General features: G+C 63.0%; 49 protein-coding genes. 29 read left to right on the forward strand and 20 right to left on the reverse strand.

Features of this window, described 5'->3' with window-relative positions; genetic code table 11:
- Both rpoB and rpoC read left to right on the forward strand, forming a co-directional pair.
- The coding region (rpoB, locus tag ACE3TY_RS08880) for a DNA-directed RNA polymerase subunit beta (protein ID WP_374652667.1) at window positions 1-2,075 on the forward strand (2,075 nt) is incomplete at its 5' end.
- A gap of 68 nt (window positions 2,076-2,143) precedes the next feature.
- A complete protein-coding gene (gene rpoC, locus ACE3TY_RS08885; protein ID WP_374652668.1) occupies window positions 2,144-6,313 on the forward strand; it encodes a DNA-directed RNA polymerase subunit beta' in 4,170 nt (1,389 codons plus the stop codon).
- Window positions 6,314-6,393: 80 nt separating this feature from the next.
- On the opposite strand, the gene ACE3TY_RS08890 is transcribed toward rpoC, so the two are convergent.
- Entirely contained in the window at window positions 6,394-7,581 is a 1,188-nt protein-coding gene (locus tag ACE3TY_RS08890) for a sensor histidine kinase (RefSeq protein WP_374652669.1), read from the reverse strand.
- A 258-nt stretch (window positions 7,582-7,839) separates the two neighbouring features.
- Between ACE3TY_RS08890 and ACE3TY_RS08895 the strand changes: the two genes are divergently transcribed.
- The 6 genes from ACE3TY_RS08895 (at window position 7,840) to gabD (ending at window position 14,327) form a co-directional block, all read left to right on the forward strand.
- On the forward strand, window positions 7,840-9,018 hold the full coding sequence (locus ACE3TY_RS08895; protein ID WP_374652670.1) for a glycosyltransferase: 1,179 nt from the start codon (window positions 7,840-7,842) through the stop codon (window positions 9,016-9,018).
- The gene (hpnC, locus tag ACE3TY_RS08900) at window positions 9,015-9,869 is read left to right on the forward strand and encodes a squalene synthase HpnC (protein WP_374652671.1); all 855 of its coding nucleotides are present in this window, start codon (window positions 9,015-9,017) and stop codon (window positions 9,867-9,869) included. The genes ACE3TY_RS08895 and hpnC overlap by 4 nt, the downstream gene beginning before the upstream one ends.
- Entirely contained in the window at window positions 9,869-10,702 is an 834-nt protein-coding gene (hpnD, locus tag ACE3TY_RS08905; protein WP_374652672.1) for a presqualene diphosphate synthase HpnD, read from the forward strand. Before hpnC ends, hpnD begins: the two co-directional genes overlap by 1 nt.
- Window positions 10,689-11,954: a hydroxysqualene dehydroxylase HpnE gene (hpnE, locus tag ACE3TY_RS08910; protein ID WP_374652673.1), complete on the forward strand. Its 1,266-nt coding sequence runs from the start codon at window positions 10,689-10,691 to the stop codon at window positions 11,952-11,954. The genes hpnD and hpnE overlap by 14 nt, the downstream gene beginning before the upstream one ends.
- Window positions 11,951-12,730, forward strand: coding sequence for a GNAT family N-acetyltransferase (locus ACE3TY_RS08915; protein ID WP_374652674.1), 780 nt, complete (start codon window positions 11,951-11,953; stop codon window positions 12,728-12,730). The genes hpnE and ACE3TY_RS08915 overlap by 4 nt, the downstream gene beginning before the upstream one ends.
- 109 nt (window positions 12,731-12,839) lie before the next feature.
- On the forward strand, window positions 12,840-14,327 hold the full coding sequence (gabD, locus tag ACE3TY_RS08920; protein WP_374652675.1) for an NADP-dependent succinate-semialdehyde dehydrogenase: 1,488 nt from the start codon (window positions 12,840-12,842) through the stop codon (window positions 14,325-14,327).
- A gap of 66 nt (window positions 14,328-14,393) precedes the next feature.
- Here gabD and gltX read toward each other — a convergent pair whose 3' ends face one another.
- The gene (gltX, locus tag ACE3TY_RS08925; RefSeq protein WP_374652676.1) at window positions 14,394-15,788 is read right to left on the reverse strand and encodes a glutamate--tRNA ligase; all 1,395 of its coding nucleotides are present in this window, start codon (window positions 15,786-15,788) and stop codon (window positions 14,394-14,396) included.
- Between the two features lie 164 nt (window positions 15,789-15,952).
- On the opposite strand from gltX, the gene ACE3TY_RS08930 reads away from it, so the two are divergent.
- Entirely contained in the window at window positions 15,953-18,244 is a 2,292-nt protein-coding gene (locus tag ACE3TY_RS08930) for a ComEC/Rec2 family competence protein (RefSeq protein ID WP_374652677.1), read from the forward strand.
- Here the strand turns inward: ACE3TY_RS08930 and lexA are convergent.
- The 6 genes from lexA to ACE3TY_RS08960 all read right to left on the reverse strand — a co-directional run bounded on the left by lexA (window position 18,201) and on the right by ACE3TY_RS08960 (window position 23,415).
- Window positions 18,201-18,929, reverse strand: a complete 729-nt coding sequence (lexA, locus tag ACE3TY_RS08935) for a transcriptional repressor LexA (protein WP_374652678.1) — start codon at window positions 18,927-18,929, stop codon at window positions 18,201-18,203. The genes ACE3TY_RS08930 and lexA overlap by 44 nt on opposite strands.
- A 317-nt stretch (window positions 18,930-19,246) precedes the next feature.
- Window positions 19,247-20,467 carry a gephyrin-like molybdotransferase Glp gene (glp, locus tag ACE3TY_RS08940; protein WP_374652679.1) on the reverse strand — a complete coding sequence of 407 codons (1,221 nt, stop codon included), beginning with the start codon at window positions 20,465-20,467 and terminating at the stop codon, window positions 19,247-19,249.
- Window positions 20,464-20,940 (reverse strand): cyclic pyranopterin monophosphate synthase MoaC, encoded by a 477-nt coding sequence (gene moaC / locus ACE3TY_RS08945; RefSeq protein ID WP_374652680.1) that lies wholly within the window; start codon window positions 20,938-20,940, stop codon window positions 20,464-20,466. Before moaC ends, glp begins: the two co-directional genes overlap by 4 nt.
- The gene (trpC, locus tag ACE3TY_RS08950; RefSeq protein WP_374652681.1) at window positions 20,940-21,764 is read right to left on the reverse strand and encodes an indole-3-glycerol phosphate synthase TrpC; all 825 of its coding nucleotides are present in this window, start codon (window positions 21,762-21,764) and stop codon (window positions 20,940-20,942) included. The genes moaC and trpC overlap by 1 nt, the downstream gene beginning before the upstream one ends.
- The gene (gene trpD / locus ACE3TY_RS08955) at window positions 21,761-22,807 is read right to left on the reverse strand and encodes an anthranilate phosphoribosyltransferase (protein ID WP_374652682.1); all 1,047 of its coding nucleotides are present in this window, start codon (window positions 22,805-22,807) and stop codon (window positions 21,761-21,763) included. Before trpD ends, trpC begins: the two co-directional genes overlap by 4 nt.
- Entirely contained in the window at window positions 22,804-23,415 is a 612-nt protein-coding gene (locus tag ACE3TY_RS08960) for an aminodeoxychorismate/anthranilate synthase component II (RefSeq protein ID WP_374652683.1), read from the reverse strand. Before ACE3TY_RS08960 ends, trpD begins: the two co-directional genes overlap by 4 nt.
- Before the next feature lie 82 nt (window positions 23,416-23,497).
- Here ACE3TY_RS08960 and ACE3TY_RS08965 point away from each other — a divergent pair, with 82 nt between their 5' ends.
- From ACE3TY_RS08965 to ACE3TY_RS08975, 3 genes are read left to right on the forward strand one after another with little or no spacing between them, the layout of a single operon-like run.
- Complete coding sequence (locus tag ACE3TY_RS08965) at window positions 23,498-25,390, forward strand: hypothetical protein (RefSeq protein WP_374652684.1); 1,893 nt, start codon at window positions 23,498-23,500, stop codon at window positions 25,388-25,390.
- Window position 25,391: 1 nt separating this feature from the next.
- Entirely contained in the window at window positions 25,392-26,582 is a 1,191-nt protein-coding gene (locus ACE3TY_RS08970; RefSeq protein WP_374652685.1) for a divergent polysaccharide deacetylase family protein, read from the forward strand.
- Window positions 26,583-26,596: 14 nt separating this feature from the next.
- Window positions 26,597-27,118 carry a GNAT family N-acetyltransferase gene (locus ACE3TY_RS08975; RefSeq protein WP_374652686.1) on the forward strand — a complete coding sequence of 174 codons (522 nt, stop codon included), beginning with the start codon at window positions 26,597-26,599 and terminating at the stop codon, window positions 27,116-27,118.
- Here the strand turns inward: ACE3TY_RS08975 and ACE3TY_RS08980 are convergent, their stop codons facing one another.
- Genes ACE3TY_RS08980 through ACE3TY_RS08990 form a run of 3 tightly spaced genes read right to left on the reverse strand, consistent with a single transcriptional unit; the run spans window position 27,119 to window position 31,083 of the window.
- A complete protein-coding gene (locus ACE3TY_RS08980) occupies window positions 27,119-27,640 on the reverse strand; it encodes a PAS domain-containing protein (RefSeq protein WP_374652687.1) in 522 nt (173 codons plus the stop codon).
- A 3-nt stretch (window positions 27,641-27,643) separates the two neighbouring features.
- Window positions 27,644-29,170: an anthranilate synthase component I gene (gene trpE, locus ACE3TY_RS08985; RefSeq protein WP_374652688.1), complete on the reverse strand. Its 1,527-nt coding sequence runs from the start codon at window positions 29,168-29,170 to the stop codon at window positions 27,644-27,646.
- 26 nt (window positions 29,171-29,196) lie between these two features.
- A complete protein-coding gene (locus ACE3TY_RS08990) occupies window positions 29,197-31,083 on the reverse strand; it encodes a peptidyl-prolyl cis-trans isomerase (protein ID WP_374652689.1) in 1,887 nt (628 codons plus the stop codon).
- Window positions 31,084-31,298: 215 nt separating this feature from the next.
- On the opposite strand from ACE3TY_RS08990, the gene tpiA reads away from it, so the two are divergent.
- From tpiA to kdsA, 4 genes are all read left to right on the forward strand, one after another.
- On the forward strand, window positions 31,299-32,069 hold the full coding sequence (tpiA, locus tag ACE3TY_RS08995; protein ID WP_374652690.1) for a triose-phosphate isomerase: 771 nt from the start codon (window positions 31,299-31,301) through the stop codon (window positions 32,067-32,069).
- 73 nt (window positions 32,070-32,142) lie between these two features.
- Entirely contained in the window at window positions 32,143-32,553 is a 411-nt protein-coding gene (secG, locus tag ACE3TY_RS09000; RefSeq protein WP_374652691.1) for a preprotein translocase subunit SecG, read from the forward strand.
- An 81-nt stretch (window positions 32,554-32,634) separates the two neighbouring features.
- Complete coding sequence (locus ACE3TY_RS09005; RefSeq protein ID WP_374652692.1) at window positions 32,635-34,263, forward strand: CTP synthase; 1,629 nt, start codon at window positions 32,635-32,637, stop codon at window positions 34,261-34,263.
- Between the two features lie 22 nt (window positions 34,264-34,285).
- Complete coding sequence (gene kdsA, locus ACE3TY_RS09010; protein ID WP_374652693.1) at window positions 34,286-35,131, forward strand: 3-deoxy-8-phosphooctulonate synthase; 846 nt, start codon at window positions 34,286-34,288, stop codon at window positions 35,129-35,131.
- Window positions 35,132-35,201: 70 nt separating this feature from the next.
- Here the strand turns inward: kdsA and ACE3TY_RS09015 are convergent, their stop codons facing one another.
- From ACE3TY_RS09015 to ACE3TY_RS09025, 3 genes are all read right to left on the reverse strand, one after another.
- Window positions 35,202-37,529, reverse strand: a complete 2,328-nt coding sequence (locus ACE3TY_RS09015) for an aminotransferase class III-fold pyridoxal phosphate-dependent enzyme (protein WP_374652694.1) — start codon at window positions 37,527-37,529, stop codon at window positions 35,202-35,204.
- Between the two features lie 120 nt (window positions 37,530-37,649).
- On the reverse strand, window positions 37,650-38,126 hold the full coding sequence (locus tag ACE3TY_RS09020; RefSeq protein WP_374652695.1) for a hypothetical protein: 477 nt from the start codon (window positions 38,124-38,126) through the stop codon (window positions 37,650-37,652).
- Window positions 38,107-39,000: a LysR substrate-binding domain-containing protein gene (locus ACE3TY_RS09025; protein ID WP_374652696.1), complete on the reverse strand. Its 894-nt coding sequence runs from the start codon at window positions 38,998-39,000 to the stop codon at window positions 38,107-38,109. Before ACE3TY_RS09025 ends, ACE3TY_RS09020 begins: the two co-directional genes overlap by 20 nt.
- 112 nt (window positions 39,001-39,112) lie before the next feature.
- Between ACE3TY_RS09025 and ACE3TY_RS09030 the strand changes: the two genes are divergently transcribed.
- Genes ACE3TY_RS09030 through phnY form a run of 3 tightly spaced genes read left to right on the forward strand, consistent with a single transcriptional unit; the run spans window position 39,113 to window position 42,937 of the window.
- Window positions 39,113-40,243 carry a 2-aminoethylphosphonate--pyruvate transaminase gene (locus ACE3TY_RS09030; RefSeq protein WP_374652697.1) on the forward strand — a complete coding sequence of 377 codons (1,131 nt, stop codon included), beginning with the start codon at window positions 39,113-39,115 and terminating at the stop codon, window positions 40,241-40,243.
- Between the two features lie 4 nt (window positions 40,244-40,247).
- On the forward strand, window positions 40,248-41,498 hold the full coding sequence (phnA, locus tag ACE3TY_RS09035; protein WP_374652698.1) for a phosphonoacetate hydrolase: 1,251 nt from the start codon (window positions 40,248-40,250) through the stop codon (window positions 41,496-41,498).
- Window positions 41,499-41,509: 11 nt separating this feature from the next.
- Window positions 41,510-42,937, forward strand: coding sequence for a phosphonoacetaldehyde dehydrogenase (gene phnY, locus ACE3TY_RS09040; protein ID WP_374652699.1), 1,428 nt, complete (start codon window positions 41,510-41,512; stop codon window positions 42,935-42,937).
- On the opposite strand, the gene ACE3TY_RS09045 is transcribed toward phnY, so the two are convergent.
- Window positions 42,903-43,835 carry a LysR substrate-binding domain-containing protein gene (locus ACE3TY_RS09045; protein WP_374652700.1) on the reverse strand — a complete coding sequence of 311 codons (933 nt, stop codon included), beginning with the start codon at window positions 43,833-43,835 and terminating at the stop codon, window positions 42,903-42,905. The genes phnY and ACE3TY_RS09045 overlap by 35 nt on opposite strands.
- 104 nt (window positions 43,836-43,939) lie before the next feature.
- Between ACE3TY_RS09045 and ACE3TY_RS09050 the strand changes: the two genes are divergently transcribed.
- Window positions 43,940-45,082, forward strand: coding sequence for a TauD/TfdA family dioxygenase (locus tag ACE3TY_RS09050; protein WP_374652701.1), 1,143 nt, complete (start codon window positions 43,940-43,942; stop codon window positions 45,080-45,082).
- Window positions 45,079-45,621: an HD domain-containing protein gene (locus ACE3TY_RS09055; RefSeq protein WP_374652702.1), complete on the forward strand. Its 543-nt coding sequence runs from the start codon at window positions 45,079-45,081 to the stop codon at window positions 45,619-45,621. Before ACE3TY_RS09050 ends, ACE3TY_RS09055 begins: the two co-directional genes overlap by 4 nt.
- Here ACE3TY_RS09055 and ACE3TY_RS09060 read toward each other — a convergent pair.
- Window positions 45,618-46,106: a transcriptional repressor gene (locus ACE3TY_RS09060; RefSeq protein WP_374652703.1), complete on the reverse strand. Its 489-nt coding sequence runs from the start codon at window positions 46,104-46,106 to the stop codon at window positions 45,618-45,620. The two genes, ACE3TY_RS09055 and ACE3TY_RS09060, sit on opposite strands and share 4 nt — an antisense overlap.
- Before the next feature lie 208 nt (window positions 46,107-46,314).
- Between ACE3TY_RS09060 and ACE3TY_RS09065 the strand changes: the two genes are divergently transcribed.
- The 4 genes from ACE3TY_RS09065 to ACE3TY_RS09080 are packed head-to-tail and all read left to right on the forward strand — an operon-like array spanning window position 46,315 to window position 49,631.
- Window positions 46,315-47,154: an NAD(P)-dependent oxidoreductase gene (locus tag ACE3TY_RS09065; RefSeq protein WP_374652704.1), complete on the forward strand. Its 840-nt coding sequence runs from the start codon at window positions 46,315-46,317 to the stop codon at window positions 47,152-47,154.
- Window positions 47,151-47,456: a DUF2849 domain-containing protein gene (locus ACE3TY_RS09070; protein WP_374652705.1), complete on the forward strand. Its 306-nt coding sequence runs from the start codon at window positions 47,151-47,153 to the stop codon at window positions 47,454-47,456. Before ACE3TY_RS09065 ends, ACE3TY_RS09070 begins: the two co-directional genes overlap by 4 nt.
- Before the next feature lie 11 nt (window positions 47,457-47,467).
- Entirely contained in the window at window positions 47,468-49,150 is a 1,683-nt protein-coding gene (locus ACE3TY_RS09075; protein ID WP_374652706.1) for a nitrite/sulfite reductase, read from the forward strand.
- Window positions 49,113-49,631, forward strand: a complete 519-nt coding sequence (locus tag ACE3TY_RS09080) for a DUF934 domain-containing protein (RefSeq protein WP_374652707.1) — start codon at window positions 49,113-49,115, stop codon at window positions 49,629-49,631. Before ACE3TY_RS09075 ends, ACE3TY_RS09080 begins: the two co-directional genes overlap by 38 nt.
- A 66-nt stretch (window positions 49,632-49,697) precedes the next feature.
- On the opposite strand, the gene ACE3TY_RS09085 is transcribed toward ACE3TY_RS09080, so the two are convergent.
- Complete coding sequence (locus ACE3TY_RS09085) at window positions 49,698-50,357, reverse strand: OmpW family protein (protein WP_374652708.1); 660 nt, start codon at window positions 50,355-50,357, stop codon at window positions 49,698-49,700.
- A gap of 264 nt (window positions 50,358-50,621) precedes the next feature.
- Between ACE3TY_RS09085 and ACE3TY_RS09090 the strand changes: the two genes are divergently transcribed.
- Both ACE3TY_RS09090 and ACE3TY_RS09095 read left to right on the forward strand, forming a co-directional pair.
- The gene (locus ACE3TY_RS09090) at window positions 50,622-51,419 is read left to right on the forward strand and encodes a 5'-methylthioadenosine/adenosylhomocysteine nucleosidase (RefSeq protein WP_374652709.1); all 798 of its coding nucleotides are present in this window, start codon (window positions 50,622-50,624) and stop codon (window positions 51,417-51,419) included.
- Window positions 51,420-51,421: 2 nt separating this feature from the next.
- Window positions 51,422-51,646, forward strand: coding sequence for a hypothetical protein (locus ACE3TY_RS09095; protein ID WP_374652710.1), 225 nt, complete (start codon window positions 51,422-51,424; stop codon window positions 51,644-51,646).
- Here ACE3TY_RS09095 and ACE3TY_RS09100 read toward each other — a convergent pair.
- The gene (locus tag ACE3TY_RS09100) at window positions 51,640-52,062 is read right to left on the reverse strand and encodes an HIT domain-containing protein (protein WP_374652711.1); all 423 of its coding nucleotides are present in this window, start codon (window positions 52,060-52,062) and stop codon (window positions 51,640-51,642) included. The genes ACE3TY_RS09095 and ACE3TY_RS09100 overlap by 7 nt on opposite strands.
- Before the next feature lie 101 nt (window positions 52,063-52,163).
- Here ACE3TY_RS09100 and ACE3TY_RS09105 point away from each other — a divergent pair, with 101 nt between their 5' ends.
- Entirely contained in the window at window positions 52,164-53,054 is an 891-nt protein-coding gene (locus ACE3TY_RS09105) for an EamA family transporter (protein ID WP_374652712.1), read from the forward strand.
- Window positions 53,038-54,312, forward strand: a complete 1,275-nt coding sequence (locus tag ACE3TY_RS09110) for an MFS transporter (protein ID WP_374652713.1) — start codon at window positions 53,038-53,040, stop codon at window positions 54,310-54,312. Before ACE3TY_RS09105 ends, ACE3TY_RS09110 begins: the two co-directional genes overlap by 17 nt.
- 54 nt (window positions 54,313-54,366) lie before the next feature.
- On the opposite strand, the gene betA is transcribed toward ACE3TY_RS09110, so the two are convergent.
- A complete protein-coding gene (gene betA / locus ACE3TY_RS09115; protein WP_374652714.1) occupies window positions 54,367-56,034 on the reverse strand; it encodes a choline dehydrogenase in 1,668 nt (555 codons plus the stop codon).
- A 7-nt stretch (window positions 56,035-56,041) separates the two neighbouring features.
- Window positions 56,042-56,626 (reverse strand): transcriptional regulator BetI, encoded by a 585-nt coding sequence (gene betI, locus ACE3TY_RS09120; RefSeq protein ID WP_374652715.1) that lies wholly within the window; start codon window positions 56,624-56,626, stop codon window positions 56,042-56,044.
- Window positions 56,627-56,897 lie beyond the last annotated feature (271 nt).

The following is a 56,897-nucleotide window of genomic DNA, read 5'->3' on the forward strand; positions in this document are numbered from 1 at the left end:
CGCTCATCCCGTTCCTTGAGAACGACGACGCCAACCGCGCGCTCATGGGCTCGAACATGCAGCGTCAGGCCGTGCCGCTTCTGCGCGCCGAATCGCCGCTGGTCGGCACCGGCATGGAAGGCACCGTGGCGCGCGATTCCGGCGTCGCCATCGCTGCCAAGCGCGCCGGCATCGTCGACCAGATCGATGCCACGCGTATCGTCATCCGTGCGACCGGCGAGACGGATTCGGCGGTGCCGGGCGTCGACATCTACAACCTGCTGAAGTTCCAGCGTTCGAACCAGAACACCTGCATCAACCAGCGTCCGCTGGTGCGTGTCGGTGACATCATCGACAAGGGCGACATCATCGCCGACGGTCCGTCGACCGAGCTTGGCGAGTTGGCTCTCGGCCGCAACGTGCTCGTCGCTTTCATGCCGTGGAACGGTTACAACTTCGAAGATTCGATCCTGATCTCGGAACGCATCGTCTCCGACGACGTATTCACCTCGATCCATATCGAAGAATTCGAATGCATGGCCCGCGACACCAAGCTGGGCCAGGAAGAAATCACCCGCGACATTCCGAACGTCGGTGAAGAAGCGCTCAAGAACCTCGACGAAGCCGGCATCGTCTATATCGGCGCCGAGGTGAAGCCGGGCGACATCCTGGTCGGCAAGGTGACGCCGAAGGGCGAAAGCCCGATGACGCCGGAAGAGAAGCTGCTGCGCGCCATCTTCGGTGAAAAGGCCTCGGATGTCCGCGACACCTCGATGCGTCTGCCGCCGGGAGTCTCCGGCACCATCGTCGAAGTGCGCGTCTTCTCGCGTCGCGGCGTCGACAAGGACGAACGTGCGCTCGCCATCGAGCGCGCCGAAATCGAACGTCTCGCCAAGGACCGCGATGACGAAAAGGCGATCCTCGAGCGGAACTTCTACAGCCGCCTGAAGGAACTCCTGGTCAATCAGCTCGCGGCCGGTGGGCCGAAGACGCTGAAGGCCGACACCAAGATCACCGACAAGGTGCTCTCGGAGTTCACGCCGGGCCAGTGGCGCCAGATCGGCATCAAGAACGACAAGCGCATGGCCGAGATCGAGGCCTTGAAGAAGCAGTTCAACGAGAGCGTCGCCGCCCTCGAGAAGCGCTTCGAGAACAAGGTCGAGAAGTTGCAGCGCGGCGACGAGCTGTCGCCGGGCGTCATGAAGATGGTCAAGGTGTTCGTCGCGGTGAAGCGCAAGCTGCAGCCGGGCGACAAGATGGCCGGCCGTCACGGCAACAAGGGTGTCGTCTCGCGCATCGTCCCCTGCGAAGACATGCCGTATCTCGAGGACGGCCGACCGGTCGACATCGTGCTCAACCCGCTGGGCGTGCCGTCGCGCATGAACGTCGGTCAGATCCTCGAAACGCATCTCGGCTGGGCCTGCGCCAACCTCGGGCGCCAGGTCGGCGAGATGCTCGATCAGGTGCGCGTCAACGGCAAGTATGCGGAATTGCGCAAGGCCGTGAAGGACATCTATGGCGAGAAGACCTACAAGGCCGAAGTCATGGAGATGCCGGACGATCAGCTGATGGAGCTGGCCGGCAATCTCAAGGGCGGCGTCCATATCGCAACGCCCGTCTTCGATGGCGCGCGCGAAGAAGACATCGTCGACATGCTGACCAAGGCAGGGCTGAAGAGCTCGGGTCAGGTGACGTTGATCGACGGTCGTACCGGCGAGCATTTCGAGCGGCAGGTCACGGTGGGCTACATCTACATGCTTAAGCTGCACCATCTGGTCGACGACAAGATCCACGCGCGTTCGATCGGCCCCTACAGCCTCGTCACCCAGCAGCCGCTGGGCGGCAAGGCCCAGTTCGGCGGGCAGCGCTTCGGCGAAATGGAAGTCTGGGCCCTCGAAGCCTATGGCGCCGCCTATACGCTGCAGGAAATGCTGACGGTGAAGTCGGACGACGTGTCCGGTCGTACCAAGACCTACGAAGCCATCGTTCGCGGCGACGACAATTTCGAGTCCGGAATCCCTGAGAGCTTCAATGTGCTCGTGAAGGAACTCCGTTCGCTCGGCCTCAATGTCGAGCTGACCACGAACGAATATTAATCGGATAGCTGACTGGAGACCCGGCGGTTGCACGCCGCCGGGCCCTTGGTCGGCAGAAGGAGATGGCGATGAACCAAGAATTGATGAGCGTTTTCGGTCAGCCCCAGGGCCCGCAGACCTTCGACAACATCCGTATCTCGATCGCGAGCCCGGAGCGCATCCGCTCCTGGTCGTTCGGCGAGATCAAGAAGCCGGAAACCATCAACTACCGGACCTTCAAGCCGGAGCGCGACGGCCTGTTCTGCGCCCGCATCTTCGGTCCGATCAAGGATTACGAATGCTTGTGCGGCAAGTACAAGCGCATGAAGTATCGCGGCATCGTCTGCGAAAAGTGCGGCGTCGAAGTGACGCTCTCGAAGGTCCGGCGCGAGCGCATGGGCCATATCGAGCTCGCCTCGCCAGTGGCCCACATCTGGTTCCTGAAGTCGCTGCCCAGCCGCATCGGCCTGCTGCTCGACATGACGCTCAAAGATCTGGAGCGCATCCTCTATTTCGAGAACTACGTCGTCATCGAGCCGGGCCTCACCCCCTTGAAGCAGCATCAGCTGCTCAATGAAGAGCAGTATCTCGACGCCCAGGACGAATACGGCCAGGACGCGTTCCAGGCCGGCATCGGCGCCGAAGCCTTGAAGGGCATGCTCTCCTCACTCGATCTCGCCGACGAGCGCGAGACGATGAAGGTCGAGCTGCGCGAGACCTCGTCGGAGGCCAAGCGCAAGAAGCTCGTGAAGCGCCTGAAGCTGGTCGATGCCTTCCTCGAGTCGGGCTCGAAGCCGGAATGGATGATCCTCGACGTCATCCCGGTCATTCCGCCGGAACTGCGTCCGCTGGTGCCGCTCGACGGCGGCCGCTTCGCGACCTCTGACCTCAATGACCTCTACCGCCGCGTCATCAACCGCAACAACCGCCTGAAGCGTCTCATCGAACTGAAGGCGCCGGACATCATCGTGCGCAACGAAAAGCGCATGCTGCAGGAAGCGGTCGACGCGTTGTTCGACAACGGCCGCCGCGGCCGCGTCATCACCGGCGCCAACAAGCGCCCGCTGAAGTCGCTCTCCGACATGCTGAAGGGCAAGCAGGGTCGCTTCCGCCAGAACCTGCTCGGCAAGCGCGTCGACTATTCGGGCCGGTCGGTCATCGTCGTCGGCCCGGAATTGAAGCTCCATCAATGCGGCCTGCCGAAGAAGATGGCGCTCGAACTCTTCAAGCCGTTCATCTATTCGAAGCTCGAAATCTACGGCATGGCCTCGACCATCAAGGCCGCCAAGCGCATGGTCGAAAAGGAACGTCCCGAGGTCTGGGATATTCTGGAGGAAGTCATCCGCGAGCATCCGGTGATGCTGAACCGCGCACCGACCCTGCACCGTCTCGGCATCCAGGCCTTCGAACCGGTTCTCATCGAAGGCAAGGCCATTCAGCTGCATCCGCTGGTCTGCACCGCCTTCAATGCCGATTTCGACGGCGACCAGATGGCTGTCCACGTGCCGCTGTCGCTGGAATCCCAGCTTGAAGCGCGCGTGCTGATGATGTCGACCAACAACATCCTCAGCCCCGCCAACGGCAAGCCGATCATCGTCCCCAGCCAGGACATCGTCCTCGGCCTCTATTACCTGACGATGGAAGGCAAGGGCGAGCCGGGCGAAGGCATGGCATTTGCCGATATCGGCGAGATTCAGCATGCCATCGAAGCCAAGGTCATCACCCTGCACACGCCGATCAAGGCGCGCCTGAAGACGGTTGACGAGACCGGCGCCCCGGTCACCCGCATCGTGCAGACGACGCCCGGCCGCATGATCCTCTCGGAAGTGCTGCCGCGTCATCCGAACCTGCCGTTCGCTCTCATCAACCGCGTGCTGACGAAGAAGGAGATCACGAACGTGATCGACACCGTCTATCGTCACTGCGGCCAGAAAGAGACGGTCATTTTCGCCGACCGCATCATGGGTCTTGGTTTTGCGCAGGCCTGCAAGGCCGGCATCTCCTTCGGCAAGGATGACATGATCATCCCCGAAGCGAAGAAGAAGCTTGTCGCTGATGCCCAGCACAAGGTGAAGGAATACGAGCAGCAGTACCAGGACGGCCTCATCACCCAGGGTGAGAAGTACAACAAGGTCGTTGACGTCTGGTCGAACTGCACCGAGCGCGTGGCCGAGGAAATGATGAAAGTCATGTCCAAGGAATCGACCGGCAAGGGCATCAACTCGGTGTTCATGATGGCACATTCCGGCGCCCGTGGCTCCGCCGCCCAGATCAAACAGCTGGCCGGCATGCGCGGCCTGATGGCCAAGCCGTCCGGTGAAATCATCGAAACGCCGATCATCGCCAACTTCAAGGAAGGTCTCTCGGTGCTCGAATACTTCAACTCGACCCACGGCGCCCGCAAGGGTCTGGCCGACACCGCGTTGAAGACCGCGAACTCCGGGTATCTGACGCGTCGTCTGGTCGACGTCGCCCAGGATGCGATCATCACCGAACTCGATTGCGGCACTGAAAACGGCCTCACCGTGAAGGCGGTGGTCGAAGGCGGCGAGACGATCGCGGCCCTCTCGGAGCGCATCCTTGGCCGGACCGTTGCGGCCGATGTGAAGGACCCGCTGTCGGGCCGTACCATCGCCGCGCGCGGCGTGCTCATCGACGAACCGCTGGCCGACGAGATCGAACGCGCCGGTGTCGATACCGTGAAGATCCGCTCGGTGCTGACCTGCGATACCAAGACCAGCGTGTGCGCCGCCTGCTACGGCCGCGATCTCGCCCGCGGTACGCCGGTCAATATCGGCGAAGCCATCGGCGTCATCGCCGCGCAGTCGATCGGCGAGCCGGGTACGCAGCTCACCATGCGCACGTTCCACATCGGTGGCGCGGCGCAGCGCGGTGCCGAACAGTCGGCTATCGAAGCGACCTATAATGGCGAAGTGCAGGTGAAGAACCGCAATATCGTCATGAACAGCGACGGCATCCCCGTCGTCATGGGCCGCAACTGTGAAATCGTCCTCGTCGACGATCAGGGTCGCGAACGCGCACGTCACCGCGTACCCTACGGCGCCAAGCTGATCCAGGATCATGGCGCCAAGGTCACCAAGGGCCAGAAGCTCGCGGAATGGGATCCCTATACGCTGCCGATCATCACCGAAAAAGAAGGCATCGTTAACTACATCGACCTGGTCGAAGGCCTGTCGATGCGCGAAGTGGTCGACGAGACCACGGGTATCTCGAGCCGCGTCGTGGTCGACTGGAAGCAGCAGCCGCGTGGTGCCGACCTGCGCCCGCGCGTCACGCTGCGCGACGATAAGGGCAATGTGGTGACGCTGCCGAACGGTGTCGAAGCCCGCTACTTCATGTCGGTCGACGCCATTCTGTCGGTCGAGAACGGTGCGCATGTCCGCGCCGGCGACGTGCTGGCCCGTATCCCGCGCGAAAGCTCGAAGACGCGTGACATCACCGGCGGTCTGCCGCGTGTCGCCGAACTCTTCGAAGCCCGCAAGCCGAAGGATTACGCGATCATCAGCGAGAGCGCCGGTCGCGTCGAATTCGGCAAGGATTACAAGGCCAAGCGCCGCATCGTCGTCGTTTCCGAAGATGCAAGCGTCGAGCCGGTCGAGTATCTGATCCCGAAGGGCAAGCATATCTCGGTCCAGGAAGGCGATTACGTCCAGAAGGGCGATCTCCTCATGGACGGCAGCCCCGTGCCGCACGACATTCTGCACGTCCTCGGTATCGAGGCGCTGGCTTCCTACCTCATCAACGAGATTCAGGAAGTCTATCGTCTGCAGGGCGTGAAGATTAACGACAAGCACATCGAAGTGATTGTCCGCCAGATGCTGCAGAAGGTCGAAGTGGGCGATCCGGGCGATACCACGTTCCTTGCTGGCGAGCAGATCGACCGCACGGAGCTGGAGATCGAGAACGAGAAGGTCCTCAAGGATGGCGGGCGTCTCGCCACCGCGAAGCCGGTGCTGCTCGGCATCACCAAGGCCAGCCTGCAGACCCGTTCGTTCATCTCGGCTGCGTCGTTCCAGGAGACAACCCGTGTCCTCACCGAAGCTTCGGTTTCGGGTCGCGTCGACACGCTTATCGGTCTCAAGGAGAACGTCATCGTCGGCCGCCTCATCCCGGCCGGCACCGGTTCGGTTATGGCGCGCCTGAAGCAGGTCGCGGCATCGCGCGACAAGGAACTGCAGGCGGCCGCGGAGAAGAACCCCGCGATCACCGACCAGTCGCCGAAAGCAGAAGTCGCATAAAGAAGCGACCTTACGCGAAGTCTTGTGGAAAGCCCCGCCGCTTCAAGCAGCGGGGTTTTTCATTTCAGCGCTGAAATGCCTCAGGGATGCCAGCGCCCGTCATAGCGCTGGGGAAACATCAGGATTGCCCTGGTGCCGGCGTTGGGGGCGCTGTCGATCGAGAGCTTGCCGCCGATGAGGTGCAGGAAGGCGCCGCAAAGGGTCAGGCCGCTGCTCGTCTGATGCTGGTTTGCGTCGATCGACTTCTGCAGCTGGTGCAATTGATCCGCGGCGAAGCCCGGCCCGTTATCGGTGACCTCCAAGAAGACCTGGGCGGCATCGCTTTCGTCGGCCTGCCGGACGCGGCCCAATATCTCGACCTTGCCGCCAAAGCGATTGTACTTGATGGCGTTTTCGACAACATGGCCGATCATCTTCTCGAGCGTTTCATCGTCGAGGATGACGGGAACGCTGCCGCGGCGCAGATCATGCGTCAGGCGGACGCCCTGTATGGCCGCCGCGGTCGCCTGGGTCGAAAGAACCCGCTCGACGATATCCGCCAGATCGGCGGTGCGGGTATGGGCCACGGCCATGCGCCCCTCAAGGCGCGTGACATCGATGATGCGCTCCACCACATCCGTCAGTTGGCGTCCGCTCTTGCAGATGTCGGCGGCATAGGTCTGGTAGAGCTTGACGCCAAGAGGGCCGAACATCTCGTCCCTCATCACCTCGCCAAAGCCGATGATGGCAGCCAGCGGCGTGCGCAATTCATGCGACAGCTGGCCCAGGAAATCCAGCTTTGCCACGTTGGAGCGCTCTGCCTGTTCCTTGGCGCTGGTGAGCGCGCGTTCGTTCTGCTTGCGGTGTGCAATGTCCCGGATGGCGGCGACGATCAACGGCGAACCGTCCAGCGTGGTCCGCATTGATGTGATCTCGACCGGGATGCTGTCGCCACTGAGTTTATGGGCGACGGTTTCGATGGGCCTGCCGTCGCCAACATATAGCGCTTCAAGGAGGCGTCCGACGGAGGGGGAGGAACCGCCTTCAGTCAAGCCTTCGAGAAAGGCGCCGATATGGGCGCCAACGATGAGGCGGGTATGGCAGTTAAGCATCTCCGCTGCGCGCTGGTTGGCGTCCAGGATGGTACCGGCCGGACGCAGCGACAGAAGCGGGTCGGGCGAAACACCAAGGTCGAGGTGGGCGTCGCCAGCCGTCGTGGTGCCGCGATAGGGTGCCCCCACGCCTGGCACGGCGATGCAGCTCGGTCGTTCCGGAATGTGGTTGGTCACTTACGCGTCCTCCCACCGGCCATGCAGCGGCGTCGGGCCGCTCCGCAACCTGTTATCCCGCCGCTGCAAGCCCTCAGCGGCGGCTCTTCCAAAAATGATCATCGGTCATAAAGCGGAGCCGGTGCAAGGGCCGATGCGCCCCTGGGCGGCACAGATCACAGAAGGTTGGGTCATTCCTCCGCCGTGCGAGTTGGGCGTGCGAGTTGGGCGCGCGAGTTGGGGGTGGTGTGGCCGCGCCGTTCCGGCTATAGGAACCGGATGTCCGAATTCCTCATCGCCCTTGCAGGCATTCCAGCTGGTATCTGGCTCTATTTGCTGCTTTTTCGCGGCACGTTCTGGCGCGAGCGCCCGGAAGCGGCTGAGTTCGTGCAGGGAGAGAATTCCTGTCCGGATATCGCCGCTGTCGTGCCCGCACGCAACGAAGCGGGTGTGGTCGGGCAAGTCATCAACGGGCTCCTTGCACAGGATTATCCGGGCAGGCTCACGGTGGTCCTGGTTGACGACAATAGCGAGGATGGCACCGCGCAAGAGGCGGTGGATGCCGCCAGGTTGGTGACGGCGAATGGGCGTCATCGCCTGCGCGTGATCCAGGGCAAGAAACTTGCCGCTGGCTGGACGGGGAAATTGTGGGCGGTCAATCAGGGGGTGGCCGAAGCGCAACGCGTTGCGCCGAGTGCTGCTTATTACCTGCTGACCGATGCGGACATCCTGCATGCGCCAGACAGCCTGTCGCGCCTGGTGGCGCGGGCCGAACAGGGCAAGTTCAACATGGTTTCGCTGATGGCGAAGCTGCGCACGGACACCTTCGCCGAGAAAGCTCTTATCCCCGCCTATATCTTCTTCTTCCAGAAGCTCTACCCCTTTGCCTGGGTGCGCGACCCGAAACACAAGCTGGGTGCCGCCGCCGGCGGTTGCATGCTGGTGCGGGCATCGGCATTGAAGAAGATCGGCGGCATTGCCGCCATCCGCGGTGCTCTCATCGACGATTGCGCGCTGGGTCGCGCGATCAAGGCAACCGGCCCGATCTGGCTGGGGCTTGCCGGCAATGTGACCTCCCTGCGCGGCTATCCGCACTGGGGCGACGTCTGGAATCTCATCACGCGTTCGGCCTTCACCCAGCTCGATCATTCGACCCTGTTGCTGATCGGTTCGGTGCTTGGCATGGCCGCCACTTATTTCATGCCGCCGATCCTGACTGTCAGTCCGGACCCCGGCATCCGCCCCTTCGGCATGCTCGCCTGGGCGGCGATGGCGGGGGCCTATCTGCCAACCTTGGCCAATTACCGGCGCTCGCCGCTTTGGGCGCCCTTCCTGCCGCTGGTCGCGCTCTTCTACACGCTGGCGACCGTCGCTTCGGCGATCCGTTACTGGACCGGCAAGGGCGGGCAGTGGAAGGGGCGGGCGCAGGCCGAGCATGTGAGGAGGAGCGCGGCATGACCGGCGGCATGTCAGGAATTGCGACACCGTCTGGCAAGAACGCCTCGACCGAGAATTTTCCGGTCGGTTCGGCGCTGATCCGCGCCGACCTGCGGCCGCACGTTCATGCCTTCTATCGCTTTGCGCGTATGGGCGACGATATCGCCGACAACGCATCTCTTTCGCCGGAAGACAAGGTCGCGCGGCTGGATCTCATGGAAGAGGTGCTGCTCGATCCAATGCGCGAGGACATTGTCCAGGCGGCGGATCTGCGCAGATCGCTCGCTGCGACCCGTGTATCGCCGGTGAACTCGACCGATCTGCTCAAGGCCTTCCGCATGGACGCCACCAAGCAGCGTTATGCGAACTGGGACGAGCTGATGACCTATTGCCGCTATTCGGCGGCGCCGGTCGGGCGCCAGTTGCTCGACCTGCATGACGAACCTCAAGCAGCGCGCGGCCCGTCGGACGCGCTCTGCGCGGCGCTGCAGGTCATCAATCATTTGCAGGATTGCGGCATCGACTATCTGGAGATGGACCGGGCCTATGTGCCGCAGGATCATCTGTCGGCGCGCCATGTCGAAACGCGGGACCTGTCGGCGCGCGTTTCCAGCGCGGGTATGCGCCAGGTCCTCAACGATCTTCTCGACAAGACGGATACCCTGATGGTCGAGGCGCGATTGCTGCCGGGACGGTTGAAGGATTTTCGCCTGCGCGCCGAATCTGCAACGATCGTGCGTCTGGCCGACAAGATGATTGGGCAGTTACGCTGGAACGACCCCTTGGCAGCGCGCGTGAAGCCGACAAAACTGTTCTTTGTGACAGCGATGATGGAAGGTGTGGTGTGGGCGCTCATGGCAAGGAGGCGGTGATGGACGGAACCCAGGCAATCGCCGCGCAGGTGAAGGCGTCGGGCACATCGTTCTATGCCGCCATGCGGCTGCTGCCCGAGGCGCGACGCGACGCCATGTTCGCCATCTATGCCTTCTGCCGCGAAGTCGACGATATTGCCGACGAAGAGGCGCCGCAGAGCGACAAGCAGCGACGGCTGGCGGAATGGCGCGCCGAGATCGACCGCCTCTATGCCGGCGAGCCCAGATGGCCGATCGCGCAGGCGCTGCTGAAACCGATGCGCGATTTCAAACTGCGGCGGGAGGATTTCCTGGCCGTCATCGATGGCATGGAGATGGACGCAACGGACACGATACAGGCGCCGGACATGGCGACGCTCGATCTCTATTGCGACCGGGTGGCGTCGGCCGTGGGGCGGCTGTCGGTGCGCGCCTTCGGTGCGACGGAGCCGGTTGCCGACCAAGTTGCCTACCACCTGGGACGAGCCTTGCAGCTAACCAACATCCTGCGCGACATCGAGGAGGATGCGGGACGCGGGCGTCTATACCTGCCGCGCGATCTGTTAGCCAAGCATGATGTCGACAGCCAGGATCTCGGCATCATCCGCAGCCATCCCAACCTGCCGCGTGTCTGCCGCGACCTGGCCGCCATCGCCAGGCAGCATTTCGTCAAGGCCGATGCGGCGATGAAGCAATGCGCCAAGGAGCCGATGCGTCCCGCGCGCATCATGGGCGCCGTCTATGGCGCTCTCCTCGACAAGCTGATCGCCTGGGATTGGCGCGATCTCACGACCGAAATAAAGGTGCCGAAATGGCGCAAGATCTGGCTGGCCGTCCGCTATGGCTTCCTCTAATCCAGCTTCTCGCGGCCGCGTCCACGTCATCGGTGCCGGCCTTGCCGGTCTTGCCGCGGCGACGCGTCTGGCGCGGGCCGGCCGGCAGGTAACGCTCCATGAAGCGGCGCAACAGGCCGGCGGCCGCTGCCGCTCCTATGACGACGCCGAACTCGGCTGCCGCATCGACAATGGCAATCACCTGATCGTCAGCGGCAACCTTGCCGCCATGGCCTATATCTCGGAGATCGGCGCGGCGGCGACTTTCTCGACCCGTGACAAGGCAGTCTTTTCCTTCGTCGACCTAACGACGAATGAGAGCTGGCAAGTGCGGCCGACCGAGGGCTTGCTGCCCTGGTGGCTGCTGGTCCCGAGCCGGCGCGCCAAGGGGACGTCGCTGCTCGACTATCTAGACGCCGAACGCCTGGCGCGCGCAGGCGAGAATGCCGTTGTGACCGACATCGTCGACAGGCGGAAGACGGCCTTTCGGCGCCTGTGGGCACCGCTCTGCGTGGCAGCCCTCAATACGGCGCCGGAGGAGGCGTCGGCCAGACTCCTGGGCAGGCTGTTCCGCGACACGTTCGGCCGGGGCGGTGCGGCTCTGCATCCGCTGATGCCGCACGAGGGATTGTCGGAAAGCCTGGTCGATCCGGCATTGGTGCAATTGCGATCGAAGGGTGTGGAGATTGCGTTCGGCCATCGCCTGCGCGCTTTGCGCTTCAGCAACGATGCCGCGACGCATCTGGATTTCGGCAAGTCGGAAGTTGCATTGGGTGCGGACGATCGGGTCGTTCTTGCCGTTACTGCGCCGGTTGCCACAGATCTGCTACCGGATCTGACGGCACCCGATGCGTTTCGCGGCATCGTGAACGCTCATTTCAAATGGACGGGGCAGACGCCGGACCAGCCTTTCATCGGCGTCATCGGCGGAATCGCCGAATGGGTTTTCGTGAAACCCGGCATTCTCTCCACCACGAGTTCCGCAGCCGAAGCGGTGATCGACCTGCCGGGCGAGGAACTGGCGCAGCGTTTATGGAGCGATGTCGCGCGGGCCTGCGGCCTCGGTAACGCGCCGCTTCCAACTTGGCGGGTGGTCAAGGAAAAGCGCGCGACCTTCGCGGCGACGCCGGAACAATTGCGGCGGCGCCCCGGCGCCAGGACCAGCTGGCGCAATCTCGTGCTTGCAGGCGACTGGACCGATACCGGCTGGCCTTCGACGATCGAGGGTGCCATCCAGTCCGGCTTCTCGGCGGCAGCGGCCATCGAGGCATGAGCTTCAGGCCGCTTTCCGTGCTGACCGCGGCGGAGCACGATTCCATTGCGCGATTGCTGCAATCGGATCCGATCCTTTCCTTTTATTGGACGACGGCGATCGAGGATCTTGCTCTCGGTATTGACAACCGACTAGCGCGCATTTGCGCGGGCGGTCGGGGCGCCATCATCGGCGCAATCTTCGGTGATCTCACCGTCTTTTCGCCGTTGGGCCAGATCGCGAATGCGGATATTGCGGCTTGCACCGCCTGGCCGGGGGCGGTGGAGGTTCATGCGCCGCTGCATGAGGCGGAGCGCTATCGGCTGTTTTCGGGGCGGCGGCTATTGCAGGCACGCCAGATGATTGTGATGGAATGCGACTTGTCCGGCGTCCGCTATGCCGGCGCAATTTGCCGTGCCCTTCATATAAGCGATGCCGACCGGGTTGCTTCCTTCTATCGCAGCCACTATCCCGATACCCTCTTCGATCCCTACATGCTTGCCATGCCTTTCGTCGGGGTTTTTGAAGGCTCGAACCTGGTCGCTTGCGCCGGTACCATTGCGTTGAGCGGCAAGTTGCGCGCGGCGCTGATCGGCCATTTCGTCACAGCGCCCACCGCGCGGAACAGGGGATTGGCGCGCGATGTCGGCAGCTGCCTGCTAGACATGCTGCGGCAGCGGGGAATTGCATCCGCTTATCTCGCCACGACCGCCGATAACATGGCGGCGCTCAGGGTCTATGGCAGGCTCGGTTTCGCGGTGGCGGACCGGCGCTGCCAGATAGATTTAATGCCTTGAAAGAGCGGGGTTATCCGAGCGGCGACTACCCCTTCGGGAATACTTTTCTTCGGGCAGGTCGGCGCGTATACTCCGGCCAAATTTCCAGCACCAGCAAGGATTTCGCATCATGACCCAAGCCGCTATGAAGGCGCAGAAATTCGTCCTGCCGATCAAGGATCAGGGCCTGTTCCGGCAGCAATGCTACATCAACGGCCAGTGGGTCGATGCGGATTCGGGCAAGACCGTCGAGGTCGCCAATCCGGCGACCGGCGAAGTCATCGGCACCATTCCGAACATGGGTGCTACCGAGACCAAGCGTGCGATCGAGGCGGCCAATGCCGCCTGGGGCGCCTGGCGCAGGAAGACGGCCAAGGAGCGCGCCAATCTGCTGCGCCAGTGGTTCAACCTGATGATGGCGGCGCAGGAAGATCTGGCGATCATCCTCACCGCCGAACAGGGCAAGCCGCTTGCCGAAGCGAAGGGCGAGATCGCCTATGGCGCCGCCTATATCGAATGGTTCGCCGAGGAAGCCAAGCGCATCTATGGCGACATCATCCCGCCGCACCAGGGCGACAAGCGCATTGTCGTCACCAAGGAGCCGGTCGGCGTCGTCGCGGCGATCACGCCCTGGAACTTCCCCAACGCGATGGGCACGCGCAAGGCAGCGCCGGCGATGGCCGCGGGCTGCCCGGTCGTCATGAAGCCGGCCTCGCAGACGCCGTTCTCGACGCTGGCGATTGCCGTGCTGGCGGAGCGTGCCGGGATTCCCGCGGGCGTTCTCAATGTGGTCACCGGCTCGGCTTCGGCAATCGGCGGCGAAATGACCAGCAACCCGATCGTGCGCAAACTGACCTTCACCGGCTCGACCGAAATCGGCAAGCTGCTCATGAAGCAATGCGCCGACACGGTGAAGAAGACCTCGATGGAACTGGGCGGCAATGCGCCCTTCATCGTCTTCGACGATGCCGATCTCGACGCCGCGGTCGAAGGCGCCATGATGTCGAAGTTCCGCAACACCGGCCAGACCTGCGTCTGCGCCAACCGCATCTATGTGCAGGACGCGGTCTATGACGCCTTTGCCGAGAAGCTCAAAGCCGCGGTCGCCAAGATGAAGATTGGCGACGGCCTCAAGGGCGAAACGCAACAGGGGCCGCTCATCGACATGAAGGCGGTGGCGAAGGTCGAGGAGCATATCGCCGACGCGGTGGCCAAGGGTGCCAAGGTCGCCATGGGCGGCAAGCGTCATGCGCTGGGCGGCAGCTTCTTCGAACCCACCATCCTGACCGGCGTCACGCCGCAGATGGCGGTGGCGAAGGAAGAAACCTTCGGGCCGCTGGCGCCGCTCTTCCGCTTCAAGACGGAAGAAGAGGTGATCAAGATGGCCAACGATACCGAGTTCGGCCTCGCCTCCTATTTCTATGCTCGCGACCTCGGTCGTGTCTGGCGTGTGGCGGAGGCGGTCGAATATGGCATCGTCGGCATCAACACCGGTATCATCTCGAGCGAAGTGGCGCCGTTCGGCGGCGTCAAGGAATCCGGCAATGGCCGCGAAGGCTCGAAATACGGAATCGAGGATTACCTCGAAATCAAATACATGTGCATGGGCGGCATCTAAGACCGCGCCGCGCTGAAATGAAAACCCCGCTCCGAGCGATTGGAGCGGGGTTTTTCTTTTTGGGATTCACCCGAGCGGCGCGTCTTTCAGCCTGGCGATTGCCTCGTCCTTGCCGAGGATTTCCATCACCTCGAAGATCGGCGGCGATTGCGTTGAGCCGGTGAGGGCGGCACGCAGGGGCTGTGCCACGGCACCGAGCTTCACGCCAGCGGCTTCGGCGAAGGCGCGGGCCTTTTCCTCAAGTGCGGCAGCCTGCCAGTCGCTAGCCGCCGCATATGCCTCGACAATCTTCGGCATCAGGGTCACCGTCTCCGGCGCCGTCAGCATGGCCTTGGCCTTGTCGACAAAGGTCAACGGGCGCTGCTGCACATAGAAGCCGGCATTCTCGGCCAGATCCTTCAGCGTCTTGGCGCGGCTCTTGAGACCCGGCATGGCGCGGGTGAGGATCGCCAGCGCCGCTGCGTCATCGGCCTTGCCGAGCCGGTCAGCGACGGCTTTGGCGAGTTCGGCATCTGCCGCCTGGCGCATGTAATGGCCGTTGAGATTGTCGAGCTTGGCGAAGTCGAAGCGCGAGGGCGAGCGGCCGATACCGGCAAGCTCGAACCATTCGATCGCCTGCGCGGTCGAGATGATCTCGTCATCGCCATGGCCCCAGCCGAGACGCAGCAGGTAATTGCGCAAGGCTTCCGGCAGATAGCCCATATCGCGGTAGGCTTCGACACCGAGCGCACCGTGGCGCTTGGAAAGCTTAGCCCCATCCGGCCCGTGGATGAGCGGGATATGGCTGAAATGAGGAGCGTCCCAGCCCATCGAATCATAGATCTGGCGCTGGCGGAACGTGTTGGTGAGATGGTCGTCGCCGCGGATGACATGGGTGATACCCATATCGTGATCGTCCACCACGACGGAGAGCATGTAGGTGGGCGTTCCGTCCGAGCGCAGCAGGATCATGTCGTCGAGCTGCTCGTTGGCGACGCGCACCTCGCCCTGGACCCCGTCCACCACAACCGTCTCGCCGGCTTGCGGTGCCTTCAGACGGATGACGGGCTTTGCACCAGCGGGAGCCTCCTTGGGGTCGCGATCGCGCCAGCGGCCGTCATATTTCATTGGCTTGCCGGCGGCTTGCGCCGCTTTGCGCATCTCGTCCAGTTCCTCGGGCGAGCAATAGCAGCGATAGGCCTTACCGGCTCCGAGCAGTTGCAGGGCGACCTCGGCATGGCGCGGGGCGCGGGCGAACTGATAGACGATCTCGCCATCCCAACCGAGCCCCAGCCATTTGAGACCGTCGATGATCGCCTCGATTGCCGCCTCAGTCGAACGCACACGGTCGGTATCTTCGATCCGCAGATGGAAGATACCCTTGTGGTGGCGGGCGAACAGCCAGTTGAACAGGGCCGTGCGCGCCCCGCCGATGTGAAGGAAGCCGGTGGGCGATGGGGCGAAACGGGTAACGACGGTCATAGTGGGAATCCGATATCAGATTGATCTTGGCCCGGCGATTTCGACCGGGCGATTTTGGCCAGCGTTCTATCATGAAAAAGTGCCAGGCGGGCAAGGCTTGAGACTATTCATGACGGCGGCGATCTGGTAGGAAGGATATACAACTTATCGGCGTTAAATATATCGTGGCAGGCAGCTTTCCGGAGCGTTTTGAGGAATTTATCGCAACCCAGCGGCCCAACTGGCCGGGCTGGGCGGCGGTGGCATTGGGCAGCGGGATCGCGATCTATTTCGGCCTTGCCGAGGAGCCGCCCTTGTGGCTGGGGCCGGGTATCGCTGCCGCCCTCTTCCTGGCAACGATGGCGATGCGGCGGCAGCCGCTGGCCCTGCTCGTGCTTGCGGGGTTGCTCGCCGCCACTATCGGTTTTTCCGCCGCATGCCTGCGTACCGAACTGGTGAAAGCGCCGCAACTCAGCCGCTCGCTCTACCGCGCCGATGTAACGGGGCGGGTGATCGAGGTTGAACTCTATCCAGGCAGCTTCCGCGTGACACTCGATCACCTGGCCATATCGAGCGAGAAGGCGGGAGCGTTGGCCGACGATGCGCTGCCGGAGCGTGTGCGGATCAAGCTCGCCAAGGCCACGGAGCCAATCCAGATCGGTGATTGGGTCAAACTGACGGCGGATCTGCAGCCACCGGCGCCACCAGCGGCACCGCACGCCTTCGACTTTCGCCGCCAAGCCTATTTCGAGCGGTTGGGCGGGGTTGGCTTTTCACTGCAGCCGGCCATCAAGGTCGAGGGGCGGGATGTCGGCATATCGCCATTGGCCGGCTTGCTGGACTGGCTCGATGCCTCGCGCCTCACTATCGGGCGGCGCATTCAGGCGGAACTGCCCGGTGCGACCGGCGCCATGGCGATGGCGCTGATCGTGGGCAACCAGACGGCTTTGCGGGCGGATGATGTCAAGGCGATGCGGGATTCCGGTCTCGCGCATCTTACCTCGATTTCCGGTCTTCATATCGGCCTCGCCGCCGGCATCTTCTTCTTTGGATTGCGTGCCATTCTGGCGCTGGTGCCGCCGGTCGCCCTGCGCTACGACATCAAGAAATGGGCCGCGGTCCTGGCGCTGGCCGGCGCCTTTTTCTATGCGGGCCTTGCCGGGATGCCGGTGCCGACGCAGCGTGCACTGGTCATGACCGGTGTGTTCTTCTGCGCCATCCTGCTCGACCGCTCGCCGATCTCGATGCGGGTCATCGCCTTTGCCGCCATTGTCGTGCTGTTGATCGCACCCGATGCACTTGTCGGCGCCAGCTTCCAAATGTCGTTCGCAGCCGTCCTTGGCCTTATCCGGGTATTCGACGGGGGGCGTACCCAGTTCGCCGCCTTGCGGCGCGTAGGCCGCGATGCGCCCGATCTGATGGGACGCATTCTCGGCATGTTTGAATGCGGTGCCCTGTGGCTGGGTACGCTGATGCTGACCAGCCTCATCGCAAGCCTGATGACGGCACCTTATGCCGCCTACCATTTCGACCGCCTGACGCTCTACGGCATTGCCGCCAATATGCTGGCGGTGCCGCTGACCGGCTTCTGGATCATGCCTTTGGCTGTACTGGCATTGGTCGCCATGCCTTTCGGGCTGGAGCATTGGCCGCTCGCTGCGATGGGCTGGGGCTGCGATCTGGTTATTGCCATCGCGCATTGGGTTGCGGGTTGGCCTGGCGCGGTGGTGCTGGTGCCGGCAATGCCTGTCGCGGGGCTGCTCCTCACCAGCTTCGGTCTGGTGTGGCTATGCCTCATCGTCGGGCGGTTCAAATGGCTGGGGCTCGCGTTTTTCGCCCTGGGTTGCCTGACGCCGCTCTCGCAGCGATCGCCGGATATCCTGGCCTTCGCCAGTGGACAAAGCAGCCGACTGGTGGCGGTACTGGGCGATGACGGTCAGTATCGCTTCAGCTCGATGCGGGCAGGAAAGATTCCGGCTGAGACCTGGCTGCGCCGGAATGCACAAGCCAAGCGTCTGCCGTTCCCTAAACAAATGGCGGCGGCGCCCGAGTTGAACTCGCACCAGCGGCGCCTCGATGCCGTGCATGCGGCGGCTCTGCCGGGCGAGGGCAGTTGCAATGCGGATTGGTGCCGCTTCGATACGCGGATGGGTTTTGTGGCCGTCGTGCTGACGGAAGCCGGGACAGAAGCTGCCTGTCACACCGCGCGGCTGGTGATCAGCCTGGAACCCGTCGAGGGATTCTGCCCGTCAGCCGAACGTGTGATCGATTTCTTCGATATGTGGCGGCACGGAACGCACGCCATCTCGATCGAGGGTGACGGCTCGTTCCGCGTTACCCGCGCAAATGACACCGGTAACCGACCGTGGACGATGCGGCGTTTTCCAAAAACGGCGCAGCCTCAAGGCGAGGCCGCGCCGGAGCCGGCAGATGTCAGTACTGGCGCATCAGGCCAATCAGACGACCCTGAATCTTGACCCGGTCTGGGCCGAAGATACGCGTTTTGTGACTGGGATTGGCCGGCTCGAGCGCGATGGAATCGCCCTTGCGGCGCAAGCGCTTCAAGGTGACCTCGTTACTGTCGACCAGGGCCACGACGATGGTGCCGTTCTCGGCATTCTCGCACCGTTCGATGAGGACGGTGTCGCCCTCGTGAATGCCGGCATCGATCATGGAATCGCCCTCGACGGTCAGGGCGTAATGTTCGCCCCGGCCCAGCATGCCGGCCGGAACGTCGACATTGTTGCTGTGATCGCGCAGCGCCTCGATCGGGGTGCCGGCTGCGATCTTGCCATAGAGCGGCAGTTGAACCGTATGGCCGGCCTGCGCGACGACAGCACCGGGCAGGGTGGGGGTGAAATCACCCTGGATCACGCTGGGCGTAAAGCCACGGCGCGCCGGTTCGGCGGCGGGCGAGGCTGGGGCGGCGGTCTTGCCGCCAACCTGATCCTCGGCGAGTCGCATCACTTCAAGGGCGCGTGCGCGATGCGGCAGGCGGCGGATGAAGCCGCGCTCCTCCAGTCCCGTAATGAGTCGGTGCACGCCGGATTTCGACTTCAGGCCCAAAGCATCCTTCATCTCGTCGAAGGAGGGTGAAACGCCCGTTTCGCCGAGGCGATCCTGGATGAATTGCAGCAATTCGCGCTGTTTTCTCGTCAACATGCCCGCAATATCCCCTTACAAAAGGTGTCTTCCGGAACCCGTCCCCGTCGGGGGCTACCGGCTGTCTTCATGCTGAACGCGCATCCCATCGACATGTAGCGCTGGAACAAACGATCAACTACTGCATATGTTCTAGTTTAGTTCATGAAAATGTCAAGCGTTGGACTGTCGCGGTGAGGCGCATCGCGGCAGCCGGCCGCAGGGCCACTAAGCCCCGCTAGACGCGGATACGGCAACGGAGTGCGTCTTATACAGTTGTTCAAATATATCCGAGGCGCCTGCATTGCCGATCCGGGGCGGCGGAATGCCGGTGTCGGCTAGATGCTGAGGCAGCCACCCGCGAGCGGAAGGATCTCGGTAAGATCGCCGGCATTAGCTGCTGGCGCGTGCGGCGGACGGATAATGAGCGCGTCCGCCTTGGCGATAAGGGACAGCATCGCGCTGTCCTGCTTGGCGAAGGGGGTGGCAACCAGCCCACCGTCCGGCCCGCGCCCGACGGTGGCACGCAGATAATCCTGGCGCTGGTCATTGGCCTTGAGGGCGGTTCCCAGCCGTGCCATGGAGGGACCCGTCTCGGCGTCCGTGCGGCCCAGAAGCCGCTCGACGATCGGCCGCAGGAACAGGGTCGCCGTCACCAGGGCGGAGACGGGGTTGCCGGGCAGGCCCAGGACGGGCAGCTTGTCCAGCGTGCCGAACATCACCGGCTTTCCTGGGCGCATGGCAATCTTCCAGAAGTCGAGATCGGCGCCTTTCTCTTGCAGGGCGCGCTGGATGAGATCGAGTTCGCCGACCGAGGCGCCGCCGGTCGTCACCAGCACATCGGCACCGCGCGCACCGTCAAGCGCCCGATTGAGGTCGGCCATATTGTCCCGGGCGATGCCGAGATTGATCGACTCGCCGCCGCAAGCCGTCACCAGCGCCGCCAGGCCGATGCCATTCGAGGCGACGATCTGTGCCGGGCCCAGCGGTTCGCCCGGATGCTGCAATTCGTCGCCGGTGGAAAGGAGGGCTATGCGCGGCCGCCGCGTGACGGTGAGGTTTGGCCAGTTCATCGCCGCCGCAAATGCGATATCGCGTGCCGTCAGTTGCCGCCCCGCCGACAAGCCGATTTCACCGAGGCGGAAATCGTTGCCCGCGGCGCGCACATGCTGGCCGGGTTTGTTGGAGCCTTCGCCCACGCTCACGACATCGCCGTCCCGGGCGCAATTCTCCTGGATAACGACGGTATCGGCGCCAGGGGGCAGAATGGCACCGGTGAAGATGCGCGCGGCTTCACCGGCATTGACCGGCATTTCCGGCGACATGCCGGCCGCGATGGTGCCGATGACCTTCAGCTTGGCCGGCAACCGGGCGATATCGGTGCCGCGCACGGCATAGCCATCCATGGCGGAGACGGCCGCCGGCGGCTGCGACAGGCGCGCGGCAACGGGTTCGGCCAGCACGCGCCCGACGGCCCGGTCGATGCCGACCACCTCGCCGGCCAGGGGTGAAAACGGCGCCAATATGCGCGCCAGGGCCTCGGCGACCGACAACATCATTTTGCCTCGTAGATTCCGGATTTGCCGCCGCTCTTATGCACCAGGCGGATGTCGCCGATGCGCATGCTCTTATCGGCAGCCTTCACCATGTCGTAGACGGTGAGAGCCGCGACCGAGACGGCGGTCAGGGCTTCCATCTCGACGCCGGTCTTGCCTACCAGCTTGCAGGTAGCGGCAATGTCGACAGCGTTGCGCGCAGCATCCAGCTGGAGCTCGACCTTCACCGAGGTCAAGGCCAGCGGATGGCAAAGAGGGATGAGATCCGGCGTACGTTTGGCGCCCATGATTCCGGCCAATTGCGCGACCGTCAGCACGTCGCCTTTTTTGACGCCGCGCTCGCGGATGAGGGTCAGCGTCTTGGTCGACATGTAGACCGAGCCTTTGGCCGTCGCCACGCGTTCGGTGGCGCCCTTGTCCGACACGTCCACCATGCGGGCGTTGCCGGACTCGTCGAAATGCGTGAGCTTGCTCATTACGCGGCCGAATTGAGAGGAGTGCGGGCACCGAGCAGGGCGCGCGTTGCCGCCGTCACGTCGGCCTGGCGCATCAGGCTTTCGCCGACCAGGAAGATGGAGGCACCGACGCGGTGCATGCGCTCGAGATCCGCGGTCGAATAGAGCCCGCTCTCGGCCACCAGCATGCGATCCTTGGGCGCCATCGCCGCCAGTTGTTCGGTCGTCGCGAGGTCGATGGCGAGCGTCTTGAGATTGCGGTTGTTGATTCCGAGCAGGCGGGATTTCAGTTTGAGCGCGCGGGTCATTTCCGCCGCATCATGTACTTCGACCAGCACATCCATGCCGAGCGAGAAGGCGAGGGCCTCCAGCTCAGCCGCCGTCGCGTCGTCGAGACAGGCCATGATCAGCAGGATACAGTCGGCGCCAAGCGCGCGCGATTCATAGATCTGATACGGCGTCAGCATGAAATCCTTGCGCAGCGCCGGCAACTCGACCGCCTGGCGCGCCGCCCGCAGGTAGGTGTCATGGCCCTGGAAATATGGCGTGTCGGTAAGCACCGAAAGGCAGGTGGCGCCGCCGGCACGATAGGCCGTGGCCAGTGCCGCGGGATCGAAATCGGCACGGATCAGGCCCTTTGACGGAGACGCCTTCTTGATCTCGGCGATGAGGCCGAAATAGCCGGCCTTGACGGCCTTCTCGAGGTTTCGCAGGAAGCCGCGCGGCGGATCCTTCTCCAGGCTGGCTTCGGCATGGCGCCGGATTTCGGCCAAGGAGATTGCGGCCTCGCTCTGGGCGACGTGCCGGCGCTTGTCGTCGCAGATGCGGGCGAGCACGTCGCTCATGGTGCCAGCGCCTCAGGCGTATTCTCGGTCGTGAAGGCGACCAGCGCCTCCAGCTTTTCCCGGGCACCGCCGGAATCCAGTGCCTCGGCGGCCAATGCCAGGCCTTGCGGAATGTCCTTGGCCTTACCCGCTACAACGAGAGCCGCCGCGGCATTGAGCCGGACGATGTCACGATAGGGGCCGACGGCGCCGTCGAAGAGCTCGCGCAGGGCCTCGGCATTCTGGCCAGGATCGCCGCCCTTCAGCTCGGCCGCGGTGCTGCGGGCCAGGCCGAATTGCTCCGGCGCGATCTCGAACTCTTTCAGATTGCCGTCGCGCAGCTCGACCACTTGGGTGGGGCCTGTCGTGGTAATCTCGTCGAGCCCGTCGCTGCCATGAACCAGCCAGGCATGTTCGGTTCCCAGTGAACGCAAGGCATCCGCCATCGGCTTCAGCCATTGCCGGGCATAGACGCCGATCAACTGCCGCTTGACGCCGGCTGGGTTCGACATCGGTCCCATCAGGTTGAAGATGGTGCGCGTGCCCAATTCGACGCGTGCCGGGCCGACATGGCGCATGGCGCTGTGATGCTTCTGCGCCCAGAGGAAGCTGGTGCCCACATCGAACAAGGCGGCTTCGAGCACTTTCATGTCGGCATCGATGTTGACGCCGAGGGCGGTCAGGATATCGGCGGCTCCGCTCTTCGAGGATGCGGCCTTGTTGCCATGCTTGGCGACCGTGACGCCGCAGGCCGCGCAGACGAAGGAGACGGCCGTCGAGATGTTGAGCGTGCCGGCCCCGTCGCCGCCGGTTCCGCAGACATCGATGGCGCCCTGCGGGGCCTGGATCCGGGTCATCTTCTCGCGCATCACGCTGACGGCGCCGGTGATCTCGTCGACGGTCTCGCCGCGCACGCGCAGCGCCATCAGGAACGCGCCGATCTGGGCGGGCGTCGCTTCGCCGGTCATGATGATGTTGAAGGCGGTCTCCGCTTGCGCGCGCGACAGCGCCTTGCCCTGAGCGACGATGCCGATAAGGCCCTTGAGGTCGGTTGGCGAGGTCACTGCAGGACTTTCTGACTGGCGGGCGTGTTGAGCTTGTTGAGGCCGGCGGCGGTCAGAAAATTGCAGAGCAGCTTGTGGCCATGTTCCGAGGCGATGCTTTCGGGGTGGAACTGCACGCCGGCGATGGGCAGCGTCTTGTGGGCCAGCCCCATGATCGTGCCGTCCTCGGTCTCGGCGGTCACTTCCAGCGTGGACGGGAGCGAGGCGCGATCGACCACCAGCGAATGATAACGGGTGGCGGCGAAGTTGTTGGGCAGGTCCAGGAACACGCTCTTACTGCGGTGGCTGACATTGGAGAGCTTGCCATGCATCGGCTTGCTGGCGCGCACCACCTTGCCGCCGAAAGCCTGCCCGATGGCCTGATGGCCAAGGCAGACGCCAAGAATCGGAATCTTGCCGGAGGCGGCCTTGATCAGATCGAGGCAGATGCCGGCGCGATCCGGGTCGCAGGGGCCGGGTGAAAGGATGATACCCTGCGGCGCTTTGGCCATAACCTCGTCCACGGTGATCTGGTCGTTGCGATAGACTTCGATCTCGGCTCCAAGCTCGCCCAGATAGTGGTACAGGTTATAGGTGAAGCTGTCGTAATTATCGATTAGTATGAACATCTTAGGCATCCAGCGGCAGGATTTGCGGCCGAGTTTAGCAGGGGTGCCGCAGGAACGGAAGATTCGGAGCCGGGTAAAGGGCATGCGCTTTCTGGGTAAGACGACCGATTTGTCCTTGGGCGACCTGTTGCGCATGCCGGTGCTGTTGGCGCCCTTGCTGCTTCTGGCGCTCAGCGGCACTTGGTGGGGCGTTTCGCCGCTGACGCCGGTCCTGGGGCATTCGGCCGCCATGCTTGTTGGGGCGGCGGTCGTGCAGTTTGTCGTTTGCCTGCCGGTTTATTTTCGCGCCGGCGCCAAGATGCTGCGCCTCCATGTCGATGGCGACACGCTTCTCGTGGCCGGCGCCAGCGCGGCTTTTGCCCTGGCTCTCTGGCGCTATTTTCATCTCACGCCGGCGGCCGGATCGGAACAGTTGCTGCTGGTATGGCGCGATGCCGCTTTCGGTGCGAGCCTGCTTTCCGTGGCGATACTGGGCGATATCCTGGTGCGCACGGCGGCCAGATCGACCTTGCTGCCACTGCGCGCCGGCCCGGCCGGAAGGGTCGCGGTGGGACCCGGCGATCTCGTTCCCGCGGACGGCATCGTGATCGACGGTCACAGCGAGATTCAGGATCCGGCCGGCAGCGACGACGTCTATCCGATCGTGGTGCGGCCGGGCGCGCATGTTCATCTCGGGGCGCGCAATGGCGACGGTCCCCTGACGATCGAGCTGCCGGCGGCGGAAACGGCGCGGCAACAGGCTGCCGGCCGGCCGGTTTTGGAGGACCGCCTGACACAGCTGCTTGCCTGGATCGCGCGCGGCACGCTTGCCGTGATCGCGGCGGCGATTGCGTGGCGTGTCTGGGGGCTGGGCGGGCCCGGCGATCCGGTCATCGTGTCGCTGCAGATGCTGGCCCTGGCGGCGCCCCTGGGCCTGGGGCTGGTCTATGCGGCTCCCACCTCCGAAGTGCTCACCGCAGCACGCGCGATGGGGCTCGAAATCAAGGATCTCGCCGTGCTGGACCGCTTGCGCCATGTTGGCGCCGTCATCCTGGGGCATCGCGGCATCTTGGTTCCCGATCGGCTGCGGCTGATATCGGCCCATCCTATCGGAGGGGTGCAGCCGGTCGATCTCATCCGGCGCGCCGCGGCGATCGCCCAGATGGGGCACGACCCCTGGGGCAAGGCCATCCTCGATTTTGCCGTGGGTTTCCGCATGCGCCTGAAACCCGCCAGCGGCTATCGCAGCACGATTGGCAAGGGCATCGGCGGGCACACGGAAAAACAGGAAATCCTGATCGGCAGCCGGACATTCGTGCAAAGCCATGGTGTCGACTGCACCGCGCTCGATGCCGATGCCGTCAAGGTCATGGCGCAGGGACGCCGCGTGCGCTGGGTGGCGGAGGCGGCACCGAAACGGCAGGTGCTGGGTTTCCTCGTCTTCGGTGCGCCTTCGGTGAGCGGCGCGGTCGATGCGGTCAGGAATCTCCGTCGAATGGGTCTTGAGACGGCATGGATCGCGCATGGCGAAGATCCCGCCCACGCGACGCTCGCCAAATCTCTCAAGATCGGCCGAATTCTGCCTGACCGGGCGGAGGAGAAAGCGGACAGCCTGCGCAAGTTACGCCACCGCGCCGGCTCTCTGCTGGTGGTCGCGGCCGATGAAGTGCCGGAAGGCATGACGCCGCACGACATCCTGCTGCCGTTCGGCCGGCGCCTGATGGAACAATGTCCGGAGACGCCGGTCGCAACGACGCGGCACGATCCGCGCGTCATCGTCGATCTGCTGCTGTTGGCGGCGCGACACCGGCAGATGGTCTTGATCAATGCGTTGATCGCCTACGCCGCCGCACTCCTCTTTGCCCTGGCACCGTTCTGGCTCGACCGACGCAGCGACCTCGGCAGCTACGAGGTCGGCGTGGTTCTTCTCCTTGCCCTGTCGGCGCTCAGCTTGCGTGCGATGCCCACGACCGCTAATGAGGTCGACGAGGAGTAGCATGGCAAAACAAAAATCAGCGGCACGCCGCAAAGGGGCGCCGGGAAATCGAAATGCGCGGCGCCAGAAGCCGCGGAGCCGGGCTGGCGCCTGGCCGGCATGGCTGAGGCGTCTGCCCGGCGGCGTAACCTTGTTCGCGCTCGGCATCGTATTGGGGCTCGCGCTCGGCCTGATGGTAACGGCGCTCGTGCCGAATCTGCTGGAAGAGCCAGAACGGCGAACCGCCGTCGCCGAGGGTGCCGCCAAGCTGCCGAAGAAATCGCCGGCCAGAGCGGAGGCCAAAAAGCCGGATTACGTCGAGAAGATGGTGCCGCCGCCGGCACCCTTGCCTGCGCCGGAAGCCGTGCCGGCACCGGCCGAAGAGAGCGCGCATCAATCCGCCTCGGTAACTGCGCCGCCGCCCGATCAGCCGGCGGAAAACCAGGTTGCGAGCCTGCCCGGCCCCAGTGCCAAGGAACCGGCGCTTCCGCAATGGCTGGAATATTCGGTCGCCGCCCGCGACCCCGGCAACAGCCCGATGATCACCATTGTGCTCGATGATGTCGGTGTCGCCCCGCAGCACGCCGAAATGGCCATTGCCTTGCCTGCGCCTATCGTGATCTCGGTCATGACCTATGCCAGGAATGCCGCGGCCCTTGCGCGGACGGCACGTGCCAAGGGACATGAGATCATGGTGCACATGCCGATGCAGCCGGTGAACGCGTCGATCAATCCCGGACCCAATGCGCTGGCTGTTGGCATGGAGGCCGACGAGTTGCGGCGCCGGATCGACTGGGGCCTGGGCCGTCTGGATGGCTATGTCGGCTTCAACAATCATATGGGTAGCCGCTTCACGCAGGATGCCGGCGGCATGAGCATCGTCCTGGAGGAAGCCAGGAAACGCGGCCTTCTGTTCCTCGATTCCAAGACCATCGCTGGCAGCGTCGGCGATTCCCTGGCGGCCAGGATGGGCGTCACCCACATCGCCCGCGACGTCTTTCTCGATGACGATATGAGCGAAACCGCCGTGGCGCGGCAGTTGGCCGAGGCGGAAAGAATCGCCCGCAAACAGGGCTATGCCGTTGCCATCGGACACCCCCATCCGGCGACGATCGCCGTGTTGAAACGTTGGCTGCCGGAAGCCAAGAGACGGGGCTTCGCGATTGTGCCCTTGACCACCATCGTCAAGAAGCGCGAGGGTGTGGCGGGCTGAAGAGGAGGGGGACGATGCGGTTCGACCACGAATATTATCCCGGCATCATTGCCGATATTCTGGGCACCCATGCGCGCTATTACGCGCAGGCCTGGTCGTTCGGGATGAAATTCGAGGCGAAGGTCGCCGCCGATCTCGCTGGCTTCGTTCTCAATATGAACCGGGACCGCGATCTGCTCCTGGTGGCCAAACGTCCCGACGAGCGTTTTTTGGGATCTATCGCGATCGACAGCATCGATCATGCCGGGCGCGGCGCGCATTTGCGCTGGTTCATCGTGGCGCCGGAAGCACAGCGTACGGGGCTCGGCAAGCAATTGCTCGATCGGGCTCTGGGTTTCTGCCGCGAACGTGATTACCGCCGGATCTACCTCTACACCTTCGCCGGGCTCGATTCGGCGCGCCGGCTCTATGAGCAGGCCGGCTTCAAGCTGACCGAGGAGCAGGACGCCAACACTTGGGGCCGTGCCATGCGCGAGCAGCGCTTCGATCTTGAGTTGCCGCCCGAAGAAACGACGGATTCGGCTGCAATCGGCTGATTACGGCTCTCTGGCGCCATAACCGCGTCCAGCGTCCGATTTCGCGATGTCGTCCGGCCGTGTGCCTTCGTAATCCTCAACGGCGATGCAGCGGTCGACTTGTGTCCCATCGCTTGACAGCGGGAAGATCGCACCGAAGAAAGTGATGCTGTGCCCGAATTTCGTCGTCAGGACGTCCCTTGAGTAGGTCGGGCGCCGTTCGCTGCAGACCAGCTGGTATTCCTCGGCAAGTTCCGCACGCACGTCTTCGGGAAATTCCGTGACCTGGTCCAGATAGCGTCCGGTCAGCTCATGCCGGAAGCTTGCCGCCTTGGTGCCTACCAGGCGGTAAAAGACGCGGAAGGGCGACTGTTCTATGGAAGTCACGATGATATTCGGCAGGATGGAGCGCATCTCGGCGGGATCGATATCCTGCCAGCTCGGCATGGCCCGCCCGTCGCGCTTGGCATCCCAGATTTGGTGGAAGCGCCGCACCAGCGGCGATGTTACTTGCTCGAACGGGATGTCGAGTTCGACGATCATCGGCTAGCGATTGCGGCTGCCGCTCTGCGCAAACAGCACAGCCTCCTGCGCGGCGCGAATGAGGGCACGGGCCTTGTGGTGGCACTCCTGGAATTCGCTTTCGGGCACCGAGTCATTGACGATTCCGGCGCCAGCCTGAACATACATCACGCCGTCCTTGATCACCGTGGTGCGAAGGGCGATGCAGGTGTCCATCGACCCGTCGGCGGCGAAATAGCCGACGGCGCCGCCATAGACGCCGCGCCGTTCCGGTTCCAGCTCCTCGATGATCTCCATGGCGCGCACCTTTGGTGCACCCGAGACGGTGCCGGCGGGGAACCCGGCCATCAGCGCATCCATGGCATCGTATTTCGGGTCGATCTTGCCTTCGACATTCGAGACGATATGCATCACATGGCTGTAATTTTCGATCGTGAACTTCTCGGTCACCTTGACCGAGCCGATCGAAGCCACGCGGCCGACATCGTTACGCCCCAGATCGAGCAGCATCAGATGTTCCGACAACTCCTTTTCATCCGCCAGCAGGCTTGCGGCATTGGCCTTGTCCTCCTCCGGCGTCTTGCCGCGCGGGCGCGTGCCCGCGATGGGACGGATGGTGACTCTCTCGTCCCGGAGCCGCACCAGGATTTCCGGACTGGAGCCGATGATGGTGAAGCCGCCGAGATCGAGGAAGAAGAGAAAGGGGGACGGATTTAACCTTCGCAACGACCGATAGAGGGCGAAAGGGGACAGCTTGAACGGCAGCGAGAAGCGCTGCGACAGCACGACCTGGAAGATATCGCCGGCCAGGATGTATTCCTTGGCCTTGGCGACCATCTCGCCGAAATAGTCCCGCGTCATGTTCGATTGCGGTTCCGGCAGGTTGGCGAGATCGACCGCACCGCCTTGCTGCGGCAGGCCGCGATCGAGATCCGAGACGATATCGTTCAAGCGCTCCAGCGCCTGGTTGTAGGCCGCCCGCGCATTGAGGCCGTCTCCAAGAGAACGAGAGGCCCAGACCGGCGTCACGATGGTCATCGAATCCTCGACATTGTCGAAGATGACGATGAGCGTCGGGCGCAAAAAGATGCTGTCGTGCAGTCCCAATCTGTCCGGTTTGAGGTCGGGCAGCTTCTCGACCTGCCGCACCATGTCGTAGCCGAGATAACCGAACAGGCCCGATGCCATCGGCGGCAGGCCGGCTGGCACCTCGATCCGGCTTTCCTTGATAAGGGCGCGGAGCGAATCCAGGGCCGGTGCCTTTTCGGCGGTGAACTTGTCCGGCTCGAAGCGGGCGTTGCGGTTGATTTCGGCAGCATCGCCGCGGCAGCGCCAGATGAGGTCCGGCTTCAAGCCGATGATCGAATAGCGTCCGCGCACGGCGCCGCCCTCGACCGATTCCAGCAGGATCGAATTGGCGCGGCCGTCGGCCAGTTTCAGCATGACTGAAATCGTGGTCTCGAGATCGGCGATGAGCCGGGTCCAGACCAATTGCGGCCTTCCCGCTTCATGGCCGGTGGCAAATCGTTCGAAATCCGGTTCCACTTTCATGATCGAAATCCCCGCGGTTTTGGCGCTTATTGATCGGTTAGCTCGATCAAGCTTTGCCACTGCGCGTCATTGCGCTCGACGGGTATTTCGGCTTTCAACGCGTCGTAGAATTGCTGCTGCAGGTCGCCGGCCAGGGACTGGGCCACACGTTCCGAAAGCTGGTTCATTTCATCGGCATGGGCTTCGGGTGCCGCCGGAACGATGCCGGTGAGACGGGCCACGATCGGGCCAGCGCTGCCCTGGCCAACCGTTACTTCACCTTCCTTGAGCTTGAAGAGCGCCTGGGCCAGCACGCCATCCACTCCGGCTTCCGGATCGCCTTCGCCGCGATAGAAGGGCTTGCTCACTTGCGGGGTCAGGCCCAGCGCCGTCGCTTCGGCCGTCATGTCGCTGCCGGATTTCAGTTTCTCCGCCAACGCATTCGCCTGGGCTGTGGCAAGTTCCGACTGTTTGGCGGCGATCCAATCCTGGGATACCTGATCCTCGACCTGGTCGAGCGGCTTCACCGCCGGTGCGGTCACGCCCGTCACCTGGGCGACGGCATAGGTGCCGTCATTGAGGGCCGCGATGTCGCTGGGGTCGCCGGGCTCGGTGCTGAAGATCAAGTTGACGGCGTCAGGCGATATGGCGAGGTCGTTGCCGGCCGTATCCTTGCCGGTGGCATCCACTGCCTCGATCTTCTGCTGATTGAGCTGCAGCTTCCCGGCGGCATCCTCGAGGCTGGCGCCACCCGCCAGCTCGTCCTGGAGCTGCTCGCGAACCGACTCCATCGCATCCGCCGCCCGGCCCAGAGCCAGGGAATTGCGCAACTCGCCCTTCACATCTTCCAGGGTCCTGGTGGTGCCGGGAATGATCGATTGGACGTGGGCCACATGAATACCGAACGGGCTTTTCAGCGGGGCGGAGATGCCGTCGGCCGGCAGAGAGAAGACGGCATCGGCGATATCGGACGGCAACTTGTCCTTGGTCACCTGCCCCAGGGCCACCGGGTCGCCCTGAGTTTCCGCTTTCACGGCGTCGGCAAATTCCTGGCCGCCTTTGACGGCGGCAACGATCTTATCCGCCACGGCCTGATCCTGAACGACGACCTGTTCGACGTCGCGCAGTTCCGGTGTCGAGAATTCCGACAGGCGGGAATCATATTCCTGCTGGATTTCCTCGTCGCTGACGGTCACGTCCTGGACAAAATCCGCTGGCGCCATCTGCACCAGCAAGGCGGCGCGGTATTCCGGCGCCTTGTATTTCTCGGCATGATCCTCGTGCCACTTCTTGAGCGCCGCTTCGTCCGGCGTTCCGGCGTCGGCGATCGACGCGGTCGGGATGACGATCACTTCCGCGCTGCGCTGCTCCTGCGTATAGCCGTAGACAGCGCCCACGAGCGGATCTGGCGCATCGACCGCGCCCATCATGGCGACCAAAATCTGATTGGCACGGAGCTGCCCGCGGATCGTCTCGACATACTGGGCTTCCGTCTGACCCATCTGGCGCAGGAAGTATTCGAAGCGCGCGCGGTCGAACTGGCCGGTCTGGCCGGCGAAATCCGGATCGCTCTCGATAGCTTGAATGGCCGCGACCTGCGGCACGTCGATGCCGAGCTTTTCACCATAGGCCTGCAGCAACCCCTTGCTCTCCGCCTGGTCGACCAGGCGCTGCGCACCGCCGAAGGCCGCGAACATCTGCGGCGTCACCTGGACACCCTGGATCTGCGAGACGCGCTGCAAAGACAGTTTCAGCTCGCGGTCGAAATCGGCCTGCGTGTATTCGAAAGTCTTGCCGATCTTCAGAATCGGCGCCGATGTCTTGGCGCCGCGGAAGACGTCGCCGATGCCCCAGACGGCAAACGCCGCAATCAGAAGGCCGAACAGCGCCTTGACGACCCAGGAGCGCGCGTGTTTGCGAATGGAGCTGAGCATTGTCCCCGATGAACCTGTTCCAGAATGCCGGAAAATCCTTGCCGGCCTTGATGATGCCCCCTTTCGGGGCGGCGCGCATCATAGGGAGGGGGCAGGGGGTGGGCAAGGGCCGGAATCCGGCACGTTGGCGGGGTCGGAGGGGCGTGTTATACGCCCCCCGGAGCCAGAATTCAGGACTAGGCCGGAACTGGAACGATTGAGGGAGCAGACGCAACATGGCGACGCCGGGAATTCGGCCCTTGGTGGCCGGCAATTGGAAGATGAATGGCAGCCTGGCCATGGCATCGGCCCTGGTCGGCGATATCAAGGCGCGCCACCAGGGCGGCGCCTTGCCGGTTGATCTGCTGCTTTGCCCGCCCTTCCCATATCTCGCCCCCGTCGGCGCCGACCTCGCGGGAACCGCCATCGCCCTGGGCGGGCAGGACTGCCACGTCAAAGCGAATGGCGCCCATACTGGCGACGTGTCGGCGGCAATGCTGGCCGATCTCGGTTGCCGTTTCACCATTCTCGGCCATTCCGAACGCCGGACCGATCATCGCGAAAGCTCCGCCACGGTTGCAGCGAAGGCCAAGGCGGCACTCGATGCCGGGCTGACTGCAATCATCTGCGTGGGCGAGACCGAGGCGCAGCGCAATGCCGGGGAAGAGTTAAAAATCGTTGAAAATCAATTAATTGAATCAATTCCCTCAGGCGCGAATGTGCGGAATGCGGTGGTCGCCTATGAGCCGGTCTGGGCGATCGGCACGGGGAAAACGCCGACAGTGGCCGATGTCGCGGCCATGCACCGCCATATACGCGCTCTCCTCGAGCAGCGCGTCCCTGGCGGTGGGAAGATGCGCATCCTATATGGTGGGTCGGTCAAACCCGGAAATGCCGCCGAACTGATGGGGGTGGCCGAAGTTAACGGTGCCCTGGTCGGCGGTGCCAGCCTGAAGGCAGAGGATTTCTGGGGCATCGCCGAGGGTGCGGCCAAATCGGCTGGCTAAATTGGCGCTGGCCATTCCGGCCGAAAACCGGTAGAACCCGCGCCGAATTTCGACTTTTCAAGAACTTGCGAGCATGTCCATGCTGGGAGCCCTGTTCCCGATCGTCCTGGCGATTCACGTCATCATTACGGTCTTCCTTATCGGCATCATCCTGACCCAGAAGAATGAGGGCGGGATGGGCGGCCTTGGCGGTGGCGCCTCGGGCGGCATGGCTGGATTTCTTTCCGGTCGCCAGCAGGCCAATCTGCTGACGAAGGCGACGCGCTGGCTGGCCGTCGGCTTTTTCTGCACCAGCCTGTTCCTGGCTTTCTCCGACAGCCACCGCTCGACAAGTTCGACGCTGGTTGGCAATTCGCCGGCCGCGACCGAGCCGGCGGCACCGGCCGGCGATGCGCCTGCCCCGGCGGGCGACTCGGGAACCACCAATACCGTGCCCGCGCAACCTGCCCAGCCGGTCGAGCCCGCCGCACCGTCCGGCCAATAAACCATGCCTAATCAGGACCTTCGCACCGGCAGCCACAGAGAGCTTGCCGGAAGGCCCCGACTCGTTCCATAAGGACCTCCCATGACGCGATTCATCTTTATCACCGGCGGCGTGGTTTCCTCTCTCGGCAAGGGTCTTTCGTCAGCAGCGCTCGGCGCTTTGCTGCAGGCGCGCGGATTCAAGGTCCGTTTGCGAAAGCTCGACCCCTACATCAATGTCGATCCGGGCACGATGAGCCCGTATCAGCACGGCGAAGTCTATGTGACCGACGACGGGGCCGAGACCGACCTCGATCTTGGCCATTATGAGCGCTTTACCGGCATTTCCAGCCGGCGCTCGGACAGCGTCACCACGGGGCGCATTTATTCCGATGTCATCGCCAAGGAACGCCGCGGCGACTATCTGGGCGCCACCATCCAGGTCATTCCGCACATCACCGATGCGATCAAGGATTGGATCAAGGCGGATATCCAGGACGAGGATTTCGTGCTGTGCGAGATCGGCGGCACGGTCGGCGATATCGAAAGCCTGCCCTTCCTGGAAGCCATCCGCCAGTTTGCCAACGAGGTCGGCCCCGAACGCGCGATGTTCGTGCATCTCACCCTGGTGCCGTGGATTCCGGCGGCGGGCGAACTCAAGACCAAGCCGACGCAGCATTCGGTCAAGGAACTGCAATCGGTCGGTATCCAGCCGGACATCCTGCTGTGCCGCTGCGACCGCGAAGTGCCGGCCGACAGCCGCCGCAAGATCGCCCAGTTCTGCAACGTGCGCCCGTCGGCCGTCATCCAGGCGCTGGACGTGGATACGATATATGCCGTGCCGGCTGCCTATCACGCCGAAGGCTATGACGACGAAGTGCTGCGCCATTTCGGCCTGACCGCGCCGGCCCCGGATCTCACGCGCTGGGACGCGCTGGTCAGCCGCATCCGCCAGCCTGAGGGCGAGGTGACCATTGCCATCGTCGGCAAGTACATTTCGCTACTCGATGCCTACAAGTCGCTGGCCGAGGCCCTGCGCCATGGCGGCATCAGCAACAATGCCAAGGTCAACCTCAACTGGATCGACAGCGAGGTGTTCGAGCGGGAAGACGCCGTGCGGCATCTGGAGGGCGTGCACGGCATCCTGGTGCCGGGCGGCTTCGGCGAGCGTGGCTCGGAAGGCAAGATCCAGGCAGTGAAGTTTGCCCGCGAGCGGAAGATTCCCTATTTCGGGATCTGTTTCGGCATGCAGATGGCGGTCATCGAGGCGGCGCGCAACCTGGCCGGCGTTCCCAAGGCCGGATCGACCGAGTTCGGCCCCTGCGAGGAGCCGGTCGTGGGGCTGATGACCGAATGGGTGCGCGGCAACGTGCTGGAAAAGCGGGCCAAAGACAGCGACCTGGGCGGAACCATGCGCCTTGGTGCTTATGAATGCCTGCTGGCCAGGGATTCGCTCGTTTCGCATATCTACGGTGACAAGCCGGCGATCAGCGAACGGCACCGCCATCGCTATGAAGTGAACTATCATTACAAGGAACGGCTGGAGAAGGTCGGTCTGAGATTCTCCGGCATGTCACCCGATGGTGTCCTGCCCGAAATTGTCGAGATACCGGACCATCCGTGGTTCGTGGGCGTTCAGTTCCATCCGGAATTGAAGTCGCGCCTGTTCGAGCCACATCCTTTGTTCGTGTCCTTTATCGAGGCGGCGGTCAACCAGTCGCGCCTCGTTTGAGTGCTGAAAAGGCTTTGCTGACATGACCACGATCCGCGTCGGAAAGATCGACATCGCCAACGAAAAGCCGATGGTCATGATCGGCGGCATGAATGTCCTTGAGGACCGCGATACGGCTTTCCGCGTGGCCGAGGCCTTTTGCGAGGCAACGCGGCGTCTCGGCATTCCCTATGTCTTCAAGGCTTCCTACGACAAGGCCAATCGCTCGTCGATTCATTCCTTTCGCGGTCCCGGCCTTGACGAAGGCCTGAAACTCCTGGGCGACATCAGACAGCATTTCGGCGTGCCGGTCCTGACCGATGTGCACACCGAAGAACAGGCAGCGCCCGTCGCGGCCGTTTGCGATATCCTCCAGATCCCGGCCTTCCTCGCGCGCCAGACCGATCTGGTTGAGGCCATGGCCCGCACCGGCGCGGTGATCAACATCAAGAAGCCGCAATTCCTGAGCCCGCCGCAGATGAAGAACATCGTCGAGAAGATCCGAGAATGCGGGAACGAGAAGATATTGCTCTGCGAGCGGGGCAGCAGCTTCGGTTACGACAATCTCGTCGTCGACATGCTCGGCTTCCGCACCATGAAGTCGGTCAGCAATAATCTGCCGGTCATCTTCGACGCGACCCACGCCCTGCAGATGCGCGATCCGATGGCTGGCGCCTCCGGCGGCCGCCGCGCCCAGGTGGCGGAACTCGCCCGGGCCGGTCTCGCCGTTGGCATCGCCGGTCTCTTCATCGAGGCCCACCCGGATCCCGACAACGCCAAATGCGACGGTCCCTGCGCCCTGCCGCTCGCAAAGCTCCCAGCCTTCCTCCAGCAGATGAAGGCGCTCGACGATCTCGTCAAAGGTTTTGCGCCGCTCGATATCCGGTAAGGGAAGGCTCACGGCCCGCAATACTCTCTCACTGTCGCCCCGCGCCTGAAGCGGGCCATGACGGCGAGGGTTAGATCCGCACCAGCGCCCGATCCAGCGCGGCCACGGCGATATCCGCATTCTCCTTCGAGAACACGATCGGCGGGCGGATCTTCAGCACGTTGCCGTGAATGCCTTCACTGCCGATCAGTACACCTTCGTCGCGCATGAAGTTGAGCAGGCGCTTTGTCTCCGCGGCCGCGGGCGCTTGGGTCTTGCGATCGGTCACCAGTTCGACACCCAGCGCCAGGCCGGTGCCGCGCACATCGCCGATGAGGCTATGCTTGCTCATCAGGCCCTTGATGCCGGCCTTCAGGTAGTCGCCAACGATACGCGCATTCTCGACCAGTCCCTCGCGCTCGATCACATCGAGAACCGCCAATCCCGCGGCGCAGGAGACGTTGTTGCCGCCGAAGGTGGAGAAGAAGGCGAACTCCTTCAGGAAAGCTTCCATGATCTCCGGGGTCGTGATCACCACGCCCAGCGGATGACCGTTGCCGGCTGGCTTCCCGATGGTGACGATGTCGGGGACCGCATCGTGATGCGCATGGCCCCACATATGCGTGCCCATGCGGCCAAAGCCGGATTGCACTTCGTCGCCGATGCACAGGCCGCCGGCGGCCCGAATCTTCCTGAAGACCTCGACGACATAGCCTGGCTGCGGCTCCAGCACCCCGTTGGTCATGAAGGCGGAATCGACCATGAACGCCGCCGGCTTCATGCCGGCTTGGGTGAGCGAAGCGATAGCGCGGTCGGCATCCGCCGCATATTGCCGTCCCCAATCCGGCGTGCCGTAGCGATGGGCGCCACGATAGCCGTCGGGTGGCGTCAGCACGCGCATATGCGGTGGCACGCTGTTGCTCATATTGCCGGAGGGCGAGAACGCATCCACGGCATCGGTAATGCCGTGATAGGCGAAATCCATCGTGATGCCGCCGGTATTGCCGGTATAGGTCTTGGCCATGCGCCAGGCGATGTCGTTGGCCTCGCTGCCGGAGTTGACGAAGGCGCAAACCTTGAGCTTGCCGGGCAAGGTGGCGCCGAGCCGTTCGCTATATTCCAGCACCTGTTCGCCGAGATAGCGCGTGTTGGTGTTGAGCGTGCGGATCTGCCGGGTCAGGGCCTCGACCACATGGGGGTGGCAATGGCCGACATGCGGCACATTGTTGTAGCAATCCAGATAGCGCCTGCCGCTTGCATCGGTCAGCCAGACGCCTTCCCCCTTCACCATATGCAAAGGCGGATCGTAGAAGACGTAGAGGCGCGAGCCCATGGTCTTCTTGCGGCGGGCAATCAAGGTATCGACATTCACGCCATGAAGAGAAGTGGGAAGGCCGCAGGCGGCGCGTACGCGATCCTGGAAGGCGTCGCGTCCCATCTTTTCGATGGCAGCGCAGACTTCGATGCCGGCTGCGCCATATTCGGCCATGTAGTTCGGTTCTTCCGGTGTTTCATGGGCGCGCACGGCATTGGTAAGCGGCGTGATCAGCAAGCGCGTGAGGACGAGATCGCAAAGAAGATCGATTTCCGCATCCTCCAGCGGAGTCACCGCGTGATAGGCGCCGGCGATCGCTGTCAGCACGCCATCGAGGCGCGCCGGATCGATGGCGAAATCGGCAATCGTATCCGCCAGATCCATGACCAGCGGCGCATGGATCATGTCGCCAAAATCGATGATGCCGGCGATCTCCGCCGGTTCGCTCTGTGTCAGGATCAGGTTGTGCTCGTGCACATCGCCATGGATCGGCTGGACGCGCAAGGTCTCGAGCCGCGGCAGAACCTCGTCACGGAAACGAGTGAGAATGCCGCGGGCAATCTTGCGATGTTCCGCGCTTTGGAGCAAATCGACATGGGACAGAAGACGCGGCGCCATGCGGACATCCCAAAGGAGTTCGCGCGTACCTGCCGCAGGGTGGAAGAAGCCGCGCATGGCTCGGCCGAGCCGGGCCACCATGTTGCCAATCTTGCCGTAAAGGGCCGTATCCAGGTTGGCCGTGCCGGCGATGCGGCCATCAAGATATGATAGCACGTAGAAGATATGCTGGTCGCCATTCTCGGCCGCTATGCGAACGGTGGTTGTACCGTTCCGGGCCAGCCGCACTCGCGGCACCGGCAAGGAAGGATCGACGCGTGCGATATGGCGCAGGGTTTCGATCTGGCAGTCGACAATGGCGGGATCTTCCTCGGCATTGGCGATCTTCAAGACCCAGGCGCTGCCGTCGCTTTCGCGCAGGCGCACATTCTGGTCGCGCTCGCTGTAGAGCGGCGAGAGTTCGCCGGTGAGGCCGAAATGCTGGCGGGCGCATTGTTCGATGGCCGGCATCGCAAGGCGCGGCGCGTTGGCGCGCAGGAACTTCATGATCGCGGTACTCCCGGTTGGCGGCGCAGCCTAAGGGCGGTATCCGCAACTCGTCAACGGGCGCAGATGGGGGAGGGGGTGGGATCAAAGCGCATGGCGGAAGGAAGGCGCATGACGGCGCTATTGGCAACGATCCATCAAGCCGGCCAACGCCTTTTCCGCGTCGGCGAAATCGTAGCGCTCGCGCCACCCGATCGCCGAGACGGCAAGTTCCAGCTGATGGCTGGCGCGCACGGCATCGTATAGTCGCCCAAGGCTCAGCTGCTGGTTGAGGTCGCTGGCCTCGAACCAGAGATCCACATCCTTCGCTTTGAAGACGATACTGTCGCGTTCGCCATCGATGACGATATTGAGCGAATAGCTCTGCTCGTCGCGGATGAGAGTGCGAAAGGCATTGGCCTTCATCACCATGCCGCCGACGAAGCGGTTCTTCACCGGGCGGCAAAAAAAGCCGAACACATCGCCCATGCCGGTCGTCAGATTGGCGTACTCGACATTCTTGGCGGAACCGCGCTCCCATTCGGCCATCTGCTGGGCGGCGGCCGGCAGGCCTGCCAGCAGCAAAAGAGCGCAGAGGTTAAATCTGAGTGCGCGCATTGCCCGCAGTCTCCTTGGCGACGTCGAGAAAGGCCTTGACCAGCGGCGTTCCCCGCCGATCGGCCAGGCAGGCGACAAACTCGGTCGACTTGATGCGCGGTCCCTCGAACTCGAGCGCCTTCAAGCGCATGTCGTCGCCGAACTCCGAGTGCGCCACGATGCCGATGCCGAGGCCTGCAGCAACACCTTCGCGGATGGCCTCGCGGCTGCCGATCTCAAGGATCTCGCCGGTCTGGATGCCGGCCTTGGCGATGGCGGCATCGAAGGCGCGCCTCGTGGTCGACGCCGGCTCGCGCAGCACCAGCCGGCGCCCGGCCAGATCCTCAAGCCGGATCTTGCGTTTCCTGGCCCAGGGATGGGCCCGGTCGACGAAGGCGATGAGGTAATCTTCCTGGAACGGGAAGGCGTGGAGTTTGGTGTCGCCGCCGATATCCGCCGCGATCACGACGTCGAAGCGCTGGTCGATGAGATCGGCCTTCAGCCCCGAGGAATTGCCGATCGACATCGACAGGCGCACATTGGGATAGCGCCGGTTGAAGGCGGCCAGGAACGGGATGGAATGGTAAGGCGCATCGGCGCCGATCCGGAGATGCCCCCGTTTCAGCCCCTTGGCGGCGGTGAGGACCTGCTCCGCTTCCGCCTCCAGCCCGAACATCCGCCAGGTGATATCGAGAAGGTTGCGGCCGATATCTGTAAGCTCGATCTTGCGCTTGCGGCGGTCGAACAGGCGAATTCCGAACTGTTCCTCTAATCCCTTGACCTGACCGGATAAAGTCGGCTGGGTCACGTTGAGAGTCCGGGCCGCTTTGGTAAAGCTGCCCTCCGTCGCCACCGCATGAAAGGCCCTGAGGGCTGAGTGACTTATCGACGTCATCTATAGATCGGATCGTATATAGCGATTGGACTTATGCTAAGGCCGGGCGCATCCTGCTGCAACATGAATCGGCGATGCTGCCGCCGGCCCGAATTTCGAGGAAACAGACGACATGGCTCAAGATCCCTGGCTGCTGACCCCAGGTCCGCTCACCACCTCCATGAGTGTGAAGCAATCGATGCTGCATGATTGGGGCTCGCGCGACGCCGGCTTCATCGCCATCAACGACCGCATGCGCCAGCGCCTGGTGAACCTCATCGGCGGGCAGGGTGCGTTCACCACGGTACCGATGCAGGGCAGCGGCACCTTCGCGGTCGAAGCCATGATCGGCACCTTCGTCGGGCCGAAGGACAAGCTGCTGATCCTCATCAACGGCGCCTATGGCAAGCGCATGGAGAAGATCTGCGCGGTCGCCAAGCGCGCGCATAGCACGCTGGAATGGGCCGAGGATATGCCGGTCGATCCCAATCTGGTGAAGCTGGCCCTTGGCCGAGATCCAGCCATCACCCATGTCGCCATCGTGCAATGCGAGACGACCTCCGGTGTGCTCAACCCGGTGGCCGAGGTGGCGCAGATCGTTGCGGATGCCGGCAAGCGCCTGCTGGTCGATGCCATGAGCGCCTTCGGCGCGATCGAACTCGACAGCCGCAAGGTGCCTTTCGACGCATTGGCGGCATCGTCGAACAAGTGCATCGAAGGTGTGCCAGGCCTTGGCTTCGTGCTGTGCCGCGTCACCGCGTTGCAGCAGACCCAGGGCAATGCCCATGCGCTGACGCTCGACCTTTTCGATCAGTGGCAGAATATCGAGAAGACCAGGCAATATCGCTTCACCCCGCCGATCCACTGCATCGTCGCCTTCGACCAGGCCTTGAACGAGCATGAGGCCGAGGGCGGCATCGCCGGCCGAGGCGGGCGCTATCGCAACAACTGCAGAATCCTTGTCGACGGTATGCGCCGCCTGGGTTTCGAGACGCTGCTGCCCGACCATCTGCAGGCGCCGATCATCGTCACCTTCCACATGCCGGCCGATCCGAATTTCCAGTTCCAGATCTTCTACGACAAGCTGCGCGAGCGGAATTTCGTCATCTATCCGGGCAAGCTTACCGTCGCGGATTCCTTCCGCATCGGCTGCATCGGACGCCTTGGCGAGGTTGAGATGAACGCGTTTCTGGTGGCCGTCTCGGCGGTGCTTGCGGAAATGAATGTGAAGAGTGGCGCCCCGGCGCGCAAGGCGGCGGAGTAATCCCATGAAATCCATCAGTGTCAACGGCAAGAGCTACGCCTGGCCGCAGGAGCCCATCGTCGTCGTCTGCGTCGACGGCTGCGAGCCGGACTATCTGAAGGAAGCGTTGAAGGCCGGAATGATGCCCTGGCTGGAAGGCGCCATTGCCAAGGGTAGCGATCTCATCGGCGATTGCGTGGTGCCGAGCTTCACCAATCCGAACAATCTTTCCATCGTCACCGGTGCGCCACCCTCTGTTCACGGTATATGCGGCAACTACCTCTTCGACCGCGAAAGCGGGCAGGAGGTAATGATGAACGATCCGAAATTCCTGCGCGCCGACACGATCCTGGCCGCTTTCGCCCGCGAAGGGGCGAAAGTCGCCGTGGTGACGGCCAAGGACAAGCTGCGCCTGCTGCTGGGCAAGGGCCTCAAGGGAATTTGCTTCTCGGCGGAGAAGGCCGATCAGACCACGAAGGCTGAGCATGGGATCGACAATGCGCTTGGCTTCGTCGGCCTGCCGCTGCCCTCGGTCTACAGCGCCGACCTGTCCGAATTCGTCTTTGCCGCCGGTGTCAAGCTGATGCGGAGCGAACAGCCGGATATCATGTATCTCTCGACGACAGACTATATCCAACACAAGCATGCGCCGGGCACGCCGGTCGCCAACGATTTCTACCGCATGATGGACGGCTATCTCGGCCAGATCGAGGCGTTGGGCGCCACCATTGTCTTTACCGCCGATCATGGCATGAACGACAAACACGGTGCCGACGGTCAACCGCAAGTGATCTATCTGCAGGACACGTTGGATGCTTGGCTGGGCGGCGGCGTGGCGCGCGTCATCCTGCCGATCACCGATCCCTATGTCGTTCATCACGGCGCGCTGGGGTCGTTTGCCACGATCTATCTGCCCGACAACGTCGATCACAAGGACATCATTGCGCGTCTGGCAAAGCTGCCGGGCATGGAGCTGGTGCTCGATCGCACCGAAGGTTGCCGCCGCTTTGAGCTGCCGGAAGATCGTGTTGGCGATGTCATTGCCGTTTCGGCCAAGAATGTCGCGCTGGGCACGGCCGTGGCTCGGCATGACCTTTCCGGCCTTACCGTGCCCTTGCGCTCCCATGGTGGCATGACCGAGCAACAGGTGCCGGTCATCGTCAACAGGAAGCTCAAGGCTTTGCCCGTGGGCTATCGGTTGCGCAATTTCAGTGCGTTCGACCTGGCCTGCAACTATGCCATCCCCGCGGCCCAGCCGCAGAAGAAAGCCATTTGAGGAAACGCGCCATGGGTATCCTGCGCAGGGAAAAGATGCGGACCGTGAACAGCTCGACCGCTGGAGACCGCCATTTCGAAGTGTTCAATCCCTATACCAACGAAGTGATCGGCACCTGCCCCAAGGCAAGCCTCGACGACGTTGCCAGCGCCTTCCGCACGGCGAAGAACTACAGGGCGACGCTGAGCCGCGCCGACCGCGGCCAGATCCTGCGCAAGACGGCCGAAATCCTGGTCAGCCGCCGTCAAGAGATTGCCGAGCTGATCACGGCGGAATCCGGCCTCTGTCTCAAGGACACGCTCTATGAAGTGGGGCGCGCCTATGACGTGTTCCACCTTGCCTCCAGCATCGTGCTCAAGGACGACGGCGAGATTTTCTCCTGCGATATCACGCCCCATGGCAAGAAGCGCCGTATCTATACCCAGCGCGATCCGCTGCTGAACGCCATATCGGCAATTACGCCCTTCAATCATCCCTTGAACCAGGTAGCTCACAAGGTAGCGCCCTCGATTGCCACCAATAACCGCATGGTACTGAAGCCATCCGAAAAGACGCCGCTCACGGCGCTGGTCCTGGCCGATGTGCTTTACGAAGCCGGCCTGCCGAAGGAGATGTTTCAAGTCGTCACCGGCGATCCGGGCGAGATTGCCGACGCGCTGCTGACCGATCCGAATGTCGACCTGATCACCTTCACCGGCGGCGTTTCGGTTGGCAAATATATATCGGCGAATATGGGCTATCGTCGCGCCGTCTTGGAGTTGGGCGGCAACGATCCTCTCATCGTCATGGAGGATGCGGATATCGAAGAGGCGGCAACGCTTGCCGTGGCCGGCTCCTATAAGAATTCCGGCCAGCGCTGCACGGCGGTAAAGCGCATGATCGTGGTCGAGAGCGTCGCGGATCGCTTCGTCGAACTGCTGCTGGAGAAGACCAGGAAGATCAGATATGGCGACCCGATGGACCTGGAAACCGACATGGGCACCGTGATCGACGAGGCTTCGGCCCGCTATTGCGAGGACAAGGTCAACGATGCCGTTGCCCACGGCGCCAAGCTGCTCTATGGCAATATCCGCAAGGGCGCCCTCTATTCGCCGACTGTCGTCGATCATGTGCCTTACGATTGCGATCTGGTCCGCATCGAGACGTTCGGCCCGGTCTCTCCGGTTATTCGCGTCAAGAATATAGACGAGGCCATTCGTGTTTCGAATTCGACGGCCTATGGCTTGTCCTCCGGCATCTGTACCAACCGGCTCGACTACGTCACCCGCTTTGTGAGGGAGCTGGAGGTCGGCACTGTGAATGTCCGGGAAGTACCGGGCTATCGCATCGAAATGTCACCCTTCGGCGGTATCAAGGATTCCGGCCTTGGCTACAAGGAGGGCGTGATCGAAGCGATGAAATGTTTCACGAATGTGAAGACTTATTCCTTGCCCTGGTGATTTTCGGTGGGGAAGCGGACGTCTGCGTGAGGAGCCAGGTCTTGAAAGCCAGCATCTTGCGCGCCTCGGCATTGCGGCGGCGGTGGACCACCCAATATCCGGCACCGGTTTTCACTTGGCGCGGAAAGGGTGCCACGAGGCGCCCGTCGGCGAGTTCCCGCTGGATAAGCGGCGAACGGCCGAGAGCGACGCCCCGCCCCTCGAGCGCCAGCTGAATCGCCATTACCGACTGATCGACGGCAATGCGATGCTTCATCCAGTCGAAGGAGATTTTTGCCGCCCGCAGCCAATCCGACCAGCCCTGCGGGTAACCGGGGACATCGATGAGGTCGTGCCGTGCGAGATCCTTGGGGGATGTCAGGGCCGGCTTGCGCCGCAGCAGGTCAGGATGACAGACCGGAAAGATATACTCCTCCACCAGCAGCGACGCCTCGACATCCGGCCAGTCGCCAGTCCCGTACCGGATTTCGATCTCCGCCGTCGAGCGGTCGCTTTCGATCGGTTCGGCCGTTGCCGAAACCTGGACAGTGAGATTCGGATGCCGGGTGCGGAATCCATCGAGCCGGTTCATCAGCCACTGGCTGCCGAAGGAGGTTGTAACCTTCACGCTGAGCGTCTGCCGGCGCCGTGCGGGCAGCGAATCGTCGATCGCCTCATGCAGCAGATTGAGCGCGTTGCCGAGCTTGGGTGCGATAAGCGCGCCGCTCGCCGTCAGCATCAGTCGCCGGTTGGCGCGGCGAAAGAGAGGGCGCTCGAGATAGGCCTCGAGCGACGCGATCTGCTGGCTGACGGCGGAAGCACTGACGTTCAGTTCCGCGGCTGCCCGGGTCATGCTGAGGTGCCGCGCCGTGGCTTCGAAAGCGCGGAGCCAGGGAAAAGGCGGCGGGGCAGGGCGCATGATCTATCTTTAAGCAGTACTTAAGGATGCGCCAAGCTAGGCTCATTTGTCGCAGGCTGCAAGCTGGTTCATCATCGCATCGGTTCAACTCAATCGAGGTCGCCATGATCGACAGTCTCAACAGTACCTCCAGCAGCATCTCCGTCGCTTGGCAGGGTGGGGGCGTGGCGACATTTCCCGCTATCTGGCTGCGGGACAATTGCCGCTGTGCTCAGTGCCGGCATCCCGGGAACGGCCAGCGGCTTTACGAGATCACCGACCTGCCGACGGATCTGGCTATCGCCCAGGCTGTGCGGCAGGGGGACGACGTCGTCAGGATCACGTGGGCACCGGACGGACATGTCTCGACCTTCACGCAAGATTGGCTGGAGGATCGCAATCTGTCGCCGTCGGCGCGGAGGGCACGCAAGCAGCGGCCCACGCTTTGGAGCGGAAACATCGGCGAGGCGATGCCCGTCGGCGACTGGCGGCAGATGACGGCCGCGCCGGCCGCGGAACTTGCTTTTCTCGATGGCTACCACGCCCATGGTTTCGGCCTCATCCGGCACTCTCCCGTCGTGCCGGAAACGGTACTGGCTATCGCCAACCGTCTCGGCTTTGTGCGCGTTACCAATTACGGCACCTATTTCGACGTCATGTCGGTCCCCAATCCGACCAATCTTGCCTACACGCCGATCGGACTTGGCGTTCATTCCGACAATCCCTATCGCGATCCGACGCCGGGCGTGCAATTGCTGCATTGCCTATTGTCGGACGCGCCTGGTGGCGACACCTTGCTGGTCGATGGCTTCAATGCCGCTTCGATCCTGCGCAAGGAGGATCCGGCGGCGTTCGATCTGCTCGCGCGCGTACCCGTCGATTTCCGCTTCCGCTCCGGCGATGCGGATCTCAGGGCACGCCAGACCCTGATCTCGGTCGATGAGGATGGCGACATCGTCGGCGTCCATTTCAACAACCGATCGCTCGACTGGCTCGATGCGCCGGTCGAGATTGTCGAATCGTGGTTTGCCGCATATCGCAAGCTGGCGGATGTATTGCATCGGCCCGATGGCGAACTGATTTTCCGACTGGAGCCCGGCGATTGCGTGGTTATGCGGAATGACCGCGCCCTGCACGGGCGGACGGCCTTCGACCCGTCGCGCGGGCGGCGGCATCTGCAGGGCTGCTATGTCGACAAGGATGGACTGGAGAGCCGCGCGCGTGTCTTGCGCCGGACATTGAACGAGAAAAAGGGAGTTGCTGCATGAACACGATGCGTGCCGTCCGCGCGGCCTTCGACAAGCGCGGGCAGCAGAGCTATGGCGAGGGCGTCAGCCAGCTCGATCATGCTCTGCAGTGCGGTTACTGCGCGGAACGCGATGGCGCGACGCCGGCTTTGATCGTCGCTTCACTGCTGCACGATATCGGCCACATGCTGCACGATTTGCCGGAGGATATTGCTGACAAGGGCATCGATACCGTTCACGAAAGCCTGGGTTCGGCCTGGCTGTCGCAATATTTCGGCCCGGAAGTTTCTGAGCCCGTCCGCCTGCACGTTGCCGCCAAGCGCTATCTCGCGACCAAGGAAAAGGGCTATTACGACCTTCTTTCGGAGGCATCGCTATTGTCGCTCAAGCTGCAGGGCGGGCTGATGTCGCCGGAAGAGATGAAGGCCTTCGAAAGGGAACCCTATTTCCGCGAGGGGATTCAACTGCGGCGGTGGGACGATGAAGGCAAGATCGAGGGTTGGGACGTGCCGGATCTCGGTCACTTCGAACAATATATCGAGAGCTGCCGGAATCCCTAAGCGGCGGCCCTGCCGCAATTGGGGCAGAGGCCCTGCAATTCGATGGTGAGGCGGCTGACCGAGAAACCGGCAGCGGCCGCACTCTTTTTGACCGCATTTGAGATGCCGGCGTCCTGGATCTCGACCGCCGAGCCGCATTTGGTGCAGATCAGGAACTGGCTGACATGCCGGTTTTCCGGATGATCGCAGCCGATGAAGGCGTTGAGGCTCTCCAGCTTGTGGATCAGCCCCTGTTCCATCAGGAAATCGAGAGCGCGGTAGACGGTCGGCGGGGCGGCGCCCCGGTCTCCTTCCCGCAGGTGGTCGAGAATGGCGTAGGCACCGACCGGCTGGTGGCTGTTCCAGATCAGTTCCAGCACCTTGCGGCGCAGCGGCGTCAGGCGTGCGCCGCGTTCCTCGCAAAGCGCTTCCGCCCGGGACAGGGCCTCGCTCTGGCAATGCGCATGATCGTGCGGGGCGGTGGCCCGGCTGGCGGATTTGTCCATCGTTTCAACGTCCGTAGCGTCGAGTCCAGCGCATTATAGCCGCTCATCCGCCGCCGGTCCTGCTGTTAAAATATCTCATACTAGTGTGAATAATAATTTCACAGTGTAAAAATACATTGACGCTCGAAGAGGCCCGCATATATCAAACATTATTGCCGGTAGGAGAGCCTTCGGTATATCCCATTTCACTTGTGTGAATAGGTTTGCGATGCGTGCGTTTCCGTTGTTCATGCGTCTGGAAAACCGACCGGTCCTTGTGGTCGGCGCGGGCGGCATGGCCATGGCGAAGCTGCGTTTGCTCCAGGCCTCCGGTGCATTGGTCAGCGTCGTGCCCGCCGATCGCTTCAGTCCGGCCCTCGTTGCCGGCAAGGCGTTGGTGATCGGCGCCAGCGGTGACGCGGTGCTGGACGCCGCGGTCTCCCGCGCCGCGCGGGAGGCGGGCGTTCCGGTGAATGTGGTGGACCGGCCTGAGCTTTCCGACTTCATCATGCCGGCGATCGTTGATCGCGGCGAGATCGTCGTGGCAATCTCGACCAATGGCGGTTCGCCGGTCCTGGCGCAGCGTGTCCGCGCTGCCATAGAGGCCGCCCTGCCGCATGGGATCGAGCGGCTGGCGCAGTTCGCGCGCCGGTTCCGTGGTGCCGTTCATGCGCGGATCGCCGATCACGACAGCCGGCGCCATTTCTGGGCCGGCTTCTTCGACGGTCCCATTGCCAAGGCCCTGCTGGCAGGGCGGGAGCGCGACGCGGCGCGCGAGGTGATCCGCACCATCAATGGCCGGCATGCGCCCGATCGTGGCGGCACCGTGGAACTGCTGATCGATCCCGATGACGTGGACGGCTTGACGCTTGGCGCGCTGCGCGCGTTGCAGCAGGCGGACATGGTTCTGTTCGACGCCGGGATCGCTGCCGAAATCGTCGATCTTGCGCGGCGCGATGCGGTCCGCGAGATCTGGCGGGACCAACCGATCGCCGCTGGCCGGCGCATCGTTCGCCTGAAGGCGCGCGCGCCGAAGATCCCTGCGGCCAATGTGAGGGTGATGGGATGAACCAGATGGTGACTGCGCAGTGGCTGCTCGGCGGCCAGTCCATCTACTGGACGCAAGCAGGTACTTGGTCCGAATCCTTTACCGACGGCGCCGTCTATGCCGATCCGGCCAGCGCCGACGCCGCTCTTGCCGCGACCCAGGAATTCGTCAAGCAGCGCGTGATCGTCGGCCCCTACCTCATCGAGGTCGGGGTGGATGCGGGTCAACCCCAGCCGACTTCCGCACGCGAGCGTATTCGTGCCGCGCATAGCGCGACGTTTCCGATCGACCACGGGTCGTGGACCGCCCGCATTTCCGACTGAACGAGGCAGCGATGTATCGCTACGACCAATTCGATGCCACCTTCGTTCGCGAACGGACCGAGCAGTTCCGGGGCCAGGTGGCGCGCCGCCTCGCCGGCGAATTGACGGAGGAGGAGTTCCGTCCGCTTCGCCTCAAGAACGGCCTTTATCTGCAGCTTCATGCCTACATGCTGCGCGTCGCCATTCCCTATGGCGAACTGTCATCCAAACAGATGCGCAAGCTGGCCTTCGTCGCGCGGCGCTTCGACAAGGGTTACGGCCATTTCACGACGCGCCAGAATATCCAGTACAATTGGCCGCGCCTCGACGACGTACCCGAAATCCTGCGGCATCTGGCCGATGTCGAGATGCATGCTATCCAGACCAGCGGCAACTGCATCCGGAACGTGACGGCGGACCACCTCGCCGGAGTGGCGGCGGACGAGATCGAGGATCCGCGGGTCTGGGGCGAGATCATCCGGCAATGGTCGACCCTGCATCCTGAGTTCAGCTATCTGCCGCGCAAGTTCAAGATCGCGGTCATCGCCGCCGATCAGGATCGGGCCGCGATGCGCACGCACGATATCGGCCTGAAGATCGTGAAGAACAGCGCGGGGGATGTGGGTTTTGCCTTCTACACCGGCGGCGGCCAGGGCCGCACGCCGATCATCGGCCCGCTGGTGAAGGCATTCGTCGCGAAGGAGGACCTGCTCTCCTATCTCGACGCTACGCTGCGCGTCTACAACATGCATGGGCGCCGCGACAACATATACAAGGCGCGCATCAAGATCCTGGTCCAATCCCTTGGTGCCGGGGAATTCGCGCGTCAGGTCGATGAGGAATGGCTGCGCATCAAGGACAGCGTGCTGAAGCTGCCCGAGGCGGAAGTAACCCGGATCCGTAGCTATTTCGCGGCGCCCGCTTATGAGAAGCTGCCGGCTTTCGTGCCGGAATTCGAAGCGAAGAAGAGTGGCGATACCGATTTCGCCCGCTGGGTTCGCGCCAATACCGACCCGCACAAGGTCGACGGCTATGCCGCCGTCACGATCTCGCTGAAGCCGGTCGGTGCCGCGCCTGGCGATATCACGGCGGACCAGATGGATGTCGTCGCGGATCTGGCCGACACCTATAGCTTCGGCGAAGTGCGGGCCACGCATCGGCAGAACCTGCTGCTGCCGCATGTGAAAAAGCAGGATCTTTTCGACCTGTGGACCAGGCTCCAGGCGGTGAAGCTGGCCGAGCCCAATATCGGCTTCGTCAGCGATATCATCGCCTGCCCGGGCCTGGATTATTGCAACCTCGCCAATGCCCGCTCGATCCCGGTGGCGCAGCGGCTCTCACGCCGTTTCAGCGATCCAAAGCGGCTGGCCGAGATCGGCGAACTGCGCCTCAACATCTCGGGCTGCATCAATGCCTGCGGCCATCATCATGTCGGCCATATCGGTATTCTGGGCGTCGACAAGAAGGGCGAGGAATTCTACCAGGTCACCCTGGGCGGTTCGTCGGCCGAGGATATCTCGATCGGCAAGATCCTGGGGCCGGCATTTTCCTATGACCAGATCACCGATGCGATCGAGACATTGATCGATACTTATATCGATCTGCGTCGGGACGGTGCCGAGCGCTTCATCGATACTTATCGCCGTGTCGGCATCGAACCCTTCAAGGAGAAGGTCTATGACAGTCTTAAGGAACGGCGTTCCGCAGCCGAATGAGTGGGTGCGCGTCGCCGACGACGCCACGCTGCCGGAAGGTGCCAAGGTCATCGTCTCGCTGGAGCGGTGGCGGAACGAGCATGAGGGCTTGCGTCAGCGCAATGCCGCCGTCGGCGTATCGCTGAAGAGCGATCAATCGCCGCTGCTGCTGGCCGAGGATCTCCATCATCTGTCGCTGGTGGCGTTGGAGTTTCCCAAGTTCACCGACGGCCGCGCGTTTTCCTATGCCCGCGTGCTGCGGGACCGCTTGAGCTATCGCGGTGAGATCCGCGCCTTCGGCCAGGTGCTGCGCGACCAGTATCTCTTCATGCTCCGTTGCGGCATCGATACGATCGAACCGCCGGCGGAGAAGCGCGTCGAGGGCTATGCCGAGGCACTGAACGAATTCTCGGTCTTCTATCAACCAGCCGGCGACCAGCGCGAGACGGCACTGCACTTGCGACATGGCTTGCCGCGCGTGGCGGAATCCGCCGCAGCATAGGAACCACTCGACCGAAAAAGAAAGCCCGCGACCGGCCGGTCGCGGGCTTTTTCGCACTTGCCGTCTTTAGAACTTGTAGCCGATACCCATGCCGAAGATCCATGGATCGACATCGACATCGGCTTTGACGCCGCCATTGTTGATGTTTACATCCGTGTCCAGGAACAGGCGCTTGACGTCGGCGTTGATGTACCAATTGTCGTCGAGACGGTAGTCGACACCGATCTGCAGCGCCCAGCCGATGCTGTTCTCGTAATCGACATCGGTGGCGATGCTGTTCTTGGCTTCGTCCACGGCGTAGAAGATCGAGTAGTTGATACCGGCGCCGACATAGGGGCTGAAGCGCTCTTTCGGGAAGAAATGGTACTGAGCGAGCAGGGTAGGCGGCAGCAGCCAGACATCGCCGAGATCGACATCGCCGGCCGACGTATTCTTCGCCGAAACGTTATGATGCGTGGTCGCGGCAATCAGCTCGAACGCGATGTTGTCGGTGACGAAATAGGTGAAGTCGATTTCGGGCATACCGGTGTTGCTGAGTTCGGTATCACCGCCGATGGGGTCGATGTCTGCGTTGTCCGCCGGAATTACCCCGATGCCACGCAAGCGGATCAGAAAGTCGCCGGCGCTTTTGCCGGGCTCGGTCGTCTCCTGCGCGGCGGCGGCATTTGCGAATAGGAGTGCGCTCGCGACGGCCAGGCCGGCGAGCCAGATGCGGTTTCTGCTCATTCTTGTTCATCCCCGTAAAGACATGCTCAGGGCGGACAGACTCACTGTCAAACCCATAAGAAGATTGGGGCGATGAAGAGGCAATGTCAGCTTGGCAGAATGCCGCGTGACAGGTTGGCGCATCGGTTGCCTTTTTCCCGTTGTTTCCATGCCCGGTCGGCATGGCTGCCTGGAGGAAGGAGCTGCCGCCGCCGGGCTGGACGGGAATGCGCCGGCTGTCTACGATTTCGCCGCTCAATCTCAATTGTCCGGCGCCCGAACGTCATGTCCGATCAGAACGCTCCCTTGGCCGTCATTTGCGCAATGGCCGAGGAAAAGTCGGCTCTCAAAGAACACATGTCGTTCATGGAGACGCATGACCTGCTTGGCCGCACGGTGACGATCGGCCGGCTCGACGGACACGATGTTGTGGTTGCTGAAAGTGGCGTCGGAAAAGTGGCCTCTGCAGTGACGGCCGCGCTGCTGGCGCGCGAATTCGGCTGCCGCGGCCTGGTGGTCAGCGGTGTCGCCGGTGGGCTCGATCCCAACCTCCATATCGGCGATACGATCATTGCGCATTCCCTGGTACAGCATGATTACGGACATCTGCACGACACGGCGCTGACGCCGTTCCGCCCCGGCATACCGCCCCTGGGCGAACATCGCCGGGACTATTCCTTCGATCTTCCACCCGATCTCGCAGGTCGGCTGACGCGGGTGGCAGAGGAAATCGCCTTGCCGGACCTGCCGCGCGACCTGCTGTCGCCCGATGCGCCGACCGCGCACCGCCGTCCGGACGGATTGGCCCGACGCGTGCTGATGGGGCGCATTCTGTCCGGCGACCAGTTCATCAACAGCGAAACTGTCCGCCGCCGACTGCATCGGGATTTCGCGGCCCAGGCTGTCGAGATGGAGGGGGCCGCGGTGGCTCAGGTCGGCGCGCTGCTGGGATTGCCGGTGGTGGTCGTACGCTGCCTCAGCGATCTTGCCGGCAGCGAGAGCCATCTCGACTTCCAGCGCTTCGTTGCCGCCGTGGCGCCCGGTGCCGCCATCGTCTTGCGGCGGATCATTCGGGAATTGTAAGGATGCCAGGCGGTCCCGGTCTTCTCATCAGCAGCGCGGTCTTCGTTACGGCGCTGGCTTTGGCCGCACTCGCCAATCTGCAGATGCGGCGCCCGTATGAGCGCCGCATGCACGGGATTCCCTGGGTCGCCGTTCAATTTGTTGCCGTTGTGGTCTGCTTCACCCTCATCCTGCATATCGCCGGATTGTTGACCGGGCATGAGTTCAAGGGCCGGGCGCCCTATTGAAACGGGGCGAGCGCTGTGCGCAGGCGCGCCATCTCCAGCTCGGCTGCAGTCGCATCGAACGGTTCCGCGGGCTTGACGCCCCAAATCGGCCGCGGCCAGGCCGGATCCGTCTTGAATCGGGCAATGACATGCACATGAAGCTGGGGGACGGCGTTGCCGAGCGCCGCGACATTGAGCTTGTCCGGCCGGAGCAGGGTGCTGAGCGCGCGGCTCGCCCGGGCAATCTCCGACATCAGCCGTTGCTGATCGGCCTCCGGAAGTTCGATGATCTCGCGGATATCGGCAACCCTGGGCACCAGAATGAGCCACGGGAAACCCCGGTCGTTCATGCGGAGGACGCGGCAGAGCGGCCAGTCGCCCACCGGAAAAGTGTCCGCCGACAATTGCGGGTGTAAGGCGAACGTGTCCTTGCTCACATTCTCTCTCCTTGGTGCCTGCCGCGATCGGTTCCAGCCTTGTTTCCGAATCCGGAACTGGGGCAAGCTAACATGATAACCGGTCATCAGGTGGAACTTAGATGAAGCCAATCCATATCGCGCTGGCGCTGCTGGTGGCGGCCTTGTGGGGAATCAATTTCGTCGCCATCAAGATTGGCCTGAAGGATTTCCCGCCCTTCCTGCTGTCGGCACTTCGTTTTCTGGCCGTGGCAATTCCGATGCTGTTCTTCGTTGGCAAGCCATGCGTCGGTTGGCGGTGGATCGTCTCGATCGGCCTGGTCTTCGGGGTGGTCAAGTTCGGGCTGCTTTTCTTAGGGATGGACCTTGGCATGCCGGCTGGCCTCTCGTCCCTGGTCCTGCAGGCGCAGGCGCTCTTTACCGTGCTCTTCGCCGTTCTGCTGCTGGGCGAGCGGCTGCGGCCCATCCAGTCGGCGGGAATAGTCCTCGCGGCCGGCGGACTTGTCCTCATCGGAATCGAGCGGGCGCAGGAAACAAGTCTTGCCGGCCTGGTGCTGGTCGTCGCGGCGGCTTGCGCCTGGGGCTATGCCAATATCCTGATGAAGCAGGCCAAGGCGCCCAACATGCTCAACCTGATCGTCTGGGTTGCCGTCATCCCGCCGCTGCCGATGCTAGGGCTTTCCTGGATATTCGAGGGGCCGGACCGCATCCTGGCGACGCTGACGGCGCTTTCCTGGAGCGGCATCCTGTCGGTGCTCTATATCGCTTGGGCGTCGACGATCGTTGGCTTCTCGCTCTGGGTCTATCTGTTGCGCCTGTATTCGGCAAGTGTCGTGGCACCGTTCTCCCTGATGGTGCCGGTCTTCGGCATCGCCGCGTCGGCCTTGATGCTGGGCGAACAACTGTCCGCGCTGGAGATTGCGGCGGGCGCGCTTACGCTCGTCGGCCTGCTCTGCGTTGTGCGTGCTCCCAAATCCCGAACCGAGGTTGCCGTTAGTGCTGCTCGCCCTTAGGCCCGTCTTTTCCCTGCTGTTCGGTGCCGGGCTGCTTGTGCTCGGCAACGGCCTTATCGGTATCCTGCTGCCCGTGCGCATGGATATCGAGAATGTCTCGCCGGACATATCCGGCCTCGTCATGTCGTCCTTCTATCTCGGCTTCATGCTGGGCAGTGTGCTGGGGCAGGGGATCATCCACCGTGTCGGGCATATCCGCGCCTTCGCGGCCTTCGCCGCGTTGGCTACGGCGACATCGCTCGTTCACGCGCTGGCCTTCAACGTCATCCTGTGGGGGATGATGCGGGGCCTTACCGGATTCTGCCTCGCTGCTCTCTACGCCACGATCGAGAGCTGGCTCAATGTGAAGAGCAGCAACGATGCGCGCGGCCAGGTCCTCTCGATCTACCTGGTCACGACATCCCTTGCCTACCTGATCGGTCAGCTTCTCATCAACGCGCTGGAGATCGAAGGGCTGGGCCTGTTCTGCCTCGGCGCCCTGCTGATGTCGCTCTCGCTCGTGCCCGTCGTCCTGACGCGCGTGGCTGGACCGGAGCTGGCGAATGTCAGGCGCCTGGGGCTCGGCGTTCTCTATCGCGCTTCGCCGCTCGGCGTCGTCGCCACCTGGGGGGCCGGCATGCTGTCGGGCGCGTTCTACGCGTTGGGCGCGATCTATGCCGGCAGCCTCGATCTTTCCGTCTTCCAGATTTCGCTGTTCATGGGCGTGCCTATTTTCGGTGGCTTCGTTCTGCAATGGCCCATCGGCCGGCTGTCCGACCGCTATGACCGCCGTACGGTCCTGCTCGGCGTCCTCAGCATGTGCGTGGTATCCAGCATCGTGCTCAGTTTCTTCAGTCTTGGCGGCGCGGCGCTGACGCCGTTGCTGGTTGCCGTCGTATTTCTGGGCGGGGCGCTTGCGACGATCTATCCGCTGGCTGTCGCCCAGGCCTACGATTATGTCGACCGTGCCGACATGGTGAGCGCCTCGGGCGGCTTGCTGCTCGTCTGGGCCATCGGCGGCACCGTGGGGCCGCTCATTGCCTCGTTCTTCATGGGCCGCTTCGGGCCGTCGGCCCTGTTCGTCTACCTGGCGGTCGTCGCCTCCGCCATCGCGGCCTTCACCCTCTATCGCATGCTCGCCCGTCAGGCGCGCCCGTCCGCGGAACAGACGAGTTTCGTCTCGATGCAGACGACATCGGCCATCGCCAACGCGCTCGATCCGCGCACGGATCCGCTGCCGGAATTCTACTACAACGACGAAGATCCCGGCGACCGCTGAGTCTTTTCCATTGTCATTCCCGCTTTCGCGGGGATGACAATTATTGAATGCTTTCTAACGCTGCGATGTCTGCCAGTTCGGCGATTGCCAGACGGGCGCGTTGGCCGGGGGCAGCGGTGTCTTGCCCAGGATCATGTCGCTGCATTTTTCCGCCATCATGATGGTGGGCGCGTTGAGGTTGCCGCTGACGATCGACGGCATGATCGACGCATCGGCAACGCGTAAGGCCTCGATGCCATGGACCCGGGCCTGCGGATCGACGACAGCCATCTCGTCCGTCCCCATCTTGCATGAGCAGGACGGATGATAGGCGCTGTCGCCCCGGCGGCGGATGAAGGCATCGATCTCGGCATCCGTCTTCACATTGTCGCCGGGATTTATCTCCGGCCCGCGATATTGGTCGAATGCCTTCTGGGCGAAGATCTCGCGCGTGAGCTTGACGGCATCGCGGAACTCGCGCCGGTCGTTTTCCGTCTGCAGATAGAAAGGTTGAATCCGCGGATGGTCCTTCGGATTGGTCGATTTCAGCTTGATCCAGCCGCGTGCTTCCTGGCGCATGTTGCCGATATGGACCTGATAGGCGTGCGACGTGCCGTTGACGCGCCCATGGTCGTTGACGGTCGAGGGCAGGAAATGGAACTGCAGGTTCGGGTGTTCGATCCCGGCCGCGGATCGGATGAAGCCGCCGGCCTCAAGCTGCGCCGACGAACAGACGCCCTTATGGTCCATGAACCAGCGCATGCCCGCCAGGACCATCGGCACCGGCTTGGTATATTTGTAAAGCGTGATCGGCTTGGTGCATTGCTGCTGGATGTACATCTCCAGATGTTCCTGCAGGTTCTGCCCGACGCCCGGCAGATCGTGCTTCACCTCGACACCGACCTCGCGCAAATGATCCGCTGGCCCGATGCCCGACAGCATGAGGAGTTGCGGCGAGTTGATGGCACCGCCCGAGCAGATCACTTCGCGCTCTGCGCGGTAGCGCTTGATCTGGCCGTTCTGCTCGAACTCGACGCCGACGGCGCGCTTGCCTTCGAGGATGATGCGGCTGGTCAGCGCCCGCGTCTCGACGGTGACATTGCCGCGCTTCTCGGCCGGGCGCAGGAATGCCTGGGCTGTCGACCAGCGCCGCCCATTCTTGATGGTCATGTCCATCCGGCCGAAGCCTTCCTGGCGATAGCCGTTCATATCCTCGGTATAGGCATAGCCGGCCTGCTGCGCCGCCTCGATGAACGCATCGAAAAGAGGATTCTGCTGGTCGCCCGTGTGAACGTTGAGCGGGCCCTTGTCGCCATGATAGGCGTCGCCGCCTTTCTCGCGGGTCTCCGCGCGTTTGAAATAGGGCAGGATTTCCTGATAGGACCAGCCGGGGCAGTTTTCCTTGAACGCCCAGCGATCGTAGTCCAGCGCATGGCCGCGGATATAGACCATGGCATTGAGCGCCGACGATCCGCCCAGCACGCGGCCGCGCGGCCAGTACATAACGCGGTTGTCCATGTGGGGCTGCGGTTCGGTGTGATAATACCAATTGTAGCGGTCGTGGCAGAGGTTATACATCAACGCCGCCGGCATATGGATCTGCCAGTTCCACCAATGATCCTTGGGGCCGGCTTCCAGCACGCACACCTTGATGCTGCTGTCCTCGCTCAGGCGATTGGTCAGCACGCAGCCGGCGGAACCAGCGCCGACGATGAGATAGTCGAAGGTAGCGTCGAATTTCATGATCAGTTCACCCAAGTTTCAAATCGAGTTTTGCATTGAGATAGTCGAATACAAGCTGGCGCGCATTGCGTGGGTCGGGGCCGTCATTGGAAAGAGCGGCGCGCAACCAGAGGCCGTCGATGAGCGCCTCGGTTACGCTGGCGATATCCTCGGCATCGTGCCGGCCCATCAGTTTCAGCGCGTGCACCAGATTGTCGTGCAGGCGCGAAATGATGATGTGCTGCACGCGGGCGAGGCGCTCGTTCTTCGGCACCTGTGCCCAGAAGGCGAGCCAGGCGGAGACACCTTCCGGCGTGAATTGGTCGGGGCCGATATTGCCGTCGATGACGGCCAGCAGGCGCTCGACCGGGGATGTGGCATTTTCCAGCCGCCGCACCACGGAATCGCGCAAGGAATCGCCCAACTGCCGGAGCGTTGCTTCCAGAAGGTCCGCCTTGTCGCGGAAATAATGGTGCACGATGCCCGTGGAAACGCCCGCCCTGGCCGAAATGCGCGACAGGCTGGAGTCGGCAAAGCCGATCTCATGGATCGAGGCGATCGTCGCATCGATCAGCTGCCGGCGCCTGATTTCCTCCATGCCGACCTTGGGCATCGCCTCTCCTCGCGGAACTTTGATCCAGGGCCCTCTTGCCGACGCCGGCAGCGCGTCCCACACTGCGCCAGCCCGGCATGGGTCGATTTGGGCCCGTCCCGAGCCCCTGTTTCGGCCGGATTGACCGGGAGGGCGAGGCATCCTGATTGTTTTATATTGGACGATCAATCAAAAAAAACGATGGGATTTGCCGCCGTTCGACAATAACATGGCGTCCTGGCGTAATTTTTTTGCCAGTTTGCCCCTAACTTTGAAGTCGCCCACAAGCAAA

The sequence above is a fragment of the Dongia sp. genome, from assembly GCF_041918875.1.
GTDB lineage: Bacteria > Pseudomonadota > Alphaproteobacteria > Dongiales > Dongiaceae > Dongia.

Excerpts from the sequence above, each read along its gene's own strand:
- rpoC (WP_374652668.1), top strand. The coding sequence starts at position 2,144 with ATGAACCAAGAATTGATGAGCGTTTTCGGTCAGCCCCAGGGCCCGCAG.
- ACE3TY_RS08895 (WP_374652670.1), top strand. The coding sequence starts at position 7,840 with ATGTCCGAATTCCTCATCGCCCTTGCAGGCATTCCAGCTGGTATCTGG.
- hpnC (WP_374652671.1), top strand. The coding sequence starts at position 9,015 with ATGACCGGCGGCATGTCAGGAATTGCGACACCGTCTGGCAAGAACGCC.
- hpnD (WP_374652672.1), top strand. The coding sequence starts at position 9,869 with ATGGACGGAACCCAGGCAATCGCCGCGCAGGTGAAGGCGTCGGGCACA.
- hpnE (WP_374652673.1), top strand. The coding sequence starts at position 10,689 with ATGGCTTCCTCTAATCCAGCTTCTCGCGGCCGCGTCCACGTCATCGGT.
- ACE3TY_RS08915 (WP_374652674.1), top strand. The coding sequence starts at position 11,951 with ATGAGCTTCAGGCCGCTTTCCGTGCTGACCGCGGCGGAGCACGATTCC.
- gabD (WP_374652675.1), top strand. The coding sequence starts at position 12,840 with ATGACCCAAGCCGCTATGAAGGCGCAGAAATTCGTCCTGCCGATCAAG.
- gltX (WP_374652676.1), bottom strand. The coding sequence starts at position 15,788 with ATGACCGTCGTTACCCGTTTCGCCCCATCGCCCACCGGCTTCCTTCAC.
- lexA (WP_374652678.1), bottom strand. The coding sequence starts at position 18,929 with ATGTTGACGAGAAAACAGCGCGAATTGCTGCAATTCATCCAGGATCGC.
- glp (WP_374652679.1), bottom strand. The coding sequence starts at position 20,467 with ATGATGTTGTCGGTCGCCGAGGCCCTGGCGCGCATATTGGCGCCGTTT.
- moaC (WP_374652680.1), bottom strand. The coding sequence starts at position 20,940 with ATGAGCAAGCTCACGCATTTCGACGAGTCCGGCAACGCCCGCATGGTG.
- trpC (WP_374652681.1), bottom strand. The coding sequence starts at position 21,764 with ATGAGCGACGTGCTCGCCCGCATCTGCGACGACAAGCGCCGGCACGTC.
- ACE3TY_RS08960 (WP_374652683.1), bottom strand. The coding sequence starts at position 23,415 with ATGTTCATACTAATCGATAATTACGACAGCTTCACCTATAACCTGTAC.
- ACE3TY_RS08965 (WP_374652684.1), top strand. The coding sequence starts at position 23,498 with ATGCGCTTTCTGGGTAAGACGACCGATTTGTCCTTGGGCGACCTGTTG.
- ACE3TY_RS08970 (WP_374652685.1), top strand. The coding sequence starts at position 25,392 with ATGGCAAAACAAAAATCAGCGGCACGCCGCAAAGGGGCGCCGGGAAAT.
- ACE3TY_RS08975 (WP_374652686.1), top strand. The coding sequence starts at position 26,597 with ATGCGGTTCGACCACGAATATTATCCCGGCATCATTGCCGATATTCTG.
- ACE3TY_RS08980 (WP_374652687.1), bottom strand. The coding sequence starts at position 27,640 with ATGATCGTCGAACTCGACATCCCGTTCGAGCAAGTAACATCGCCGCTG.
- trpE (WP_374652688.1), bottom strand. The coding sequence starts at position 29,170 with ATGAAAGTGGAACCGGATTTCGAACGATTTGCCACCGGCCATGAAGCG.
- ACE3TY_RS08990 (WP_374652689.1), bottom strand. The coding sequence starts at position 31,083 with ATGCTCAGCTCCATTCGCAAACACGCGCGCTCCTGGGTCGTCAAGGCG.
- tpiA (WP_374652690.1), top strand. The coding sequence starts at position 31,299 with ATGGCGACGCCGGGAATTCGGCCCTTGGTGGCCGGCAATTGGAAGATG.
- secG (WP_374652691.1), top strand. The coding sequence starts at position 32,143 with ATGTCCATGCTGGGAGCCCTGTTCCCGATCGTCCTGGCGATTCACGTC.
- ACE3TY_RS09005 (WP_374652692.1), top strand. The coding sequence starts at position 32,635 with ATGACGCGATTCATCTTTATCACCGGCGGCGTGGTTTCCTCTCTCGGC.
- kdsA (WP_374652693.1), top strand. The coding sequence starts at position 34,286 with ATGACCACGATCCGCGTCGGAAAGATCGACATCGCCAACGAAAAGCCG.
- ACE3TY_RS09015 (WP_374652694.1), bottom strand. The coding sequence starts at position 37,529 with ATGAAGTTCCTGCGCGCCAACGCGCCGCGCCTTGCGATGCCGGCCATC.
- ACE3TY_RS09020 (WP_374652695.1), bottom strand. The coding sequence starts at position 38,126 with ATGCGCGCACTCAGATTTAACCTCTGCGCTCTTTTGCTGCTGGCAGGC.
- ACE3TY_RS09025 (WP_374652696.1), bottom strand. The coding sequence starts at position 39,000 with ATGACGTCGATAAGTCACTCAGCCCTCAGGGCCTTTCATGCGGTGGCG.
- ACE3TY_RS09030 (WP_374652697.1), top strand. The coding sequence starts at position 39,113 with ATGGCTCAAGATCCCTGGCTGCTGACCCCAGGTCCGCTCACCACCTCC.
- phnA (WP_374652698.1), top strand. The coding sequence starts at position 40,248 with ATGAAATCCATCAGTGTCAACGGCAAGAGCTACGCCTGGCCGCAGGAG.
- phnY (WP_374652699.1), top strand. The coding sequence starts at position 41,510 with ATGGGTATCCTGCGCAGGGAAAAGATGCGGACCGTGAACAGCTCGACC.
- ACE3TY_RS09045 (WP_374652700.1), bottom strand. The coding sequence starts at position 43,835 with ATGCGCCCTGCCCCGCCGCCTTTTCCCTGGCTCCGCGCTTTCGAAGCC.
- ACE3TY_RS09050 (WP_374652701.1), top strand. The coding sequence starts at position 43,940 with ATGATCGACAGTCTCAACAGTACCTCCAGCAGCATCTCCGTCGCTTGG.
- ACE3TY_RS09055 (WP_374652702.1), top strand. The coding sequence starts at position 45,079 with ATGAACACGATGCGTGCCGTCCGCGCGGCCTTCGACAAGCGCGGGCAG.
- ACE3TY_RS09060 (WP_374652703.1), bottom strand. The coding sequence starts at position 46,106 with ATGGACAAATCCGCCAGCCGGGCCACCGCCCCGCACGATCATGCGCAT.
- ACE3TY_RS09065 (WP_374652704.1), top strand. The coding sequence starts at position 46,315 with ATGCGTGCGTTTCCGTTGTTCATGCGTCTGGAAAACCGACCGGTCCTT.
- ACE3TY_RS09070 (WP_374652705.1), top strand. The coding sequence starts at position 47,151 with ATGAACCAGATGGTGACTGCGCAGTGGCTGCTCGGCGGCCAGTCCATC.
- ACE3TY_RS09075 (WP_374652706.1), top strand. The coding sequence starts at position 47,468 with ATGTATCGCTACGACCAATTCGATGCCACCTTCGTTCGCGAACGGACC.
- ACE3TY_RS09080 (WP_374652707.1), top strand. The coding sequence starts at position 49,113 with ATGACAGTCTTAAGGAACGGCGTTCCGCAGCCGAATGAGTGGGTGCGC.
- ACE3TY_RS09085 (WP_374652708.1), bottom strand. The coding sequence starts at position 50,357 with ATGAGCAGAAACCGCATCTGGCTCGCCGGCCTGGCCGTCGCGAGCGCA.
- ACE3TY_RS09090 (WP_374652709.1), top strand. The coding sequence starts at position 50,622 with ATGTCCGATCAGAACGCTCCCTTGGCCGTCATTTGCGCAATGGCCGAG.
- ACE3TY_RS09095 (WP_374652710.1), top strand. The coding sequence starts at position 51,422 with ATGCCAGGCGGTCCCGGTCTTCTCATCAGCAGCGCGGTCTTCGTTACG.
- ACE3TY_RS09105 (WP_374652712.1), top strand. The coding sequence starts at position 52,164 with ATGAAGCCAATCCATATCGCGCTGGCGCTGCTGGTGGCGGCCTTGTGG.
- betA (WP_374652714.1), bottom strand. The coding sequence starts at position 56,034 with ATGAAATTCGACGCTACCTTCGACTATCTCATCGTCGGCGCTGGTTCC.
- betI (WP_374652715.1), bottom strand. The coding sequence starts at position 56,626 with ATGCCCAAGGTCGGCATGGAGGAAATCAGGCGCCGGCAGCTGATCGAT.